Origin of the sequence: Ruminococcus sp. AM26-12LB (assembly GCF_003480785.1) — a bacterium.
In the GTDB taxonomy this organism is placed as follows: domain Bacteria; phylum Bacillota; class Clostridia; order Lachnospirales; family Lachnospiraceae; genus Blautia_A; species Blautia_A fusiformis.
The window spans coordinates 1-57,671 of the sequence record NZ_QUJX01000007.1; the positions used below are offsets into that span (position 1 = coordinate 1).

Consider the following 57,671-nt stretch of genomic DNA (forward strand, 5'->3'; position numbering starts at 1 on the left):
GTAACATAAAGAATCATCTACAAAATGTTCTATCTAAATGGCATTGGAGACGGCCTTCGCAACTATGAGTGCTTCCCCTTCTCGCAAATTACCCACTTTCAAAAAGTGAAAACTATAATCCAAAAAAATCAAACCATCCAATTTCCTCTCACTTCAAAAGGTGAAAACTACAATCCCAAAAAATCAAACTACCCAATTTATCTCACTTCAAAAAGTGAAAACTATAATCTAAAAAATCAAACCACACAATTTCCCCTCACTTCAAAAAGTGAAAACCATAATCCAAAAAGCAAACCACATAATTATAGATTCAAAGGAAGTCGTCCCACAACCTCCTTTGTCAACCCACCTATGAGAATCCCCGCCAGGACACCTGCTACCAGCAGTGCCGGTGCATAAACCATCAAACTCGTATTGCTCACCACGATCATGGCAACGATCAGCTGCCCGATATTATGTGTGACACCACCGGCCACACTGATACCGATCAGACTGAAGCCGGAATGTTTTTTTAAAAGATCCATCACAGTCAGGCTAAGCGCAGCGCCAGCCAGACTATACAAAATACTGAACAGATTTCCAAACATAAATCCGATCACCAGGATTCTGACAACGGACACGAGAGCCGCTTCTTTAAAGGAATATCGGTCCAGTATAAAAAGCACCGCCAGGTTTGCAAGCCCGAGCTTGATACCCGGAATCCCTGTAAATACAGGGACCAGAGACTCCACATATCCAAAAATGATCGCTACTGCGGCAAATAATCCGAGATAAGCTGTTTTTCGTTTCATAAATAAATCCTTTCATTTGTTGCAGGAATATCGTTGCAGAAATAGCACAGACAGAATACCGTCTGTCAGAGAAAACTCTACGGAGAATACGCATTACGCATATTCTCCGGAAATTTTATGTCACCGCATCAATTTTAGGCGAACTCTCCGAATCCAAATCCTCTGCAGTATTTTCCCCTTCTATCACAACCTTATTAGGAAGGCAGATGATGGAACCGCCGTGCTCGTCCACAGCATTCTGTTTTATACAGTAATGATCCGGGCAGGTTGCTTCGATCATTGTAACTTTTCCATCTTTGATCTCGCAGACATTGGTGTCTCCGATGTGGATGATCTGGTCCTGGGAAAGCGAATAGGTTCCGAATTCTTTTCCGTCAACGGTAATACGGATCGTATTATGGGAACGTTTCCCCGCAATCTGAAAACCAAGCCAGAGAACCCCCGCCAGAATCAGGATCCCGGCAATAAAAATCAATTCTTTTTTCTTCAAAACAAATCTCCATTTCTGTTACAGATTCAGAAAAATCATATCATAATCGAAATTAAAAGGCAAACATAAGTTAATGATATCTAACCATAATTCATACAGCTGTTCCCAACGGAAAGGGAGGAGTGGCGATGATTTTTCTTTTATAAAAGACATAAAACAGAAAAATTCATATTGGAAAAAGTTATAAACTACTAACAAAAGTGTAGACAAGAAAAAAAACAGGTGATATAATACCTAACTGTAAGTTAGCATCGTCTAATTTTATAAAAAAGATTAATCAAAACTAATTTATGTATATGGATAAAAACTATATAATTTATCCAAAAGACAGTTATACGCAGATTACAGGACTGGATCGAGAGCATCTGACGCAGCCATATATGTTCGCACAGTTGAGCCTGATGCAGCAATTTACGGAATTGTTATAAATACAAGGGAGAAAAGAGATGAAAAATCAGAATTTTTATATGAGAGTGATCTCCTTACTGCTGGTGATCCTGGCTGTACTTTTTTATAACAGCAGCATGAAAGCCCAGGCAAATGAAAAAGAGATCGCGGCTCTGACAGATAAGGTAGATACACTTCAGGAGCAGCAGAATGAACTTCTCAGTGCGCTGGAGACGAGTTATGTAAATCGTATGCAGAATCAGGCAGCATCTGCAGAATCAGGCAGCAGTGATGCAGATGCAGCAGGCGATGACAAAACAACAGACACTTCAGATGGCAATGTATCCGATGCAGACGCAGAGGACACAGCAACCGCAGATTCCGATAATGTATATAAAGATGGAACCTATACAGGAGAAGCCGAGGGATACGGCGGGACCATTCAGGTGGAGGTGACACTTACCGGTGATGAGATCACATCCATCAACGTAGTCAGCGCCCCAGGTGAGGACAGTGCATATCTTTCACAGGCAGAGAGTGTGATCGATTCCATCCTGAGTGCTCAGAGTACAGATGTGGATACCGTATCTGGAGCAACGTTCAGCTCCACAGGAATCCTGAACGCAGTGGATGCGGCACTTGGAAAGGCGGAAAACTCATGAAAAAAAGACAGCGGGAGGTAAGGCTGATGCGTGCGGGAATACAGCTGGCATTTTTTATTGCCGCCCCGTCTCTGTTTTCTACAGCCTTTGCAGGTATCAAATCGATCTTTCTTGCCATTGCGGCCGGTCAGCCGGTGGAGTGGAATTCCTTTCTGACTGTAACGGCAGTGCTTCTGATCTTTACCTGCTTTTTCGGAAGACATTTCTGCGGATATGCGTGTGCATTCGGATCTTTCGGAGATGCCGTATATGAAGGCTTTTCCTGGATCCGGATGAAATGCTTTCACAAAAAAAAGAAACCGGCTCTTTCCGAAAAAATGGTTCACGGGCTTCAGAAAGTCAAATATATCGTACTGGCACTGATCCTGCTTTCCTGCCTTACAGGTGTATACGGAAAGCTTACGGGAACCAGCCCGTGGGATGTTTTTTCCATGCTCACGGCAGGACGGCTCCCGAACAGCAAATATCTGGTGGGAATTGTGCTCCTGGTGCTGATCATTGTGGGAATGTGTACACAGGAAAGGTTTTTCTGCCAGTTTCTCTGTCCCATGGGAGCGGTTTTTGCATTAATGCCAATCCTTCCGGGTGCACTGTTTCGGAGAAACCGTGAGAAATGTCCGCCGAAATGTGGTCTCTGTAAAAAAAGATGTCCGGCTCATCTGGATATCGACGGCGACACAGGCAGATCCGGCGAATGTCTTTGCTGCCACGCATGTGCCGCAGCATGCCCGAGAAAAAATATTCACATTGGAATAATTGAGGAAAAATGATCTATGAGATATCAGGCTCTGAAAAAGAAAACTTTTCTGGCAGCAGCTACATTTACAGGAATTGCGGTGTTGTTTCCTGTGCTGTGCATGGCTGCTTCGGAAAATGATGTACAGACATATACCGATACAGATTTTGCAATGGATACTGTGGTATCAGAAACACTCTATACCACAGGTGACGATATAAACAGTAAGCTGACAGCTGTGCTGACAGATGTGGAGACGAACCTTCTTTCCTGGACCAATGAGAAGTCCCAGATCTATAAGGTGAATGCAGACAGCGGAAAAGATACGGAGATTTCCGACGAGCTTTCCGGATACCTGAAACGTCTTCTGAAGATCGCAGAGGATTCTGACGGAGCCTTTGACCCAACCATCGGGAAGCTGATCCGCCTGTGGGATATTGGAGGGGAAAACCAGAAAATTCCGGAAGAAGCAGAAATTAAGAATGTTCTGAAGGATTCCGGATATCAGAAAATTTTTCTTGACGGAAATACGGTCCACATGGAGGAGGGCTGTTCTCTGGATCTTGGAGCAGCGGGAAAGGGTATTGGCTGTGACCGGATCCTTAAAGAACTGGAAACAAAGAAGGATGTAATAGCAGCACTTATGAATCTGGGAGGAAGCAGTGTCATGACCTACGGAAGCAAGCCGGATGGTTCTTCCTGGAATGTGGCAGTGACAGATCCCAGAGCTGAAAATGAGGATGACTATCTTGGTGTGGTTGCCTTAAATGGTACAGAATTTCTTTCCACATCTGGAGATTATGAGAAATATTTTATCGAAAATGCTGTAAGGTATCACCACATTATGGACCCGTCTACCGGCTATCCGGCAGAAAGCGGAGTGACCGGGGTAACGGTAGTCTGTGACTCAGGTCTGGAGGCAGATGCGCTTTCCACAGCATGTTTTGTGCTGGGGGTGGAAAAAGGGACACAGCTGTTGAAAGCTTACGGTGCAGACGGACTTTTTGTGGATGAAGACCATCATGTATATCTCACTGAGGGGATGAAGGAGCGGTTCAGCCTGCTTGCGGATTCCTATAGTGTGGAGGATATTGCAGAGTGAAGCTGATCTCCCGGCGATCCGGTTTATGATTGTTTGGCAGAGGGGAATGCTCATATCCGCAGTACTTGCGATAGTAAACCTGGAAAGGGTTCTATAAATATATCATATTTTTAGGAGGAATAAGCAATGCAGAAGTGGAATCTATTGAAAAAAACAGCTCCATGCATTTTAAGTCTTGCAGTGGCAGCAACAACCTTTCCGACCGCTGTAATGGCATCTGATCTTGATGCAGCCGTGGTTTCCGAGGCAGAGGCAGGAGATACGGAGGATTTTAGCACAGAGGAAACGGCAGAGGATACTGAAGCTGTAGCAGAAGAAGCTATAGAGGATGCTGCAGACATAACAGAAGAAGCAGCAGAGGATGCAGCAGTGCCAGAAGCTGCTGCAGACGAGACAGAGGATATCCAGCAGGAAGATACAGCAGAGGAAGCAGACCCGTTCTCTACAGGGGAAGAGAATTTCACAGAAGGCGATGAAGTGGCGGAAGCATTTTCCGATTCTGACCAGCTGACAGGCGAGTATCAGTACGTATATGCAGGACTTACCTGGGGTGAGTACTGGGCAGCAGAAGGCGTATATGCAGCTGGAGATACAAGCTCTTCAGAAGAGAAGGATTCACATAGTGAGTTTGATACAGGAGCTTTTGATACAGTAACAAGAGCGACTGCAAATCATGGACTTCACAGAGGAAGCTATCAGACAGAAGCTACGATCATTGCTGAAGACGGAACCAGATTCGACGTATCCTACTGGGAGGATAAAGGAAGCACACTTTATCTTACAGACGGTTCCAAGGTAAAATGGAACAGAGGCAGTATAACAACAGAAGATGGAAAAACCTATACGATGGATCATTATGAGATATATGGTCTGAAATATGTCCCGGTAGCAGTTAAGACCGCAGATTTTGCAGATTTTTGCAAAAAGTATAATGTTGTACAGGATGGAGCTGTGCTCTCCGGAGGATACAGTGAAAACAATCTCCAGTATTATAAAGGCCTTGTGGCAGACGTAAATGCACAGACAAATGGTCTGAAATATGCGGAGAAAAATGGTGACGGCTTTACATTTACAGCAAGAAAATCAGACGGAACAGCTTCCGGTATCAAGGATCAGGCGTTAAAAACAGCAACAGAGATCAAGCCGAGTGTAAAAGCAGCAAGCGGAAGCTACGGCGAATTCCTCCGTGTGGATCTCAATGGAAATTATGGTGATCTTGGTGCAAATATGCAGGCTGTACGCTGGGATTATTATGGAGATGATTCCACATATACAAAATGCCTCGCTTCTTATGGAACCAAGTTTGCCGCAGATAACTGGATGCATAAAGCAATGGGAATCCAGCTTGGACTTACAAAATCTGCACGCTGCAAGCTTCCGGGAGGAACAGACGGAACAGGATACTGGAAACTGACAGTGTATGCTCTTGGATATAATGACTATACCTACAGCTTCCAGGCAACTGCAGAGAATATCGTAAATCCTACAATGGAGCCAACTGATTTTACAAGTCTTAAAACAGAAGTGGAAGCTGCAAAGGCTCTGGCAGAGGCAGATTACACAATTGCAACCTGGAAGTCCTTTGCCGGTGAGCTTCAGGAAGCAGAAGACATTCTTACAAAAACAGATGCAAGTCAGGCTGAGGTAAATGAAGCACTTGAACATCTTCAGGGAGCAGAGAAAGAGCTTCAGAAGGTAACAGTTACACTTGATAAGACAGCAGCTGTATATACAGGAAAAACAACGACTCTTAAGGCAACAACAAATGACAGCGATGCAACAGTGACATTTGAGTCCGGCAACACAAAGGTTGCAACAGTAAGCAGCAAGGGTGTTGTTAAAGGCGTAAAAGCCGGAACAGCAGTTATCACAGCAAAGGTAGGAAATACCACAGCAACCTGCAAGGTAACAGTAAAAGCTTCTACAATCAAGTTTGCAAAGGCTTCCGTAACGATCTACAAAGGAAAAACAGCAACTGTAAAAGCAACTGCAACACCATCTGCAACTGTAAAATACACAAGCAGCAACACAAAGGTTGCAACCGTAAACAGTAAAACAGGTGTTGTAAAAGGAATCAAAGCAGGAACCATTACGATTACAGCAAAGGCAGGAGCCCTGAAGACAACCTGCAAAGTAGTTGTCAAGAATCCTGCATTCAGTCTTGTAAAATCTTCTGCAACGATCAAAAAAGGTAAAACAACAACCATCAGATCCAAAGCAACACCTGCAGGCAAGGTTACATATACAAGCAGCAATAAAAAAGTTGTAGCTGTAAACAGCAAGGGTGTTGTAAAGGGAATCAAAAAAGGTAAAGCAACGATCACAGTGAAATGCAACGGAATTACAAAGAAATTTGTGGTAACAGTTAAATAATTTCACTGTTGAACCGAATGTGAGCACAGATATCCAGAAGCCTCTGCCGCAGACATAGAGCAATGTCTGCGGCAGAGGTCTGCTGATTTCTGAAGAGCAATGTCTGACAGAGGCCGCAAGAAAAGAGGAGAGAGTAAGGAAGCATGGAAAAAGATCTGAAAGATAAAAAGCAGGAGGAAAAAAATACTCCGAAGATACCCTGGACCAAGCTGGTCCCTGCAGCTGCTGTGATTGCGGCGCTTGTGTTTTCAGGCATAAAGGCGAAGGGCTCTGATGGAGAGACAGAAGCAGTCGGGCAGGCAGAGACGACCGTAATGTCCGCTTCAGAGCTGGAAAAATATTTCGGGTATGAAAAAGAAAATACTGTTTCTGACAGCACAGCTGAGAAAAACAGTACAACAAAAAAGAAAAGCTCATCGAAAAAAAGTTCAAAAAAAACAGCAGCGAAAAAAAGCTCAGGTACAAGAACGGTTTCCGAATCTGCAAAAAGCAATGCCGGCGCCGCAGGACAGGGAACCACGCAGACACCGGTAGCAAGCGTTCCGGCAGATGGATATAAGGACGGTACGTATGAAGGAAGCGGAACCGGATTTGGCGGGACGATCCGCGTGAGAGTAACAATCAGCGGTGGAAAGATTGCGGCCATAGATATTCTGGAGGCATCTGGAGAAACTGCGTCGTATTTTGCGTCAGCTCAGGGTGTGATCAGCAGGATGATCGCCGGAAATACACCGAATGTAGATGCAGTAAGTGGAGCAACCTATTCCTCCAACGGAATCATCCAGGCAGTTCAGAATGCCCTCTCCCAGGCAGCGGCAGATGGAAACAGCCAGCAGGTCACCCCTACACCTGCAGCAACTGCTTTACCAACTCCGACATCAGCTCCGTCACCTACAAAAAAACCATCCAAAAAACCATCTCCTACAAAGGAACCGGAAGATCCGGACAGTCCGAAAAAATATCTGGATGGTAAATATACAGCTTCGGCAAAGGGCTTCAATGGAGACGTGAAAGTAATTGTGACCATCAAGGATGGAGTGATCAAAGCTCTGAAACAGGAAAATACGGACACAAAGCAGTTTTTTGAAAAAGCATGGAGCGTGCTGGAAGAACAGATCATCGGTACAGATTCTGTGGATGATATTGATGCAGTCAGCGGAGCAACCTATTCCTCCAACGGAATTCTCAACGCTGTAAAAAAAGCTCTTAAAGAAGCGATCAATCCGGAGTATGGAAAGAAACCGACACCAACTCCGACAAAGAAACCGACACCAAAGCCAACAGCCACACCGAAACCTACGGCAACGCCGAAACCAACAGCCACACCGAAGCCAACAGAGACGCCGGCAGCAACCCCGACGCCGGAGCCGGACGACCCGGATGTGACGCCGGTTCCTGAAAAACCCAATGTAACTCCAACACCAGGGACAGATGAGCCGGATGCAACACCGGAGCCAACGGAAGCACCGGAACCGGTGGGAATGTACAGAGATGGAACGTATACAGGCTCGGCTTTTGGATATGGAGGAAAAACATATCTGACAATTACGATCTCAGGAGGCCAGATCGTATCCATTGAGCAGACAAATCAGGATACACCGGAATTTTTTGATCCTGCATGGAGCACGATCTATTCTCAGATCATGGCAAACCAGTCGGCGGATGGAATCGATACTGTCAGCGGAGCCACATATTCTTCCGAAGGGATCCTGGACGCTGCACAAAAAGCCCTTGCCCAGGCAAAGAATTAACCGGGTGAACGTTGGAGCAGCTATAAACATCTGAATCTAAGCCAATAATAAGAGGTGAAAGAAACCTCTGGACTTCTTGATTTTTTTTGAAGTTCAGAGGTTTTTTGCTAGGTTTCTGAAATTGCTTCTATAAATCGATAAAAAAATAACAGGAATGTATACAGAATAATATGGAAAATATCAGAAAATATAATCGGTTTAAATAATTTGAAATGCAAATTAGCGGGAATTAACCTGAGAAATACAATAAAATTTTTATTGCACAGGGCAATGTTTTATGTTATGTTTGAATGTGTGTAATTAAAGTTGTTATTAAAATGACAAACAACGCTGAAAGGAGAACAAATATGAGCAGTAAAATTACGATCATCGGAGCAGGAAGTGTAGGAGCAACTATCGCTTATACCTTATCACAGAGGAGTATTGCATCAGAGATTGTTCTGATCGATATTAACAAAGATAAGGCTGAAGGTGAGGTTATGGATATTGAGCAGGGAACCAGTTTCCGTGAGCCGATCTCCATCGTGGCAGGAGATTACCCGGATGCTGTAGATTCTGACATTGTGATCATCACTTCCGGTATTGCCAGAAAACCGGGACAGACTCGCATCGAGCTGACACAGACCAACGTCAACATTATGAAGAGTATTACTCCGGAGATCGTAAAGGTGGCTCCCAAAGCGCTTTATATTATCGTAAGTAATCCATGTGATATTATGACTTATGCATTTGCAAAGCTTTCCGGACTGCCGGAAAATCAGATCCTTGGTTCCGGAACCGCCCTGGATACGGCCCGTCTCCGCTGCAGACTTTCTCAGCACTACGGTGTATCTGAGAAAAACATCCACGCCTATGTATTCGGAGAGCATGGAGATACTTCCTTTGTACCGTGGTCCAGAGCCTTTGTTGCAGGTGCGACCCTTGATGAGTTTGACAAGATCGTTCATGAGGATCAGAAAGATCTGCAGCCACTTGACAGAGAAGAGGTTCTGGAGTATGTTCATACTTCAGGATCAACTGTGATCGCCAAGAAGGGTGCTACATTTTATGCGGTAGCCGTATCTGTTTGCAGACTTTGCTCGCTTCTTCTTGCAGCATCTGATACAATAGTCAGTGTATCAACCATGCTTCACGGAGAGTACGGTGTTGAAGACGTATGTCTTAGTACCATGGCTTCTATCGGACCGGAAGGTGTAAAACGTATCGTTCGTGTTCCGCTGACCGAGGAGGAGACAGAGAAGCTTCATGCGAGCGCCAATGCTCTGAAGGACGTGATCGCACAGATTGATCTTTGATAAATGTCAGAAGCTGTGTAAAGAGGAAAAAGCAGCCTCAGGCAAATTTGAAACAACGGGAGAAAGATAAAAATGGATATTATTCAGGTAATTACCAGAGAATTGAACGTTGAGAAATGGCAGGTCGAGGCAGCGGTTAAGCTGATCGATGAAGGCTGCACCATTCCTTTTATTTCCAGATACCGTAAGGAAGCAACCGGTACACTGAACGATGAACAGCTTCGTAATCTTAATGAGAGACTTACTTATTTAAGAAATCTTGAGGATAAAAAGGCTCAGGTTCTGGGCAGCATCGAGGAGCAGGGCAAGCTGACTCCGGAGCTGAAGAAACAGATCGAGGCAGCGCAGACACTCGTTGTGGTAGAGGATCTTTACCGTCCGTACCGCCCGAAGCGCCGTACACGTGCCATCATCGCCAGGGAAAAAGGTCTGGGACCTCTGGCCGACATCATCCTTCTCCAGATGACGAAGAAACCTCTTGAAGAAGAGGCAAAAGCATTTCTTTCTGAGGAAAAAGAAGTCAAAACTGTGGAAGAGGCCATCAGCGGTGCCAGAGATATCATTGCAGAACACATTTCTGATGAAGCAGATTATCGTATCAGTATCCGTAAGAGAACAATGGATAAGGGAACTATATGTTCCACCGCAAGAGATGAGAAGGAGCAGTCTGTATACGAGATGTATTATGACTTTGAGGAGCCGGTGAAAAAGCTTGCAGGTCATCGTGTCCTTGCTCTGAACCGTGGTGAGAAAGAGAAATTCCTTACTGTGAAGATCCTTGCACCTGAGGAAGAGATCATCCGTTATCTTGAAAAACAGGTGATCGTCCGCGATAATCCATACACTACACCGGTTCTGAAAGAAGCCATTGAGGACAGCTATAAACGTCTCATCGGACCGGCTATTGAGCGTGAGATCCGAAGCGCCCTTACAGAGGCAGCAGAGGACGGTGCCATCCATGTCTTTGGCAAAAATCTGGAGCAGCTTCTCATGCAGCCTCCAATTGCAGGACAGGTAGTTCTTGGCTGGGACCCTGCCTTCCGTACCGGATGCAAGCTGGCAGTGGTAGATCCTACCGGAAAGGTTCTGGATACCACAGTTGTTTATCCCACAGCACCAACCAATGAGACCAAGATCCGTGCCGCAAAGGAAACCCTGAAAAAGCTTATCAGCAAATATCATGTGACACTGATCTCTGTAGGAAACGGAACGGCATCCAGAGAATCCGAGCAGATCATCGTGGAGCTTCTTAAGGAAATCCCGGAAAAGGTCCAGTATGTTATCACCAACGAGGCAGGTGCTTCTGTATATTCCGCAAGCAAGCTTGCCACGGAAGAATTCCCGAATTTCGATGTTGGACAGAGAAGCGCCGCATCCATCGCAAGACGTGTACAGGATCCGCTTGCAGAGCTTGTAAAGATCGATCCGAAATCCATCGGTGTCGGTCAGTATCAGCATGATATGAACCAGAAAAAGCTGGGAGAAGCCCTTAACGGCGTTGTGGAAGATTGTGTAAACAAGGTCGGAGTGGATCTGAATACTGCGTCTGCATCCCTTCTGGAGTATATTTCCGGAATCAGCAAGGCCATCGCAAAGAATATTGTAGCCTACCGTGAGGAAAACGGCCGTTTCCAGACAAGAAGAGAACTTCTTAAGGTTGCCAAGCTTGGTCCGAAAGCCTTTGAGCAGTGTGCAGGTTTCACACGGATCACAGGAGGCAAAAATCCTCTGGACGCAACCAGTGTCCATCCGGAAAGCTATGACGCAGCAAAAAAACTCCTGGAAAAGCTGGGCTACACACCGGAAGATGTGGCAGAGCGTAAGCTTACCGGTATTTCTGGGCAGATCCGCGATTACGGAAAACTGGCAAAGGAGCTGGAGATCGGAGAGCCAACCTTATGTGATATCGTAAAGGAATTGGAAAAACCTGCCAGAGATCCACGTGACGAGATGCCGAAACCGATCCTCCGTACCGATGTCCTGGATATGAAGGACCTGAAAGAAGGCATGGTCCTCAAGGGAACTGTCCGCAATGTTATTGACTTCGGTGCTTTTGTGGATATCGGTGTGCATCAGGATGGCCTGGTCCATATTTCCGAGATGAGCGAGAAATTCATCAAACATCCGCTGGAAGCAGTCAGTGTGGGAGATATCGTGGATGTCCGTGTTCTTGGTGTTGATATGAAGAAAAAACGGATCAGCCTTTCCATGAAGGGAATCAGTAAATAAAGAGAAAAACTGAGTAAAGAGAAGCAGGCAAGTATATTCTGCAGCATTCTGCGGCGGATTACCGGACCGATATACAATAAAGCTATAACAGAAATACAGCAGTGGTTTATACCCTATACTTTATAGAACCGGAGAAATCAGGTTTACAGGGAAAAACCACTGCTGTATTATTATATTACCAGATGCGGATTATAGGAAATGCTTATATCAGAAATAAGCTTTGAAGCTCATAGATCGATCCGCATATGTATATCGAATGATCGATCAGACAGGAGGGATTATATTTGGATAGTACTGTACAGACCGTGCAGGAGGTCGGAAATCAGGTAAGCCAGTACAGGCAGATGTTTGAAAATTATCTGCCGGACATCACGAAATTCGGAATCAAGGTTGTTCTGGCTATTGTTGCTTTCTGGGTAGGAAGCACGGTAATTAAATGGATCGTAAAGTTTGTGAGGAAATCACTGACAAAATCCAGGCTGGATACAGGAGTGGCACAGTTTATGTCCTCACTGGTCAAGATCGTACTTTACATACTCCTGATCTTTAACATATCCATAAGCTTTGGAGTAAAGGAATCATCTCTGGCAGCACTTCTCGGAACTGCAGGTGTTACTATGGGTCTTGCCCTCCAGGGCGGACTTGCCAACCTGGCAGGAGGTATGATGCTTCTTCTGTTCAAGCCTTTCCAGGTAGGGGATTACATCATCGTTAACGGACAGGACGGAAGCGAGGGAACGGTAGCCAAGGTCGAGATCTGTTATACAACGCTGTTATCCATTGATAACAAGCACATCGTGATCCCGAACGGTACTCTTTCCAATGTGACCATCACCAACGTAACAGCAAGGGATCAGCGAAGGCTGGAGATCAAAGTGGGGATCTCTTACAATGCAGATATCCAGAAGGCCAAGGATATCCTGGAAGATATCCTCACCGAGGATCCGGATACAAGAGAAGACGAAGAGATGGTGGTATTCGTAGACGAGCTGGCAGAAAGCTCTGTGATCATGGGCTTTCGTGTCTGGGTAGATACCGACCGCTACTGGGCAGCCAGATGGAGATTGAACCAGAGGATCAAGGAAGATTTTGATTATTATGGAATTGAGATTCCTTATAATCAGCTGGATGTGCATATCCATAAATAATGTGCATAAAGGAAGAAAGCTAAAGCCCTTTCACATGGCAGAGAAATTGCTGTGGGGGAGGGTTTTTTGGTGAAAGTAACTGATTTTGAGATTATTACTGCCATTCATGATAATAGAGAATATGAAAATTATTGACAAACCAGTGTCGGGGTGCAATAATACCCCACAGAGATAGTATTTGGACTCAAAACTATACTCTGGCTGAAATCACTGGAATCTTATATAAAAATAGCCAGCCGGAACCCGGGATCGGGAACGGACGGATATATGAAAATTATAAAAGATACGAGCCTGTATCGATGATAACGAAGGCGTTACAACAGTTATGGGAATTTTGAGCAACTGTTGAAGAGCATGCTTTTCGTGTATAAAAAACAGGACTCAATATACAGGGAATCAATCAGAAGCGTTTCAGGGTCGAAGTGTACCCCGAGACGTTTTTTTATTAAATACGGAAGCGGATGTTTTTATCCACTTGAAAGTTATTCCCTACAGGAAAGGACTTATATAAGATGACAATAGAGATGTTAAAAGGAAAGATCCACAGAGCAACCGTTGTCCAGGCGGAACTGGATTATGTAGGAAGTATCACTGTGGATGAGGAACTGCTGGAAGCTGCCGGGATACTGGAATATGAGAAGGTCCAGATCGTAGATGTGAACAACGGCAGCCGTTTCGAGACATACACCATTTGCGGAGAACGCGGAAGCGGTATGATCTGCCTGAACGGAGCAGCAGCAAGATGTGTAAGCACCGGTGACAAGATCATCATCATGGCTTACGCACAGTACGAGCAGGAAGAAGCCCGTACTCACAAGCCTGCAGTTGTATTTGTAGATGAAGAGAACAGGATCAGCAGAGTGACCAATTATGAGAAACACGGACTGCTGAAGGATATGGCCTGACGCAGATCAGGAAGATAATAAGACGAAGGTGAATTCAGAAAAGAGGCTATCTCGAATCTATAAAGAAAACCGGTTCCAGAACCGGAAAAGAGGAGAGCACAATGCAGGTAACAAAAACAGTAGAAGAAACAAGAAAACAGATCAAAGCGTGGAAAAAAGAAGGAAAAACAGTAGGCCTTGTGCCAACCATGGGATTTCTCCATGAGGGACACGCAAGCCTGATCAAAAAATGCAGAGAGCAGAATGATATCGTAGTGGTATCCGATTTCGTCAATCCTACACAGTTCGGTCCTACCGAGGACCTGGAAGCCTACCCGAGAGACTTTGAGCGTGACAGCAAACTCTGCGAAAGCCTGGGAGCAGACCTGATCTTCTGCCCGGAGCCTTCCGAGATGTATCATGATCCCCACGCATTTGTAAGTATAGATACTCTGTCAGAGACACTTTGCGGAAAAACACGTCCGATCCATTTCAAAGGTGTGTGTACCGTTGTGACCAAGCTGTTCCACATTGTGGCACCGGACAGAGCATATTTCGGACAGAAAGACGCACAGCAGCTGGCCATCATCCGCAAGATGGTGCGTGATCTGAACTTCGATATTGAGATCGTAGGCTGTCCGATCATCCGTGAGGAGGACGGACTTGCAAAATCCTCCAGAAATACATACTTAAGCCCTGAAGAGAGAAAAGCAGCTCTTTGCCTGTCAAAGGCAGTAAAAGCCGGACAGGAAGCCATTCACGCAGGAATCCCGGCAGAAGAGCTTCTCGGAAAAATGCGAGCAGTGATCGAAGCAGAGCCTCTGGCAAAGATCGATTATGTATCCATGGTAGATGCACTTACCATGCAGCCGGTGGAAAAAGCTGACCGTAGCGTTCTTGTAGCAATGGCCGTTTACATCGGAAAAACAAGACTGATCGACAACTTCAGCTACGAGGTATAATGTATGGGAAAAGTTTTAAAGAAAATCGGAATTATCAGCAGCCTTGCATCCAGATATATCGGGATCATTATCATCGCTTTTTCCTGCCTGGCTTTTTTCTGGCGTGACGGATTTTCCTGGATGACGAACTATACATCTGTATTTCTGGGAGTGATCATGTTTGGTATGGGCCTGACCATAAAGTTGGATGACTTCCGGGCAATTTTTTCCAGACCCAAAGAAGTGGTGATCGGTGCAGTGGCTCAGTATACCATTATGCCGGTGATCGCCTGGCTTCTGTGTAAAGTGATGAACCTTCCGGCAGATCTGGCACTGGGAGTGATCCTGGTGGGATGCTGTCCGGGCGGAACAGCCAGCAATGTGATCACCTATATCGCAGGAGGTGATGTGGCGCTTTCTGTGGGAATGACTATAGTTTCCACACTGGCAGCACCGTTGATGACACCGTTTCTTGTATATGTTCTGGCAGGAGCCTGGGTGGAAGTATCCTTCTGGGCCATGGTGCTTTCTGTGGTAAAGGTAATTCTGATCCCGGTTCTCCTGGGAGTTTTTCTTCGGAGCCTTGCGGGAGAGCATGTGGATAAGGTATCCGACGTTATGCCGCTGGTGTCGGTTGTAGCTATTGTTATGATCATCGGAGGAATTGTGGCTGTAAATGCAGAGAAGATCGTAAGCTGTGGAGTTCTGGTGCTTGGAGTAGTGGCGATCCACAATTTCTGTGGTATGATGCTGGGATTTCTGGCTGCAAAAATCTTCCATGTGGAGTATTCCAGAACAACAGCTATAGCTATAGAGGTAGGCATGCAGAACAGTGGCCTTGCTGTCTCACTGGCGGCAGCTAATTTTGCAGCCAATCCACTTGCAACACTTCCGGGCGCGATCTTCAGTGTATGGCACAATATTGCGGGTTCCATTTTTGCGGGGATCCGCCGTGCAGGTGCAGAAAACCTTGCAGAGATTGATCGGATCAGGGAAATCGACTGCTGTAATTGCGAAAAGCAATAAGCAGTGAATGCGGATTGCGGATATCCTCCTGACGGGGAACAGCAAAGCTGTGGAAGAATGTCTGTAAAGAAAGATTCCGGGGAGTTTGAGAGATAAAATGGCAGATTCTGTCGAAAGAAAAAGTCATAAAATGCAGAATTGTGGTTTACAAATTTTAGCCGGTATACTATAATAACCACATGGACGAACAAACGTCCCCAACATATGAAAACCGGGGGGCCCGCTGAAGCGAGCTGAGAGTAGACTGTAAATGTCTTGACCCATAACCTGATTTGGATAATGCCAACGTAGGGACATATGCACGAAGGATTCTTAAAGACACAGAAGATCAGAGAGTACAGAAGAGATCAGAAGTACAGAAGATTTTCATTAAGTACGTAAGAGTAAGAGCCGGTTGCCGTGATGCGTATGCGTTGCAGCAGCCGGTTTTTTGTTGTATAAACACAAAGAATTTATGGAAGGAGATTTTTTTTACATGAGAAATTACAGTACACAGATGGAGGCAGCCCGTAAAGGCATCATCACACCTGAGCTTAAGATCGTAGCTAAGAAGGAACGCATGACAACAGAGGAACTGCTTCCGCTGGTAGCCTCCGGTAAGGTGGCAATCTGTGCAAATAAAAATCACAAATGTATCGATCCGGAGGGCGTAGGTTCCATGCTCCGCACCAAGATCAATGTAAACCTTGGTGTATCCAGAGACTGCAAGGACTACGATGTAGAGATGCAGAAAGTAATGGAAGCTGTAAACATGGGCGCCCATGCTATCATGGATCTTTCTTCCCACGGAAATACCATTCCGTTCCGACGCAAGCTGACATCCGAGTGTCCGGCAATGATCGGAACCGTTCCGGTTTATGATTCCGTTATCCACTATCAGAGAGATCTTGATACGCTGACAGCTAAAGATTTTATCGATGTAGTAAGACTCCATGCACAGGATGGTGTTGACTTTGTAACTCTTCACTGTGGAATCACAAGAAAGACCATCGATCAGATCCGTAATCACAAGAGAAAAATGAATATCGTTTCCAGAGGAGGATCTCTTGTATTTGCATGGATGTGTATGACCGGTGAGGAGAATCCGTTCTATGAATACTACGACGAGATCCTGGATATCTGCCGCGAGTATGATGTGACCATCTCTCTTGGTGATGCCTGCCGTCCGGGATGTCTGGCTGACGCAACAGACGTATGCCAGATCGAGGAGCTTGTACGCCTTGGCGAGCTGACCAAACGTGCATGGGAAAAGGACGTTCAGGTTATGGTTGAGGGACCGGGACATGTGCCACTTGATCAGGTTGAGGCAAATATGAAAGTACAGCAGTCCATCTGTCAGGGTGCACCGTTCTATGTATTAGGACCTATCGTAACTGACGTTGCACCGGGATATGACCACATCACATCCGCGATCGGCGGCGCAGTAGCAGCTATGTCCGGAGCAGCATTCCTCTGCTATGTAACACCGGCCGAGCACCTTGCACTTCCGAATCTTGAGGACGTAAAACAGGGAATCATGGCATCCAAGATCGCAGCTCATGCAGCAGACATTGCCAAAGGTGTCCGCGGTGCCCGTGAGATCGATGACAAGATGGCAGATGCCAGAAGAAAGCTTGACTGGGAGGCACAGTGGGAATGCGCCATGGATCCGGAAACAGCAAAACGTATCTGGAACGAGCGCAAACCGGAGCATGATGATACCTGCTCCATGTGTGGTAAATTCTGCGCAGTACGAAGCATGAACAAGGCACTTGCAGGAGAGCATATCGATATTCTGTAAGAATACAGAATGCATATGAGCATGCAGCATCACAGTAGAACGTGGTGTTGGCAGTATCCAGCCAGAAAACTGGTTGATCGAATGCGGATATGGAAAGAACAGTAATGCTGAAATTGTGGAAAGTCTGATGTTCCGATAATAAAACATAAACCGCTGTGATCTAAAATGAAGATCACAGCGGTTTTTTGCAGAGTAGGGGACATTATTGCAGCTTGCGAAAAGACAGGGCCGCGTTATAATAAAAACAGAACTTACATATAAACGGTTTACATAAAAAGGAAGGAAAGGTACGAAATGAAATTTCCGAAAAAATTGATAGCATTTGGTCTGTCATTATGTATGTCTGTTGTTCCATGTGGACCGGTGGCGGCCGAAGATTTTACAGACGCACAGACGGATATGACAGACACCATTGATACTTTTACAGATGACGGGAATTCTGAAGAATCAGAAAATACCGTAAACACAGATCAGATCACGGAAGAAGATACTGCCGTGAGCACAGATCAGATTACAGAAGAAGAGTTTCCGGGATCAGATATCGGAACGGAAACGGATGAAGCTGAAAGCTCAGAGAGTGAGGAAATACAACAGGATTCTGAAGGAGAATCAACTCTGGAAGAACCTTCGGCGTTCATCAGAAAAGCAGAAGGAACAGAGGAGGCTGCGGCACCGGAAGAAATTTTTGGTGACGGAGAAAACCAGGAGCAGCAGGAAGATATATTCACAGATGATATTCCGGCAGCAGGCACTTCCGAAAAAGAAACAGATGTAGAGAGCACAGAAATATATCTGTATGCGATGAATGATACCTACAGCAGTGTGATCTCCATGCCGGATACCATGCAGACATCTTATCAGATCCAGACATCCGGCAAAAATCCGGTATATACGGTTGTTTCTGGTTATACTGCGAAAGTCAGCAAAACTGGTCTTGTTACTCCTAAAATGCAGTATGTAACCTATGTAGACAAAAACGGAAATGACGTAAAGAGCCAGTGGGAATACATGTTTGGAGAGACCCTGATCTCTGTACAGGATGGAAACAGTACCGTTTATTATAAATTCATACTTAAAGATTATGCGGAGTATTACGCAGAACAAAAAATGGATACATTCCTCAAAGAAAATATTACTGCGGAAATGTCCGATTATAAAAAGGTTGAGACGATCGCCAGATGGCTTGCCAACAACTTCAATTACAGTCAGTATCATTCCGGCTATACAGGCCTGATGCTGGATGGCGGCGGAGACTGCTGGGCCAATACCAGCGCAGTGAACTATATGTGCGAAAAACTGGGACTGACCGTGTATGCAAGGTATGCGGCAAATGATCCGGGGGCGGGAAGCGGTCACAGGAACTCCGTAGTCATCATTGACGGAGAAAGATATCTGGTTGACTGCGGATATACGGGAAATGCCCCCAGACATTATGAATTGTCCAAAATGGACTATGACTATTCTTATGAGATCCTGAATGATGGAACACTCAGGCTGTATCAGTATGAAGGGACAGATACAAATATCGTAGTTCCGGATACTATTGACGGAAGAAAAGTAACGGTTCTTGGAAACAGTACCTTCCAGTATTGCACCCAGGCTTCTGATATAGAGTCTGTTACTTTGCCGGATTCGCTTACAACCATCGAAAAGAATGCTTTTTACAACTGTGAGAAATTGAAATCTGTTACGATTCCCCAAAACGTGTCATCTATAGGGCTGGCTGCTTTTGTGGAGGGCTTGTCTGAGTCCAGTCTGACAGAAATTAAAGTAGATCCGGAAAATCCGTATTTTTCTGAAAAAGACGGAGTGGTATTCAGCAAGGATGGCACAAAACTGATCGTGTTTCCGTCCGGACGTTCCGGAGATTACCAGATCCCGGATGGAACTGTAAGCGTGGGAGACTATGCTTTTTATTACTGTGTAAATGTTTCTTCCATAACAGTCCCGGGAAGTGTCAGAAGCCTTGGAGAAGGTGCATTCGGAAACTGTTCGTCGCTTACGAAAACTGTCCTGAACGAAGGCTTGGAAGAAATCGGTGAATATGCATTCCAGAGCAGTTCAGGGATCCGTGATATTATAATTCCCGCATCTGTAAAATCAGTTGGGAAAAATGGACTTCGTCTGTCTTCCGGGTGCAGGATAAGAGTACTGAGCACAGATACTGTCTGGGCGGATGATGCGTTCAGGGATTCAGCATTGATCGCGGGAAAAAAGGATTCCACACTTCAGAAATACGCAGAGGACCGTGGCTACACGTTTGTGGAGCTGTCAGCAGACAACCGGATACCGCTTCAGAATGAATGGTTTGAACAGATCACTCCAGACTATGAATATAATGGAAAAAGCCATGAACCTGAAATAGAATCCAGTGAATCCGCACCGGAACTTGAGCAGGGCTCCGATTATGAAGTAACTTATGAAAATAACATCAATGCAGGAACTGCGACTGTAAAGATCACGGGAAAAGATATTTTCTGCGGTACAGTAGAGCGGAGTTTCAAGATTACGCCAGATGAAAATGGAATGTATGTGTGCTATTTTGCGGAAAATAATGAAACATACCTGGAAACCACCTTTAAAGGAAAAAAAGTGGAACCGGAAGTGGTAATTGACGGACTGGTACAGGGAAAAGATTATACGGTAACCTATGTTAATAATGAAAAGCCTGGTGAAGCTCGTGCAGAGCTCACGGGAATCGGCAATTATAAAGGATCGGAAACATTATATTTTACTATTTACGGAAAACTACCGGCTGCGGATCCAATAGCTGATCAGATATATACAGGAAAAGAACTCACACCTGCCATCGTAATTCCCGGATTGAAAGCCGGCGAAGATTATTATATGTACTACGAGGATAATCAGTATCCGGGTGTGGCAACGGTAACCATTTATGGTACCGGTTATTATAAAGGTACCGCAACCATTCATTTCAAGATCATAAAAAAGACAGAAAGGTTTGTCAGCAATGTTAAGCTAAACAGAACCTCTTACACTTGTACGGGAAAATCCATCCGGCCATCAGTAACTGTAACTGTAAATGGAAAGAAGATCGGTGCGAGTGCTTATAAGCTGTATTACAAAAATAATAAAAATTCCGGAATTGGAACTGTGCAGGTCAGAGGGACCGGAAAATACAGTCGTATCAACAAAACGCTTACCTTTAAGATCCTGCCTCCAAAAACTCTGCTGACAGGACTGAAAAAAGCAAACAGATCCTTTACCGCAAGCTGGAAAAAAAATATACAGGCAACTGGCTATCAGATCCAGTTTGCAGCAGACAGCAGATTTACAAAAGAAAGAAAAACGGTCACAGTTGGAAAACAGTCTGCGACCAGATATAAGATATCAGGACTGAAAAACAAAAAGACCTATTATGTCCGCATCCGGTCATATAAAAGAGTCGGAAAAAAGGTTCTTTACAGTAGCTGGAGTACGGTAAAGAAAATCTGGGTTTGATCATAAAGGAGTGGATCTTAGATTTATATAAATGGAGCAGAATGCTTCTGTGACAGAATTAAGCCTTGTAATTATAAAAAGAGCGCGTTATAATGAACTCATAAAAAAGAAAATTTCTTCGGGGCAGGGTGTGATTCCCTACCGGCGGTATAGTCCGCGACCCGCTTTGGCGGCTGATCTGGTGAAATTCCGGAACCGACAGTAAAGTCTGGATGAGAGAAGAACGCGCAGTATTTAAAGAACGTGCTCAGTGCCCCGGGAAGAAGCTCCCGGGGCTTTTTATGTGAAGAAATAGAAATTTTTTTCGCATAAAGATTTCTTGTGGAAATTTTCTTTGAATATTTCTGAAGAAGGAGAGAGAGTTATGAGTGAACAGATATTACAGAGAGGAAATGCCGTGGAAAGAAGCAGAACAAGGACCATCGCGCAGGTAGCCATGCTTGGTGCTGTGGCAGGAGTATTAATGAATCTTGAGTTTCCGATCCCGTTTCTTGCACCGTCTTTTTATCAGCTTGATTTTTCCGAGGTACCGGTTATGGTAGGAACCTTCGCTATGGGACCTGTGGCAGGTATCCTGATCGAACTTGTGAAGATTCTCGTACATCTTGTGACGAAGGGAACCATGACTGCCGGTGTTGGTGATGTTGCCAACTTCCTGTTTGGATGTGCCTATGTGGTACCGGCCGGTCTGATCTATCGTTTCCGTCACAAAAAGAGCAGAGTACATGCAGTTGCAGGTATGGCAGTGGGAACAGTTCTGACAGCGATCCTTGCATGCTTTGTCAATGCCTTTGTGCTGCTTCCAGCTTACGGTAAGGCGTTTGGAATGCCGATCGAGACCTTTATCCAGATGGGAAGCGCAGTACACAGCTCCGTAAACGGACTGCTTACCTTTGCACTGCTGATCATTGCTCCGTTTAATATCTTTAAATATGCACTGACATCTCTGATCGTATTTGTAATTTATAAGAAGATCCGTGTTGTACTGAAGGGTGACTGATCATAAGCAGCTGCCGGAGGATGAAGAAAAGATCAGAAATTGGTGGTTTCAGATAAATATCTGAGAATGTGAGAAATGCCATGTAATATATTGCCGATGGGCAGTAAATTACATGGCATTTTTTATGTCAGGCGTTTTGTTCTGCAGCTTTCATGACTCCAAGCTCACGTCTGGCAAAAACAACGGCCAGCACAAATGCAGAGGTATCTGCAATTGGTCCTGCGTACATGACGCCATCGATTCCGAAGAAGACCGGGAAGATGACGATCAGAGGCAGCAGGAAGAGTACCTGCCTTGTGAGGGACATAATCACACCAAGCCTGGCTTTTCCAATGGAGGTAAAAAAGCAGGCGGACATAGGCTGGATCCCGTTGGCAAAGGTCATCAGCATGAAGATGCGGAGATATTTTTCTGCAAAATGAAAGTACAGGTCGCTGCCGTTTCCGAAGATGCCTACGATCTGATGCGGGAAGAACTGGAAGCAGATAAAAAATATGGTTGCGATCACAGTACATAAGGTTACGGAATAGCGGTATGTCTGGCGTACACGGCTGTATTTTTCGGCACCGTAGTTAAATCCCAAGATGGGCTGGGAGCCCTGGGAGATTCCGATGCAGATGGCCATAAATACCTGATTGACTTTGGAAATGATCCCTGCACAGGCGATTGGAATATCACTCCCGTAGGCGGAGAGTGCTCCGTAATGGCGAAGTGTGTTGTTCATGACGATCTGCACTGCAGCAATGGCAACCTGATTGATACAGGATGCCATTCCCAGAGAAAAAATGGCAGACAGATTGCGTGCCTTAGGAATCAGCATGGAGTGGTCCAGGTACATTTTCCGGAGTCTGGAAAAATAAAAGATGATCAGAAGTCCGGATACGATCTGGCCGATCACGGTTGCCCAGGCTGCACCTTTGATGCCCCAGCCGAATCCAAAGATGAAAAGCGGGTCCAGGATGGTGTTGATGGCGGCACCGGCCAGGATGCAGGCCATGGAATAGGTAGGACTCCTGTCTGCTCGGATCAGGTGGTTGCCGCCTGTGCTTAAAACATAAAAGGGAAGTCCAATGGCGGTGATCCCTATGTAATCAATGGCATAGGGCATGACGTCCGGTGTTCCGCCGAAAAAATGAAGCAGTGGCTTCAGGAACAGAAGGACAATGACAGAGAGTATCGTACCGGAGATTATCAGCGTGGAGAGTCCGGTTCCTGCAATGGAGCTGGCTTTTTTTTCGTTTCCTGCGCCCATTTCCAGGTTGTAATTGGAGGCGCTGCCGATTCCCAGGAGCAATGCAGCAGCAGTAGAGATAATGGTTACGGGAAATGCGATGTTTGTGGCGGCGTTTCCAAGCATTCCTACGCCCTGGCCGATAAAGATCTGGTCAACGATATTGTACAGAGCGCTGACCAGCATGCTGATGATGGCGGGAATGGCGAATTTGGCGATCAGGCTGCCTACAGGGGCGGTTCCCAGAGGGTTTTCGGCCTGGGCAGCATTGGTCTGATTTTTCAATGTTTTTTCCTTCTTTCTTGTCTACAGTAGCTGTTTGGTAATGTAATAAGTAAATTTAAATTTTATAGCAGGGTATTTATTATAGCACTATTGTGAAGGGAGTGTAAGTATAAAAAATTGACCTTTGGTTTTGGATGGGATAAAATGTTTTTAGAAAAAATTTTCGGGAAGGAGTTTTTCAGATGGGTAAGATCAATAGTGTGAAAAAACTTACAGATAATAAGTTCGTGAATCTTTATGGAGTGGATGCGACCAGTGTACATGATACGCCGGTTTCTTATTTTGTGGCCTCCAGGGCGAAGTGTGTGGAGGATATGAAGCTTTCTACAGGGGAGAATCATCCGGATGGGGTGATCATTTACAGTGTTTATGGAGAGAAGCGGGATAAGGTTGTGCTGATCCGTCAGTATCGGTATACGATCGGCGGGTATATTTATGAGTTTCCGGCGGGGCTTGTGGAGCCTGGGGAGGATTTCCATGAGGGTGCTGTGCGGGAGATGTTTGAGGAGACCGGGTTGAAGCTGGAGCCGATCAAGGTTGCGGAGGCTTTTGAGAAGCCTTATTTTACGACGATTGGGATGACGGATGAATCCTGTGCTACGGTTTATGGGTATGCCAGTGGTGAGGTTAGTAAGGCTGCTCAGGAGGATAGTGAGGAGATCGAGGTTGTGATCGCGGACCGGGATGAGATCAGGAGGATCCTGAAGGAGGAGAGGGTTGCGATCATGTGTGCTTATATGCTGATGCATTTTTTGAAAGATGAAGAACCATTTGATTTTTTGAAAGAAATCTGAGAAAAAATCAAGGGGAATCTGCCGTTGGCGGATTCCCCGTTTTGATCAGAGTTCTATGAGTTTTCCCAGGTCTTTGTTGTATTTGCAGTATTTGCCGTTTTCGGAGATAAATGGCTGGTAGGTGTCGGTCCGGTTGTCTTTGACGTAGACGATTCCGGTGGCGATCATTTCTACCAGGGAGAAGCGTTTGCTTAAGCTGGAGATCCAGCGGTAGGTTTTTTCGTTGCCGGAGTCTGCCATGAGGAGGTTGTAGCCGCCTGGGCAGGCTTCCAGGGTGAAGTAGACTTTCTGGGACCGGATGGAGGTGTTGAAGACCTGGCCGGTGATGTAGGTGGAGAAGTTGGTTTCTACAAATTGGCGGAAGGTGTAGAAATCGTAGATCACGCCGGTGGTCTCATCTTTGATCTTGTCGCCGCGTTCGATGCGGGCTTTCAGGAGCTTGAGGACTTCGATGGTCCAATTGATGAAGGAGATGCTGCTGTAGGTCATGCTTTCCTGAAGTTGATCGACCAGCTGTTTTGACAGGATGTTGGATTTTGATGCTTCATTAAAAAGTTCTTCGTTCATAAGGTTCCCTCCAGTGTTGGATTTTTATATGGTTTTCGCTCTTTTTTTGTATCTTTTATTATAAGTCTGAATTATATATAAAGCAATAAAAAATGCATAAAATACAAAGATGATTATCGGGAAATGATATATAATTGACGATTATGTTTTGAAAATGTCAGTGCTTTTGAGGGCTGGGTTAAATGTGGACTTTAAATATCGAGTTAATTTGGATAACTATAAATAATTATAAGGAAGAGTTTTACCAAATATTCTCATTTTATTGATAAAATTTTGTTGTATATCTCCCTTGACATAAAGCCTTCCTCCGGGTGTATCATAGTGCTGTGCTAAAGGAGGTAGACTATTATGTTTGAGACATTACAGGAGAAGACGGAAGAGAAAGCAATGGTGCAGTTCCTTGAACGCTTTACAGATTATCCATTTCTGGTAAAGTTCAAGAATTCCGAGTATCACATCGGAGAGGGTGAACCTACATTTACGGTGAATTTTAAGAAAGCGATTCCTCTGGCGGATCTGATGAAGAGCACATCCCTTGCACTGGGTGAGGCGTATATGCGTGGGGATCTGGATATCGAGGGAAATCTTTATGAAGCGCTGGATCATTTTCTAGGTCAGATGGGGAAATTTTCTACCAATGAATCTGCTCTGAAAAAAATCATGTTCAGTTCAACATCAAAGAAGAACCAGGAAAAGGAAGTGACCAGCCATTATGATATTGGAAATGACTTTTATAAACTTTGGCTGGATGAGACTATGAGTTATTCCTGCGGGTATTTTATCCATGAGGATGATACGTTGTATCAGGCACAGGTAAATAAAGTTGATTATATCCTTAAAAAATTACATCTGGAAGAGGGTATGAGTCTTTTGGATATCGGCTGCGGCTGGGGTTTTCTGCTGATCGAGGCAGCTAAGAAATATAAGGTTCATGGTACCGGTATCACCTTAAGTCATGAACAGTATGCAGAATTTCAGAGACGGATTAAGGATCAGGGGCTGGAAGATTATCTTACGGTAGAGCTGATGGATTACCGTGATCTGCCGAAGAAGGAGTATCAGTTTGACCGTGTTGTCAGTGTCGGTATGCTGGAGCATGTTGGACGTGATAATTATCAGCTGTTTCTTGATTGTGTGGAAAAGGTTCTGAAGCCGGGCGGACTGTTTCTGCTTCACTTTATCAGTGCTCTGAAGGAGCATCCGGGTGACCCGTGGGTCAAGAAATATATTTTCCCGGGCGGAACTGTTCCGAGCTTACGTGAGATCCTGAACCATATGGCAGAGGACAATTTCCATACCCTGGATATCGAAAATCTCCGTCTGCATTACAATAAGACATTGCTTCACTGGGAAAAGAATTTCCGGGACAATATTGAAAAAGAAAAGACTATGTTTGACGAAGAGTTCCTGCGTATGTGGGATCTGTACCTGTCAGCATGTGCGGCAACCTTCCACAACGGAATTATCGATCTTCACCAGATTCTTATGACCAAGGGTGTGAATAATGATCTGCCGATGACACGCTGGTATTGATAAAAGCCTTTACAAACCTGCCGGAAAGGAATATCATACTTCTATAAAATTATTTATTAAAGCGTATAAGGAGCCTGTGGATTCAGCATATGATTACAGAAATGCTGAATCCGCAGGCTTTGTTTTTTAACCGATAAACCGCGAAGGAGTTATTCGGTCATGAGCAAGTAGCGAAGCGTATTGCGAATATTCGCTTGACTATTCCGTTTACCGATAATTATGGAATGTGCATAAAAACAAAGCTGCAAACTTGTTCAATAAGCAGAATCATAGAAAACTATCTTGACAGATCAGAAGAAAAGAATAATAATGTAATTACTTTAATAAAATAATTAATAAAAGATGATATGCAATAGAAAGAAATTAGAGGAGGAGAATAAGATGCTTCAACAGGTAATGACAAATCCCGGAGAGATTATTTTCAGAGAGGTTCCGGTTCCGGAAGTGGGAGATGACCAGGTTCTGGTTAAGATCATGAACATTGGTATCTGCGGATCAGATATCCACGTATATCACGGTAAGCATCCTTTTACAAAATATCCGGTAACACAGGGACATGAAGTATCCGGTGAGATCACGGGGCTTGGAAAGAATGTGACAGGTTTTAAGGTTGGCCAGAAAGTAACCATCGAGCCTCAGGTATACTGCGGACATTGCTATCCGTGCCGCCATGGAAAATATAATCTCTGCGAGGAACTGAAGGTTATGGGCTTCCAGACAACAGGAACAGCTTCTGAATTCTTTGCAGTAGATGCATCTAAGGTAACACCGATCCCGGAGGAGATGTCTTACGAGGAAGGTGCAATGATCGAGCCGCTGGCAGTTGCAGTCCATGCAGTGAAGCAGATGGGCGATGTAAAAGGGATGAACATCACAGTGATCGGTGCAGGTCCCATCGGAAATCTTGTTGCGCAGACAGCCAAAGGAATGGGGGCAGCCAGGGTTATGATCACGGATGTCAGTGACCTTCGTCTTGCAAAAGCAAAAGAGTGCGGCATTGATATCTGTGTAAACACAAAGGAGAAAAATTTCGGAGAGGCACTGGTAGAGGCATTTGGTCCGGATAAGGCAGATGTGATCTATGACTGTGCCGGAAATAACATCACCATGGGACAGGCCATCCAGTATGCGAGAAAAGGCAGCGTGATCGTACTGGTAGCGGTATTTGCGGATATGGCAACCGTTGACCTTGCTGTTGCCAATGACCATGAGCTGGATATCAAGAGTACTATGATGTACCGTCATGATGATTATGTAGATGCCATTGATCTTGTAAATGCGGGAAAGGTTCATTTAAAGCCGCTGATCTCAAAGACATTTAAGTTCGCAGATTATCTGAAGGCTTATCAGTATATTGATGAGAACCGTGAGACAACCATGAAGGTTATCATCAATGTGCAGGAGAAATAATTTCTGAAGATTATAAGTGATATAAGAAAAACTCCCGGATGTTTGGCTGTCCGGGAGTTTTCAGATGGTGGCGGTGTCAGATTATGGGAGAATTTTTGGAACAGTTTTGAGTGATTTGTTTATTGATGTGTGGTATGGTTATTATATCTTATAGGATTCTTGTCTGTATGGACATTCTGAAAGCTTCGTATTCTGGAGCGTTTTCCATTTTAAGTTCCTGTAGAGTTCGTAAAAATACGTTTTATGGGGTTTTTATGTTTTGATGATGTGGTATAATTTGGATATACCGGTGGGAGTGATCAATCGTTTGTTTTTGGATGGACGGTCGGATGAAGTGCAGCGTGTGATGACGGATGTAAAATGGCGTCAGAAGCTGTATGATGAGTATGAATTGTAACAAGTGATATGAGTATGACGAGGAGGAATTAGCATGGAGAATATTTTTCACAGAGTAAGTATTCGTAAATATGAAGATAAACCCGTAGAGAAGGAAAAGATCCTTCAGATCCTGAAAGCAGGTATGCAGGCGCCAAGCGCGTGTAATCAGCAGCCGTGGGAATTTTATGTTGTGACAGATAAGGAGAAGATACTGGAACTTTCCAAAGCCACTCCCTATTCCGGATGTGCAGCAGGTGCACCGGTTGTGATCGTTCCGGTATATCGGAAAGAGGGATTGCCTGTTCAGGATATGGCACAGATCGATATGTCTATCGCACAGGAGAATATCTGGCTGGAAACGGATGCACTGGGACTTGGCGGCGTGTGGATCGGAATTGCACCGCTTAAGGATCGTATGGCGTTGGTCCATGATATTCTGAAGCTTCCGGAGAATGTGGAGGTATTTTCTCTTTTTGCCCTGGGGTACCCAGCAGAGAGCAGAATGCAGCAGGATCGTTTTGATGAGAGCAGGATCCACTTTGTAGAATAAAAAAAGCCTTCTTTGAGGAAGATAACATCCGGAAACAGAAGAAGTCTGAATGTAGTGAAAAATACCAATAAATCCTCTGAAAATTTGTGCAGAACGCATTTTGCATGACCGGGATTTTTACGATAAAATGTAAGTATAAGAACTGAAAAACTGCATTAAATGAAAGAGGTGAAGGGTATGAAGGAATATGAGATCATTATTGAAACCATTAATCCCTGCGGCGGCGATCGTCATTCTCAGCAGGAGATCATTGAAGCAAATATCGAGAGCCCGGAAGCTTTCGTAAAAGAAAAAGGAAGATTTCCGATCATTGATAAGATCGAGAATCCCGATGGCGGAGTCGTGATCGTAACCGGTGACGGAAAAGGATACATGGTAAGATATACATTTTCTGAATAATGGATAATGCGGCGTATGTGACGGAAAACGGATCGTAAAGCAGAGCTGGGATCAGATCTGGCTTCGTTACATACGCCGTGTTTTGGCCTTTACCTAAAAAATGCATAAAAAAACATATGCAAATTTATAAAATATATATAAATTATTTGTTGAATTTTTATAAAAAAAGGAGTAAAACATTAGATAAATAAAAAAGAGAAATGCATGGAACAGGACAGATCACAAGAAGCAGACCGGATCACAGAGAGCCGCAGCTGGTGAGAAGCGGCAGAAGGTATTTTGTGATATCACCTGGGAGCATCCCGCTGAATAGAAAGGTTAAGTAAGCCGGGACGTAGTCTTCACGTTACAGAAGAGGCTGTTTGATATGACAGTAATAAGTGGTCGCGTTTAGCAATAAATACGATAATACAAAGTGGTACCACGGAACATTCCGCCTTTGTTATCCGAAAGGATAGCAAGGGCGTTTTTTGATGCAATAACTGTTTTACGGTCATTGTATCATGTATAAAAAACACAAAGGAAAGAGAGTTGATATTATGAACGGAATAACAATGATGATCATAGCCATTGTAGTTCTCGGAGGCGCATATCTTCTGTATGGCCGTTATCTCCAGAACAAATGGGGCATTGATCCGAAAGCAAAAACTCCGGCATACGAAATGGAGGACGGAGTTGATTATGTACCGGCTGATACAAATGTAGTATTCGGACATCAGTTTGCATCCATAGCAGGTGCGGGCCCGATCAACGGACCTATCCAGGCCGCAATTTTCGGCTGGCTGCCGGTTCTGCTCTGGATCCTCATCGGAGGTGTATTCTTTGGAGCTGTGCAGGATTTTGCATCCATGTACGCATCTGTAAAGAATAAAGGACGTACGATCGGATATATCATCGAAGCGTATATCGGAAAGCTTGGAAAAAAATTGTTTCTTTTATTCTGCTGGCTGTTCTGTATTCTGGTTGTTGCCGCATTTGCAGATGTTGTAGCAGGAACCTTTAACGGATTTGTCGCAAATGATGCAGGAACAGTTACAAAGGTAGCGGCAAACGGAGCTGTTGCAACCACTTCCATGTTATTTATATTTGAGGCTGTTGCACTTGGATTTTTCCTTAAATATACAAAATTCAACAAATGGGTCAACACTGCAGTCGCAATTTTACTGCTGGTAGCAGCAATTGTGCTGGGACTTAATTTCCCCATGTATGTAAGTCTTGGAACCTGGCATATCATTATTTTTGTATACATCCTGATCGCCAGTGTCGCTCCTGTATGGGCACTGCTTCAGCCACGTGATTATCTGAACAGCTATCTGCTCATTTTTATGATCGTCGGTGCGGTTATCGGTGTATTTGTTGCTAATCCTTCCTGTAACCTGAAGGCATTTACAAGCTTTAACGTAGACGGACAGTATATGTTCCCGATCCTGTTTGTAACCATCGCCTGCGGTGCTGTTTCCGGCTTCCATTCACTGGTATCTTCCGGTACTGCATCCAAGCAGATCAAAAATGAGAAAAACATGCTTCCTGTTTCCTTTGGAGCAATGCTGATGGAAAGTATGCTTGCCATCATCGCACTGATCGCAGTTGCATCCTTTGCAGATGGTGAAGCAGCAGCACAGGGACTTACAACACAGCCGCAGATTTTTGCAGGTGCTATCGCAAACTTCCTTTCTGTAGTTGGCCTTCCGCATTCACTGGTATTTACTCTGATCAACCTTGCTGTATCCGCATTTGCATTGACCTCTCTTGATTCTGTAGCCAGAGTCGGACGTCTGTCATTCCAGGAATTTTTCCTTGATTCTGATACAGATGAGGAAAACATGAGCCCGTTCCTGAAGGTAGTAACAAATAAATATTTCGCAACAGTCATTACACTGGTACTTGCCTACATGCTTACAAAGGTCGGCTATGCAGAAATCTGGCCGCTGTTCGGCTCCGCAAACCAGCTGTTATCTGTACTCGCTCTTGTAGCCTGTGCAGTATTCTTAAAGAAAACAAAACGTCAGGGCTGCATGCTCTGGATCCCGATGGTATTCATGATGGCAGTTACCTTCACAGCACTTGGCATGACCATCACAAAGCTTTCAAAGGCACTGGTAACAACAGGACTGGATCTTGGAAACACCTTACAGCTTGTATTTGCAGTATTACTGCTGATCCTTGGTGTACTGGTAGCGATCCAGGGCGTGAAGAAACTGCTTGAGAAGACAGATGATAAAAAAGCAACAGCATAATATTATCGGATGAGATCACGGATTTCTGTTTGGCTGAAGAGGCATGAGTCATATAAATGGCTCATGCCTTTTTACATCCATGGAATTTTGAGATATCTAAAGACGATTTATGACCCCATGCGCCTGCATTCATTGGGAGTCATTCCGAATTGCTTCTTAAAAGCAGTCTGAAAGTGACTCTGGCTGGAAAAGCATAAAAAGGTGCTGATCGTACTGATGGATTTGTTGGTATATTGCAACAATTCTTTCCCTTCTTCCAGTTTGCAGCGCAAAATAAATGCGCTGACAGAAAAACCAAGGGTCTTTTTAAATAATCAGGAAATGATGGCTGCGATGATGGAAGGAATGCCGCTTCGTCAGTTGTTAAGCTTCGTTCCCGGAATTAAAAGAGAAATGCTGGAACAGATGGCTGGTTCTTTAACCGAAGGCGTTGCATATAATAAAAAAAAATGTATCAATGGAAATGAAAGCCTTATGCCAGACCAGAAATTAGAGAATCTACTTAATCTTGCCATGAATGCCCTGCCGCATGAGCGGGCAAAATCGGAAAATCTGAATGTGGGATATGATCCCACCACCAGGCTGTGGGATGTGATCGTGAAGTACAGCGGTCCGGAAAGCGGACTTGGTGGTGAGAGGATACAGGTGGTCCCGCTGCTTGGCAGCTATGCAGTAGTGACATTGCCGGAAACGGAAATTTCTGCATACTCAGTCAGAGAGCAGATCGAGTTTATAGAAAAGCCCAAGAGACTTTATTTTGAGACCTTTGAAGAGCGGGAGGCAAGCTGCATTTTGCCGGTGCAGAATGGAGCCGATGGCTTAACCGGCAAGGGGATTTTGGTGGGTATTGTGGATTCCGGGGTGGACTATTTTCATCCGGATTTCAGAAATGAGGATGGAAGTACTCGGATCCTGCGACTGTGGGATCAGAGTGTAGCTGGAAATCCACCGGAAAACTATGTATCAGGAACTGAATATACGAAGGAAGAAATTGATGAGGCGCTTGCACTCGGGGAAACCGAAGGCAGGCGCCTTGTTCCGTCTGGGGATTTCAGCGGACATGGAACAGCAGTTCTTGGAATAGCAGCAGGAAATGGGAGAGCATCGGATGGAGTGAATCGAGGCGTTGCGTATAGAAGTGATCTTCTAGTGGTAAAAATGGGAAATCCACGGGAAAATTCATTTCCGCGGACAACGGAGCTGATGGAGGGTATTGATTACCTGATACGGCAGGCAGTGAAGATGAGAAAACCGATCGTTATAAACGTCAGCTTTGGGAATAATTATGGTTCTCACAGAGGGGATTCTCTTCTGGAAAACTATATTGATACAGTTGCGGCCATGGGGCGGACTGTGATCGTTACAGGAACCGGAAATAACGGCAGCCAGCCCTGGCATGCAGGAGGAATCCTGCAGCAGGGGAAAACAGAAGAAATCCAGTTGGCGGTGGGAGCTTTTGAGCCCACATTAAATGTACAGTTATGGAAGGATTATGAAGATGAGATGGAAATTTATCTGGAAAGTCCGTCCGGAGAACGGATCGGTCCATTATATGAAAGGCTGGGGCCACAGCGGCATCTGCTGGAAAATACAGAGCTTCTGATCTATTATGGAAAACCCGGTCCCTATCAGCTGTCCCAGGAAATCTACATAGATTTCATTCCGGAGGCTAATTATGTGGACAGCGGTGTCTGGAAAGTTCTTTTAAGTGGAAAACGTGTGCGCTCCGGGCAGTATTTCCTCTGGCTGCCGGGTGGAAATGTACTGAATCGCGGAACCGGGTTTTATTCTCCGCGGGCTGTGGGAACTTTGACGATTCCTTCCACTGCCGGAAAAGTTATTTCTGTTGGAGCTTATGATTCCAGACAGAATGCCTACGCAGATTTTTCCGGAAGGGGAAGTCAGTTCTTGCCGATCCGGAAGCCTGATCTCGCAGCTCCCGGTGTATCCATCTCCGCCCCGGTTCCCGGCGGAGGCTACGCCACTGTCACCGGAACCTCCTTTGCGGCACCCTTTGTCAGCGGAAGCGCAGCTCTGCTTATGGAATGGGGGATCGTGAAAGGAAATGATCCGTTTCTTTATGGGGAAAAGGTGAAGGCGTATCTGAGGAAAGGCGCACAGAGTGTGGGCGGATATGAGGAATATCCGAATGTGGAGGTGGGATGGGGACGGTTGTGTCTGGCAGAGAGTATCCCATACGGTATATCCTGAACATATAGAAACGGACAGGATTTTCAGATACGAGCCTTATGATCCTGACATTGATATGAAGATGAATTCAGTTACTGTCAGAGATGCTAGTGCAAATGGCGAAGCATTCACGCATAATGTAGATAAACAAAAACACAAATATAAAAAGAAGGAGGATTGGGTATGGGATTATTTGATAAGAAGATCTGTGATATCTGCGGAGAGAAAATAGGTTTATTAGGCAACAGAAAACTGGATGACGGAAATCTGTGTAAGGATTGTGCAAAAAAATTGTCACCATGGTTTGAAGACCGGCGGCACAGTACGGTAGAGGATATAAAACGTCAACTGGAATATCGTGAAAAAAACAAAAAAGCCGTAATGGATTTTTGTATAACACGTCAGATCAATACCAGAAATTACAATGTTTTTATTGATGACAATAAGGGGAATTTTACTGTTGCACGGAAGCTGGATGTCAATGAAAATCCGGATATAGTTCCTTTATCCGCTGTTGTGCAGTGCAGAGTTGATGTAGAGCGACAGCAGAACGAGGAAACATATACAACAAAGGATGGAGAAACCGTAAGCTATCAGCCACCGGTATATAAGTATGAATTTGATTATACTATGCGTATTAAGGTAAAAAATCCATGGTTTGATGATATGGATTTTCGTTTGAATACTTTTTCCATAAGCAGCGATAACAGAGGGGAATTGATGGAAGTGGAGCAGACAGGTCATCAGATCATAGCCGCCCTGACACCAAATGCGGCTGGAATGCAGCAGTCCGGGATGAACATGAACAGCGGAATGCAGCAGTCCGGGATGTACATGAACAGCGGAATGCAGCAGCCCGGGATGAACATGAACAGCGGAATGCAGCAGTCCGGGATGTACATGAACAATGGAATGCAGCAGCCCGGCAGTTTATGGAAATGTCAGTGCGGTGCAGAGAATACCGGAAGGTTCTGCGAATACTGTGGTCAGCCAAGACCATTTTGAGTGATGATAGACAGAGTGGACAGAATTGTTCACTCTGTTTGTGATAACAGGGGTTGAGAATGGATGATTTCTCTGAAAACTATATAATAAAATAGAGTTTTATAGTATACTTATCACAGAGGTGTATTAATGAGAGAGGAATTTTCATGACATACAATAAAAAAAGGGCACTGTCGTATGGAGGAATCCTGATAAGTGTATTTCTGGCGTATTTCTGCAGGCTGGGAAGACCGGAAAATGTTTTTATGAGAAATCTCGCAGATCAGTGTCGTAACTGTATTTATCTGGGAATGTATTGTGCCTGGGTGATTTATCTGGAAAAGCATGTAGTGCATAGAAAAACGCGCAGATGTCTGACTGCAATTGGCTGTCTGATGGTCTTCTGGTTTTTTGTACGGACAGTAAAATTTCATATTTTTCATGATCCGCTTGGAGAACATATCTGCTGGTATCTGTATTATATCCCGATGATCCTGATCCCGGTCCTTGGACTGGCAGCAGCGATGTTTCTAGGGGAAAAGGATGGAGAGAAAACAGTCAGAAAAATTATTGCCTTGCTTGCTTTTGCGGTGGTTTTGATCATCAGTGTTTTTACAAATGATCTGCATCAGCTGGTGTTTCGGTTTTCCGGGCGGCCGCCGCTTTCAGATAGAGATTACAGCTATGGCATTCTTTTTATAGTGATCCAGGGATGGATCATATTTTGCCTGATATGGATGGAAATCATGCTGATCAGAAAAAGCAGGATTCCGGGAAGAAAGCAATTTTGGCTGCCGGTTATTCCGGGAATATTGCTTCTGGGATGGAATATCGGGAATTTACTCCGTCTGCCTCTGATCAAAACAATTGCCGGAGATATGACAGCGGTATGCTGCCTTTTGATGGCGGCAATTTACCAGGGATGTATATTATGCGGCCTGATACAGACGAACAATCGATATTTTGAATTATTCCAGACCTCCGGAGGACTGGATGCAGAGATTACGGATGATTCCTTTCAGCGATATTATCATTCCGGTGATTTTCCTGAGCTGTCACCGGAACTGCGTAAAATTGTAATAAATAGATCAGCTGTACAGGAACAGGGAATCCGGATCAACCATATTCCTATAAGAGGAGGACATTTGTTCTGGTCAGAAGATATTTCGGTGCTTCTGGATCAGTATCAGGATATCCGGGAACAGCAGGAGGAGCTGACTGCCAGAAATCGTCTGCTGCAGAAAACCTATCAGAAAGAAGCTGAGCGGAGAAAAACAGAAGAACAGAACCGACTGCTGAACATGATACAGAATCAGACAGCCGGGCAGCTGGAATTGCTGTCACAGCTGATGGATGAGCTGGAAAGAACGGAGTCAAGGGAACACTATGACCGGATCCTGGGAAAAATCGTGGTTGTTGGTACATATTTAAAAAGAAGAAAAAATCTGGTATTGACACAATATGCATCAGACGGAAATCTGCTTACAATGGAGGATCTCAGACAGAGTCTTGCGGAATCCTGTGACAGCTTAAAATTATGTAAGATCCGGGCAGCTTATTATGTCGAAAATGGTGAAGTGCAGCTGAATGCAGATGATATACTAAAATGCTATGATACCTTTGAATGGCTTGTGGAACGATTGTTTGATACAATGCAGTCTGTTTTTTACCGTGTGTCGCAGATCGATGATGCTTTGCGGATCTCGGTTCATATTGTAGCAGAAGCAGATCTTCGGGGATTAATGTCAGAAAGACCGGAATTAAATGTGCAGCAGGAAGATGAAAACGAATGGTTTATCGGATGTATCGTATTCAGAAAGAGAGGCGGAAGATGACTGATTTTGCGGAATGCAGTATGGCAATGCAGGATTTTTTGATGATCCTTCTTGAAATCTGCCTGATTCTGGAATTGATCCTTCTGTTGATCAGGATAACCTGTTTTTACGGGAAAAAGAAAATTATAACAGCAGTGACTGTTTTTGCAGTTTCTTTTATGCTTATGGGGTTCCTGATGAATGATCACAGATATTGCCAGGGGGAAAGCGCATATCAGCTAATGCTCCGAATGTGTCCGGTCAGTGTTTTGATGGCAGCGATGGTGGTATTGTTGCTTTATCTTTGCTGGGCAATCTGGAGAGAGAGACGCAGATATCATCATTCTCTGTCTTACTGGTCTGTGAATGAAGCTGTTGATGATGTTCCCTGTGGGGTGTGTTTTTCGGATCCTCTTGGAAGGATCGTTTTATGCAACACTAAGATGCATGAACTGAGCAGGATAATGACAGGCTCCTATCTGCAGGATTTTGAGGCATTGCGGAAAGTAATAAATGGAGGATCCGAAGCAGAGGGACTTCGCAGATTAAACAGTGACAGTAATGTATTTTATTTTCCGGATGATTCCGTCTGGATGTTTCAGGAATATCGTCTGCAGGAGCCGGATTGTGCAGGATATCTGCAGACAGTGGCAGTTAATGTATCAGAAATTTATTACAATGGTGAAAAAATCAGAGCAAATAATGAAAAGCTGGAAATCCTGAATCATAAGCTGGAGGAAATGTATGAAAAAATCGGAGATAAAATAAGAGAGCAGGAGACACTTGCCATGAAAATGCAGGTTCATGACAATTTTGGCCGAAGCCTTCTGTCAATACGCAGGATATTGGAAAGAAAAGAAAATCAGGATAAAATGGATGAACAGCTATCTGCACTAAAGCATCTGGTCTATATTCTTACAGATTCTTCTGTTGAGAATATGGAAGAATTATGCGCGGATACGATCAGGCATGCAGAAGAACTTGGAATTTATGTTCAGATCAGCGGGGATTTCCCTCAGCATCCCTCCTACAGGCTGCTGACAGACAGAGCGATCCGTGAATGTGTGACAAATTGTGCCAGACATGCCCATGGAAGTACAGTTCTGGTGAAGATAGAAAAAGGTGCAAATGAATACAGCATCCGGATAACGAATGATGGAGATGCACCTGAAAAAAATGCAGAAGAAGGTGGTGGTCTGTCTGCACTGAGAAAAGCTGCGGAGTCAGAGAAATGTATTATGCAGGTTTCTTTTTCGCCGGAGTTTTGTCTGGTGTTGAAAATGCCACTGACAGAAAGGATGGGAGTCTATGGTACGGATACTGATAGTAGAAGATCAGAGGATCATGCAGAAGTATTTTGAGAGTATTATTATGCGGGAACCGGAATTCCGACATGTCCAGACAGTTTCGGATGCCTGTGAAGCTGTAAAGATCTGCTCTTACTCGGCAATTGATCTTGTGCTTATGGATGTGCAGACATTTCATAATCATGATGGGCTGAGTGCCGGAAAGATCATCCGGGAAAAATATCCATATACAAAGGTATTGGTTGTTACTTCGCTGATCGATCCCAAGGTGCTGGAAAGAGCAAAGAGCGGATGCGCAGACAGTCTCTGGTATAAGGATCACGGGGAAGAGGAAATACGGAGTGTGATCTACAGAACGTTAAATGGGGAGCATGTATTTCCGGATGTGGCACCGGAGGTGGAACTTAACTGGATCACAAGCGGTGATATCAGTCCCAGACAGCTGGAGATGCTGCGCCTGTACATTCACGGGATGTCATATTCCGAGATCGCAAGGAAAATGGACTGCTCTGCTTCAGGGGTAAGATGGAATTTTCAGGAAATGATCGCCAAGGCGGGATACAGCTGTAAAGAGGATCTGATAGCAGCTGCACTGGAAAGTAAACTGATCGTAACCACACTGAAATAGAAGATCCACAGAATGCAGAAACATATTCAGATAGAGGAAATTTGGCGTGAGCTGACGGAGCATTCATAAATACATCATAAAATTTTGAATAATAGAAGAAAGAGGAAACAGACATGAGTGATTTTTTGACAGAAAAAAATAAAAAAACAGGAATACTGGGGAAACTGAAATGGGTTCTTTGTGGCTTTTTTATACTTTTTTCCCTGGGAGCTATTGGCGCATCGGAGAAGTATATCCGTGAAGGGCGCTGGGGAATGGCAGCAACAGAGATCATACTTGGATTGCTGTTTCTGTATCCGACCTTCCGGGAGATACAAAAAACATTAAAGAAGAAAAAAGCCGGAGAAATCGCCTGCTGGTTTGAATCCTATGCTCAGAATACCGTCTCATTTGAAAAGCTTGAGCAGGAACTGGGAAAAGGTGCAGTGAAAAAGCTGGAAAAATTTATTGCCGGGGGATATATCCGGAATATCCAGATAGACAGAGAAGGAAATTATATTATGATCACTGCACCGAACAGACGCGTAAATGAGAAGATCTATATTACAGTTACCTGCCCCAGCTGCGGTGCAAAGAATCAGGTAATAAAAGGTCGTCTGAGCACCTGTGAATATTGCGGACAGCGTCTTACTCCATGATAAAAGACACCTTTCGGATCTGTCCTGTTAAAGGTAAGATCCTTGTGCAATATGCTCAATGCATAAAAAGGATATTTTATAAACAAAATTATATAAGTTGCATATAACTAACGCATGTAACATAACAGAAATTGTACAAATATCCGTACACCCATAAATTTTTGGAATGAAATCATAGAATAATTTTATAAAAATAGCCAATAAAACTGGATAATATGTTCAAATTATGGTACATTTATTGTAGCGGTCAGAGGAAATACTGCGGCCTTTTTGTGGTTGGGATTTCCGGAGGGCTGAACAAATAACGTAGAACTTATTTATTTGGTTTTATTGTTTCTTTCCTGGGAGTGCAGAGAAGGAGGGAACGGATAAGAGCAGATAATCATAAGGATATAATCTTTATAAGGAAGGTGAGCAATTGGAAAACTATACTAAGTACAAGCTGAAAAGCAGTGATGAGCTTGCATCAGTGCTGAACGGCAGGGACAATCTGTTTGTAATCGCCTGTAACAAGTGTTTCAAGGAATTTGAGACCGTTGACGAACCGGATTGCGAGGAATTCCTGAAATTTGCTGCGGAGCAGGGAAAAACCGTCACAGGCAGTGCGAAATTCGATTTTCTGTGCAACAAGATGCACACAGAAAGAAAATTACAGGATCTGCTGCCGGAAGGTACAGAGAATGTAGTTGTGATCTCCTGTGGTCTTGGTATCCAGACTGTTGCAGATCTGACCGGTAAGCCGGTGATCGCAGCAAGTAATACCCTTAACTACAGAGGCCATCACGGCATGGCACTTACCAAAAAGAGCTGTGATGCATGTGCACAGTGCTATCTGAACATTACCGGAGGCGTCTGTCCTATCGTCGACTGTTCCAAGAGTCTTGTGAACGGACAGTGCGGCGGAGCAAAGAACGGGAAATGTGAAGTGGATCCTAACAAGGACTGCGCATGGGAGAAGATTTACCAGAGACTGGCAAAACAGGGTCGTCTGGAAGAGTTCCTGAACCAGCCGGTACAGGTACGTGATTACTCCAAGGTTAACTTTAAGGTGATCAATGATTACGTGAAGTCTATCAGAGAGGACAGACTGAACGGATACTATGGTGGCGTTCATCCGTCAGAGCACAAGGAATTCAGCGAGCATATCGATCTGAAGAAATTCCCGGATCCGAAGACGGTTGTGATCTCCATGTCCCAGCATCTTGGTGCACCTGCCAACCCGATCGTGGAAGTAGGCGACACAGTAAAGGTTGGACAGAAGATCGGAGAAGCTGCCGGATTTATCAGCGCACCGGTACATTCTAGTGTAAGCGGAACCGTAGTTGCTGTTGAGCCACGTATGCATGGTACAAGAGGCAGTGAGGTGATGGCAGTTGTCATCGAATCCGACGGAAAAAATACTCTGCACGAATCCGTACAGCCACATAAAGCCCTGGACGAACTTACACCGGATGAGATCATTGAGATCGTAAAGGATGCCGGAATCGTTGGTATGGGTGGTGCAGGTTTCCCGACCTGTGTTAAACTGAAACCTGCGAAGCCGGTTGATACCATCCTTCTCAACGGATGTGAGTGTGAGCCATATTTAACAGCAGACCACAAGGTTCTCCTTGAGTTTGCAGATGACATTATTTTTGGTCTGAAAGCGATCCTGAAGACAACAGGTGCCGAGAAGGGTATCATTGTCATTGAGGATAACAAGCAGGATGCCATCGAATTAATGCAGGAAAAAGTTGCCGATATCGGAAACATGGAAGTATTTGTCGCAAGAACCAAATACCCGCAGGGTGCTGAGAAAACTCTCATCAAGCGCGTTATGGGCAGAAAGGTTCCAAGCGGCGGTCTTCCGGCAGATGTTGGCGTTATCGTAGATAATATCAGTACCGTAAAAGCAATCTCCGATGCGATCCAGAAGGGTATGCCGCTGATCGAGCGTGTTGCAACCGTAACAGGCGAGAAGATCAAGAATCCTGGCAACTTTATCATCAAGATCGGTACCAGCGTAAAAGAGCTGATCGATTACTGCGGTGGATTTACAGATGACGATGTTCTGGTCAAGATGGGCGGACCTATGATGGGATTCCCTCTGAATACTCTGGAAGTACCTATGATGAAGGGCTCCAACGGTATCATCGCCATTGATACAGACGAGACCAAAGAGCAGCCATGTATCAAGTGCGGACGCTGCGTGGACGTATGTCCGATGGAACTTTCTCCTCTGTATTTCGTAAAATATGCGAAAGAAGAGAACTGGCAGGGCATGAAAGACATGAGCATTATGGACTGTGTTGAGTGCAGATGCTGTCAGTATATCTGTTCTTCCAAGATTCCGATCATTAACAGCATCAAAGCCGGAAAAAATGCAGTAAGGGGGATGAAGTGATATGTTGATTACCCAGTTAAAAGCAAAAGAAACTATCGTATCACTGGCAGCCGGAAAGAAAGTTTTTATCATCAACTGCCATGGATGCAAGGAAGTTCGTTTTCCGGAAAAAGAGGCTGTTGCACTTCAGAAGGAACTTTCCGCTGAAGGAAATGTGACAGGGATCATGACAACGGATTATATCTGTAATCCGGAAAATATGCAGTTACGTCTCCAGAAACACATGAGCAAGATCCAGGAAGCTGACCTGGTTCTGGTATTCTCCTGCGGCGTTGGTGTTCAGACCATCGCAGAATATCTGGAAGACAAGATGGTATGTGCAGCCTGCGATACATACCCGGTACCTGGTTTCCAGGGTGTAACACCACTGGAATATAAATGTGACCAGTGCGGTGAGTGTTATCTGAACCTTACCGGTGGAATCTGCCCGATCACAGCATGTTCCAAGAGTCTTGTCAACGGCCAGTGCGGTGGTTCCAAGAATGGTAAATGCGAAGTGGACAGCGACATGGAGTGTGGATGGGAGCGCATCTACAGACGTCTGAAAGAGATCGGACGCCTTGACGCACTGAAATGCCCGACACAGATCCATAATTTCGCTACAGATGATGAAGTGAAATAAGAAGCTTGATGAAATTATGATATTGTCCGCCTGGAACATGGCGGCCAATACCCCAAATTTATAATGATTGGAGCAAAGTATAATATGAAAATGAAAGAATTATTCGACCGTGGTGAATTTGTAGTTTCTGCTGAAGTAGGACCGCCAAAAGGGATCCATGTAGATGAGCTGGTAGAAGAAGCCAAAACTTACCTGAAAGGTGTTCATGCAGTTAATGTAACAGATAACCAGTCTTCAGTAATGCGTCTTGGATCTCTTGCAATGTGTAAAGTCCTCAAAGATGCAGGAATGGACCCGATCTTCCAGCTGGCATGCCGTGATAGAAACCGTATCGCACTGGAGTCTGATCTTTTAAGTGCAGCTATGCTTGGTATCGAGAATATCCTCTGCCTCACAGGTGACCACACAAAGATGGGCGACCATCCACAGGCAAAACCGGTATTTGATCTTGATTCTGTATCTCTTCTTCATACAGTACAGCTTCTTGAGTCCGGTGTAGACCTTGGTGGAAACCAGCTGGTTGGTGAGCCTCCGAAATTCTCCAAAGGTGCCGTTGTATCTCCATGCAGCGATTCCGTTGACGCTCAGCTTGCAAAGATGGAAAGAAAAGTTGCCGCAGGTGCAGACTACTTCCAGACACAGGCTGTATTTGAGCCGGAGAAATTCATCAAATTCATGGAAAAAGCAAAACAGTTCGGAAAACCGGTACAGGTTGGTATTATCATTCCGAAGTCCGCTGGAATGGCTAAGTTCATGAACAACAACGTTGCCGGCATTCATGTTCCGGATGAGATGATCGAGGAACTGAAAGCAGACAAAGAGAAGACAAAAGCTGGTATCACAGGTGTTGAGATCGCTGCACGTATCATCAAAGAGTGTAAGCCATACTGCCAGGGTGTACATATCATGGCACTTGGATGGGAATCCAAGATCCCGGCACTTCTTGAGCAGGCTGAGATCTGATCAGAACGATTGCTTTATAAAAAATAACCAGAAAAGCTGTCCGGAACCGGATGCAGGAGATGCACACCGACCGGGCAGCTTTTGTGTAAGAAAAAGCTTCTTTATACGGAAAAACTCTTCGGGAAGCCTGCGGGATCCACAGCGGAAGAATTCTAGATTAAGAGGTAAAGAGACGATGGAAAGTATTATTATCGGGATCGCCGGAGGATCAGGTTCCGGCAAATCTACATTTACAAACAGACTGAAGAAGCATTTCGGAGACGATGTGGTGGTGATCTATCATGATAATTACTACCGCAGACAGGACGGAATTCCTTTTGAAGAACGTGTGAAGGTGAATTACGATCACCCGGATTCACTGGAAACCGATCTTCTGGTCGAGCATCTCAAAGAACTCAAGGAGGGCAAAACCATCCAATGTCCGGTATACGATTACAGTCAGCACAACCGCTCCGACAAAGTGCTGAAGATCGAACCAAGACCGGTCATTCTGGTAGAAGGAATCCTGCTTCTTGCAGATCCCCGTATCCGAGATCTTCTGGATATCAAGGTTTATGTGGAAGCAGATGCAGATGAGAGGATCTTAAGACGGATCTCCAGAGATGTGGAGGAACGTGGACGGGATTTAAACGGAATCATCGATCAGTATCTTACCACAGTAAAACCGATGCATTATCTGTATGTGGAGCCTACACGGGCGAAAGCAGATATTGTGATCAACAGCGGTAAGAATAATGTGGCCTTTGATCTGTTTGTGTCAAAGATCGGGCAGCTGCTGAAAGAACTGAAAAAATAATAAGTAAAATAAAAAAAAGCATGTCATACCTTAGGACAGAGCGGATCAAGTTATATCCGTCTGGCTGTGTATGACATGCTTTTTTGAGCGGTTCAGGTGAAGCTGCCTGTATTCACACGCTCTGTATAAATTTTTCCACATAATATAAAGCTGCACCAATGGCAGGTGTATACTGTCCGTGGGTACCGACCAGAATCTGATCTTTATCCAGGGTAAAGGGTGCGCCTGTGTTGATGTGTTCCAGCAGATAAGTGATGTCTTCTTCCGTAAAATAAGGTGCCAGATATCCGCTGATGATGATCGGCGCATCGATGATCAGGTTCAGGTTTTTCATGGCAAATGCCAGATGGTTCAGGTAATCTTCCCAGTGCTCAGCAAGCCGGGGAGATTTTTTTTCGCGGAGCAGCGGGAAAAATTCCTTCACAGGCATCCCCGCAGACTGTTCCAGAGCATTGGCAGAGCAGTAGGTCTCCAGACAGCCACGGTTTCCACAGTAACATAAAGGACCGTCCGGGTTCACGCACATATGCTCAAGTGTTCCGCTGTGCATGGAGCTTCCCTGATGGATCTGATGGTTGGTGATAATGGCACCGCCCAGGTTTCGGTTCAGAAGGAACACGACAGCACTGTCAAGCTCCGGGTGATTCCACAGCTCCAGAAAAGCGGCGGATTTGGAATCGTGTTCCAGATGGCAGGGGTAAGGAAGATGCCGGGAAAAATCCTCCAGCTTCATGCCGGTATTGTTCATGATGTTTCCATAGATCACAGTGGAATTATCCGGAGAAGTGATCCCCTGTGTGGCAATGGAAACGCCCAGGATCTTTTCCTCCGGATAGTGATTCTCTGCGATGAATTCCCGTACTTTATCGGTCAGCTGTCTGTAATACTCTTCTGTGTTGGAATAGGGAAGAGCAATGGTTTCTGTATAAAAAGCATTTCCATATAAGTCGATGGCTGTGATATGGAACATGTTTTTCAGGATCCCGATGCCAATGGAAATCCGAAAATCCGAGGCGATCTGGATGGCCTGTGCCTTCCTTCCGCCTGTGGAATCAAAATATCCGTTTCTGTCGATGAGTCCTTCTTTTTCCAGAAGGTTCAGGTTCTGGCTTACTGTGGAAAGTCCCATCTGCAGGTCCTGGACGATCTGCATTTTGGAAGCCTGTTTTGCTTTGTATATATACTGGTAAACCTTGGAGCGGTTTATTTTCTTTAAATTGATGGTGGTTAATCCTTTTTCACTCATGAGATTCTCCTGATAAAAGTCATTATAGATATGTTTAAGTCTTAAATATATTTTAGTATAAATTTGCGGGAAATGCAATGTAGGAGCGCCTGAGTAAAAGTAAACAAAAATATAAGAGGAAAATTAGGTGTTTTGTCAATGGATTTTTTAAAAAAATAGTTTTATACTCTACTTACAGTTAATACATAAGCATAAGTGAAAGACATAAATAATAACGAAATATAAGAAAACAGGGAGGTTCAAGATTATGAAATTAACAAGAAATGGAATCAAGGAACGTGAAGCATGGAAGAAAGCAGGTATCGATCTTCCGGGATACGATGTAGAGGCTGTGACTGAGAAAGCGAAAAAAGAGCCAGGCTGGGTACATTTCGGAATCGGAAATATCTTCCGTGTATTTATCGGCGGTATTGCAGATGGTCTTCTGGAAGAGGGAGTTCTTGACAGAGGTATCACATGTGTAGAGACTTTTGATTATGACGTAGTGGATAAAATTTACGCGCCATATGACAACCTTGGCTTAAATGTCATCCTTCACGGTGATGGAACCCGTGAGTACAAAGTTCTCGGGGCACTTGCAGAAGCAGTGAAAGCACAGTCTTCTGATGCTGAACAATGGAACCGCCTGAAAGAAATTTTTGCGGCTAAATCTCTGCAGCTGGTTTCTTTCACGATCACAGAGAAGGGCTATGCACTCCAGAAAGCAGACGGAACATGGTTCCCGTTTGTGGAAGCAGATATTAAAAACGGACCGGATAAGGCAACGGGAGCAATGGCAGTTCTTGTGGCTATGCTGAATGAGAGATATAAAGCAGGGAAATATCCGATCGCTCTGGTATCTATGGATAACTGCTCACAGAACGGCGCCAAGCTTCGTGAGTCCGTGCTGACTATGACAGAGGAATGGCATAAAGCAGGTTTTGTAGATGATGGATTTGTAGATTATGTAACGGATGAGAAGGTGGTTGCATTCCCGTGGACCATGATCGACAAGATCACACCTCGTCCAAGTGAGCAGATCGCAGCAGACCTTGAGAAGCTTGGCGTTGAAGATATGCAGCCGGTGATCACAGGAAAGAAAACATACATTGCACCATTTGTCAATGCTGAGAAGCCACAGTATCTTGTTATCGAGGACAGCTTCCCTAACGGACGCCCTGCTCTGGAAAAAGGCTTCGGCGTATATATGGCGGACAGAAATACCGTCAATCTCTCCGAGAGAATGAAAGTAACCGTTTGCCTGAATCCTGTACATTCCGCAACCGGCCCTCTTGGTGTGGTACTTGGCTATGATCTGTTTGCACATATGCTGAACACGAACGAAGATATGATGAAAATGGCCCGTATGGTTGCTTATGACGAGGGACTTCCGGTAGTTGCAGATCCTGGAATCCTTTCCCCGCAGGCATTTGTGGATGAGCTTTTCAATGACCGTTTCCCGAATGAGTATCTTGGAGATACAAACCTTCGTCTGGCTGTAGATGTGTCCCAGATGGTAGGTATCCGTTTCGGTGAGACTGTAAAAGCATATGTGAAGAAATTTGGAGATGCTTCCAGATTGACAGCAATCCCGCTGGGAATCGCAGGCTGGCTGAGATACATGCTGGCTGTAGATGACGAAGGAAACAAATTTGAGCTTGCACCGGACCCGATGAATGAGGAGATCACAGAGCAGCTTGGCGATATCGTGATCGGAAAACCGGAAACCTTCAAGGATCAGCTGAAGCCGATCCTTTCCAATGAGAGACTGTTCTTTACAGATCTTTACAAAGATGGTGTGGGTGAAAAGATCGAGGACATGTTCCGCGAGATGATCGCAGGACCTGGAGCTGTAAAGGCAACTATTCATAAATATGTAAAATAAAACCAGGGTTACGAAAATAGCTTATGTAAGTATTGAATAAAGAGAAATCCAGAGCTTGCACAGGTAGAACGCAGAATTGCAGAGTGATCGCATTTCTGAGCATGCAGTAAAGCGGGATGCGAACACCGGATTTATGAAAGGATGGGGTTTTGAAATGAATTTAAAAGATCAGATGAACGGAGTTCAGCACGTAGGTGTGCCGACCAATGACATTGAGACAACCATTAAATTTTATGAAGCACTGGGATTTGAGATTGCTTTTCAGACCGTAAACGAAGCGGCCAATGAGAAGGTTGCTTTTCTGAAACTGGGAAATCTTGTGATCGAGACTTACGAGAACAAAGCAGCAAAAATGGAATCCGGTGCCATCGATCATGTTGCCATTGATGTGAAGGATATCGAGAAAGTCCACGAGATGGTGACAGCAGCCGGACTGAATACTATCAATGATGAAGTCCATTTCCTGCCGTTCTGGGAGAATGGTGTGAAGTTCTTTACTATTGAGGGACCGAATAAGGAGAAGGTGGAGTTTAGCCAGTATTTATAAGAAGTAAATAAAATTGTGTTCATGAGTGTGAAACAGAGTACAATACAGAGGTTCGTTTTGTGTTGCATACAGCCTGTCAGATATAAGATGATCAAAGATCATCGTGTATCCGGCGGGCTGTTTTCTGTATTAGACAGAATTTGGGGCCGAGGGAAAATTTCTTGCATGAAATGGATAATGAGACTACAATGAGATGCAGATGTGCTATAGAAGATCGGGATCAGCAGTAGATGAGATGATTCCTGAAGAATAAAAACAGGAAATGGATTTCGGATATCTGTTTCTTGGTATGATGGAGAATTATGAAAATACATTACAGAGTCAAAAAGAATACAATAGAAATTATCCGTTGTTACGGAACAGACAGCCGGGTGGTGCTGCCGGAAGAGATCAATGGCCTTCCGGTAGTCAGTGCGGCGCCGTATGCGTTTTCCGCACACAAGGATGGAGAAGAAGATACAGAAACCTGGGAGAGCGAAGATGTAATTTCGTTCGGGGAAGAGAGACTTCTTGCCGGGGAGGAAGTGCAGGAGATCGTTTTTCCCGATACACTGAAGGAAATCGGAAGATATATTTTTTATGGGTGCAAAAAACTGGAACGACTGGAATTTTCGGATACGCTGATGCAGGTGGGAACCGGGGCGTTTACGGGCTGCAGCGGGCTGAAGGAGCTTGTGATCCATCAGAAAAAAGGGTTCAAGTCCTGTACAAAGGAGATCCTCGGTGAGCTGTGGCAGAAGATCGATGTGGATTTTCTGTATGAAAATGGTGAGGCAGGTGGAAAACGTGCGCATATGGTTTTTCCGGAGCATTATGATGAGGCGGTGGAGAACACGCCTGCGAGAATTTTGTTTACGGAGTATCATGGTTCAGGGACCAATTACCGGCAATGCTTCTATAATAAAGAACTGGATTTCGCAGAGTATGACAGCCTGTTTGATATGGCAGTGGTAATGGATAAGCTGGAGGTTTTGGTTGATATGAGCTTTGGGCGGCTTCGTTATCCGTGGCAGCTGAGCGAAAAGGCGAAGAAGCAGTATGAGGATTATATCCGGGGAAATCTTAAGGATATCGGGGAATACCTGGTGGAAAGCGGAAACTTAAATGGTCTGGAGCTGCTTTCACGGGAAAAGCTCTGGAACAGAGAGGGCCTGGAACATAGTATTGATGTGGTGTCCGGGAAGAAGGATATGGAGATTTCCGCATTTCTGATGAATGAACGCAGCCGGATGCTGAAGGAAGAGCAGAAGGTTGCCGGGGAGACAGAAAATGAGAGGTGCCCTGTTAAAAGGAGAAAGAAGTTTCAGTTATGAGTGATATAGAAACAACTGAAAACAATAAAAATAACTTCCTGCCCGGTCAGGGATCCAATTCCCAGGAGGCAGCCCAGCGTCTCCAGGACATCGGCAGCAGCATCCTCCGGGCGGCAAGAGACGAGCTGTATCTTGGCATGCGTTTTCTGGATGTGGCGCTGAGCAGCTTTATTTATCAGATGGATGGTTCGGTCAGTCCGTTTGGAACAGACGGGGCTGTGATGTACTTCCATCCGGCACAGCTTGGCGGGCTTTATAAAGAAAACAGGATTCTTGTGAATCGAGGATATCTCCATATGGTATTTCACTGCATTTTCCGGCACTTTGGGAAGCCGGGAATAGAGACGCGTTTGTGGAATTTAAGCTGCGATATTGCAGTGGAGCATATGATCGACGGGATCTATCACCGCTCAGTCCGATATTCCAGAAGTCTTCTCCGGAGGGAAACCTACCGTCTTCTGGAAAAGGAAAAGAAGACGCTGAATGCAGAGAGAATCTACAAGATTCTGAAAGAAGAATTTCTGAAGGAAAAAGAACTGGCACAGCTTGAAAAAGAGTTCTACGTGGACGACCATAAATACTGGGCAAACCAGCAGCCCGACCGGAAACCCAATCCCCTGATGAGTAAAAAATGGGGAGATATCAGCGATGGGATCGAAACAGACCTAGGGACTTTTTCCAGAGAGTCAGGAGAGCAGGACGGAGATTTTCTGGACCAGCTGAAAATAGAGAACCGGGAACGATATGATTATCGGGAATTTCTGCGGAAGTTTGCAGTATTTCGGGAAGAACTGACTGTGGATCCGGACAGCTTTGATTATAATTTTTATACCTACGGGCTTTCCCTTTACGGGAATATGCCGCTGATCGAACCCCTGGAAACCAGAGAAGTGAAAAAAGTTTCGGAATTTGTCATTGTGATCGATACCTCCATGTCCTGTTCAGGAGAACTGGTACAGAGATTTCTGGAGGAAACCTATGGGATCTTAAGCGACAGCGGGAATTTTTTCCAGAAGGTAAATATACACATTATCCAGTGTGATGAGAAGGTGCATTCGGATGTAAAGATCACCGGTGCAGAGGAATTGCAGGAGTATATGAACAGCCTGGAACTTTACGGTGATGGAGGTACAGATTTCCGTCCGGCTTTTGCTTATGTGGAAGAGCTGATGGAAAAACGTGAGTTTGAAAATCTTAAGGGCCTGGTGTATTTTACAGACGGATACGGGCTTTTTCCGGCAAAGATGCCGCCATACCGGACAGCATTTGTATTTATGGAGCAGGAGCCTGAGGATGTGGATATCCCGGCCTGGGCCATGAAGCTGGTGATCACGGAGGAAGAATTGTAAAGAATTATATCCATATCTTATGTCATGAATCTGATATTTTAATCTTTTATTTTGTATATTGCTATCTGCATATCAGTTATAGTGTAGAAAATAGGTAACAACAGACAATGTTACGGAAAATATACAGAACAGGAGATTGTATGGCATGAGATATGGGTATTTTGATGAAGAAAAAAAGGAATATGTGATTACCAGGCCGGACACACCTGCTCCGTGGGTGAATTATTTGGGATCGCCGGAATACGGAGCAATCGTTTCCAATAATGCAGGGGGATACAGCTTTGCAAAATCCGGGGCGAACGGCAGAATCCTGAGATATATTTTTAATCAGTTTGATCAGCCGGGAAGATATATTTATCTCAGGGATAATGACACAAAAGATTATTGGTCAGCATCCTGGCAGCCGGTTGGCAAAGATCTCAGTGAGTATAAAAGTGAATGTCATCATGGCACAGCCTATACTAAAATGATGGCAGATTACAGCGAGATACATTCAGAGGTGAGATACTATGTACCGCTTGGGCAGTCCTACGAGGTATGGAATCTGAAAGTTACCAACTGCTCAGACAGAAAACGTGAGATCAGTGTGACTGGATATGCAGAGTTTACAAATAACAGCAATTATGAACAGGATCAGGTGAATCTGCAGTATTCCCAGTATATTACAAGAACAGTATTCTGTGGAGATCGTGTACGTCAGATGATCCATGCGAATCTGGACGGCCTTAAGGATGGGGAAGAGGTTGATAACAAGAACGTGTTCAACCGATTCTTCGGCCTGGCTGGAGAGAAGGTTTCTTCCTGGTGTGGTGACAGGGAAAAATTCCTTGGAAGATATCACGGATACAACAATCCAGCAGGGGTTGAAGCCGGAGTATTATGTAATGAGGGAAATTATAATGAAAACAGCTGTGGAGCTCTTTCAACTGTAATTACTCTGGAACCGGGAGAAAGTCGGGAAATGGCTTTTCTGGCAGGAATGAAGGAGGATAATGAAGCAGCGGAGATTATAGCACATTATGCAGACTGTGAAAAAACATGCGCGGTGGAGCTTGAAGAACTGATCAGTTACTGGCACGGACAGCTTGCACATTTTCAGATCAGAACACCAAGTCCGGAATTCGATACCATGATCAATACATGGAACGCATATAACTGTTTTATGACATTTATCTGGTCACGTGCAGCATCTTTTACTTATTGCGGACTTCGTAACGGATATGGATACCGTGATACTGTACAGGATATCCAGGGTGTGATCCATCTTGCACCCGAAATGGCACTGGATAAGATCCGTTTCATGTTGTCAGCACAGGTAGATAACGGCGGCGGTCTTCCACTTGTGAAATTCACACATAATCCGGGACATGAGGATACACCGGATGATGCGTCCTATGTACAGGAAACCGGTCATCCGGCATACCGCGCAGATGATGCACTCTGGCTGTTCCCTACTGTATACAAATATATTTCAGAGACAGGAAATTTTGCATTCATCGATGAAGTGATCCCGTTTGCAAACAAGGATGAAGGAACTGTATACGAGCATCTGAAAAGAGCTATTGACTTCTCCATGAACCATCTTGGCAGACATGGAATGCCGGCCGGACTTTATGCAGACTGGAATGATTGTCTGAGACTTGGAAAGGATGGGGAATCTACTTTCGTTGCATTACAGTTCTATTATGCAATGACTATCCTGAAAGAGTTTGCAAAGTACAAAAAAGATGAAAAATATATAAAATACCTGGAAGAAAAACAAGAGCAGCTTGGAAAATTGATCCAGGAACTCTGTTGGAATGAAGATCGTTTTATCCGTGGGTTTACGGAGCGGGGAGAGGTTATCGGAAAGAGAACTGACCCGGAGGCAAATATGTGGCTGAATCCACAGAGCTGGGCTGTGATCAGCGGCCTTGCAACAGAGCGGCAGGCAGATTTGGCCCTTCAAATGGTTTATGAAAGATTGAATACAGAATACGGTGCAATCCTTATGGATCCTCCATATCATGCAAATGCTTTCGACGGAGCACTTGCGGTTATCTACAATGCAGGAACAAAGGAAAATGCGGGAATCTTTTCACAGTCACAGGGATGGCTCATTCTGGCAGAAGCACTTTGCGGACATGGTGAGCGTGCATTTAATTATTTCCTGGAGAATGCTCCGGCAGCGCAGAATGACAGGGCTGAGATCAGACAGCTGGAGCCATACTGCTATGGACAGTTTACAGAAGGAAAAGCAAGCCCGAATTTCGGACGATCTCATGTGCACTGGCTGACAGGAACAGCATCTACTGTGATGGTAGGATGTGTAGAAGGAATTCTTGGCATGCGTCCGGATTTCTATGGCTTACGTATAGCACCATCGATTCCAAAAGAATGGGAGAAGTTTGAGATAAGCAAGGATTTCCGTGGATGTCATCTCCATATCACTGTGAAGAATCCGGGACATGTGGAAGCTGGATGTAAAAAACTCTATGTAAATGGAGAAGAACTTCCGGGTAATTATATTCCGCAGGAGAAACTTACCGGTGAGACAGAAATTGAATTCTATATGTCATGACATAATGGATATAAATTGCGAGGAGATCACATTTATGAATACAAAGTAAAATGGAATATAAATACCGTTTTATTTTGGCAGGAAGGAGATCACAGAATGAAATATATAAAATTTCAGGATAAAAATGGAAGCTTTTCCATAGAAAATCCGGAGAATTACAGCGGTTTATATATACCTCTGGCCGGAGAAAACGGATTGAAATCCGCGATCACCCCTTCTCTGGGAGGAGACAGCAAACTGGATCAGAATCATTTTCTGCTGGAACCGGTAAGCATTGAGAATCTTCATAATAATCGAAACACCAGAAATTTCTGGTGCAAGATAAAAGGAAAAGGTTACTGGTCAGCATGCGGAGTTTCGGCAGAACAGGAATTTCAGAAATATACTGATAAACAGGATAAAAGCAGCCTGGAAGCCGGATTTATGTGGCAGAAGCTGCACAGAACTTCTGAGAAATACGGACTTCAGTCAGAGATTTTGTCTTTTGTGACAGTGAAAGGTGATGCGGAGGTCCATCTTGTAAAGATTACCAATATTGAAGAGGAAGAACAGGAGATCACACCGGTTGCTGTAATACCTGTATATGGAAGAAGTGCAGACAATCTCAGAGATCACAGGCATGTGACTTCCCTTTTGCACAGGATAAGAACAACGGAGTACGGTGTTGAAGTAAAACCGGTGCTTTCTTTTGATGAAAGAGGTCATCAGAAGAATAATACTACATATTTTGTATATGGATCTGAAGGCGAAGGAACGGAACCGGAAAGCTTTTATCCTGATGTGGAAATGTTTATCGGAGAAGGCGGTTCTTTCCTGATTCCGGAGGTGGTCAGAGAAGAGAAAAAAGGTGTTCCGGCAGGAACAGAAATTGAAGGAAAGGAAGCTGTCGGTGGTATTCGTTTTGCATCCAGGGTTCTGAGACCACATGAAACAGCTGTATATGTTGTGACAGCGGGAATATCTGAAAAAAATCAGCTGCCGGAGGAGACTGCACGGTTTTACAGAACTGAAAAACAGGTTGCAAGAGAATTTGAACATGTAAAAAAACACTGGACAGAAAAAGTGAATGTTTCTTTTGAGACAGGTGATGAGGACAGAGATAATTATCTGAAATGGATCTGTTTCCAGCCGATATTAAGAAGAATTTACGGTTGTTCATTCCTCCCGTATCATGATTATGGAAAAGGTGGAAGAGGCTGGCGTGATCTTTGGCAAGACTGTCTGGCACTTCTGATCATGGATCCTTCTGTTGTACGTCAGATGATCGTCGATAATTACGGTGGAGTACGCATCGATGGAACCAATGCCACGATCATCGGAAACAGACAGGGTGAATTTATCGCAGACCGTAACAACATTGCCCGCGTGTGGATGGATCATGCTTTCTGGCCATTTGTGACAACGCAGCTTTATATGGATCAGACCGGGGATATGAATGTCCTTTTTGAGAAGATTCCATATTTCAAGGATCTTCAGACAAAAAGAGGAACTGCGCATGATGAAAAATGGAGCAGTGCCTATGGAGAAAATCAGAAAACAGAATCCGGTGAGATTTATTACGGAACGGTTCTGGAACACATTTTGCTGGAAAATCTCTGTGCTTTTTATGATGTAGGAGAGCACAACGAGATGAAACTTCACGGGGCAGACTGGAACGATGCCATGGATATGGCATGGGAAAATGGTGAGAGTGTGGCATTTACCTGTGCATATGCTGGAAATATGAAGAACATCGCAGAATATCTGAGAAAACTTCAGGAAAAGGAAATGTTTGACAGGATTGAAGTTGCGGAAGAAATGGAAATCTTGTTTACCGGAGACCGTGAGCTTTATGAAAGCCCGGAGAAAAAGCAGCAGCTTCTGAGACAGTACACAGAAAAATGTGCACATGATATCAGCGGAAATACTATTGTGATCCGTCTGGACCAGCTTAGCCGGAATCTGGATGAAAAGGCAGACTGGATGATGGAAAACATCCGCAGAAGAGAATGGGTAAAAGACGGAGAAAACGGCTGGTTCAACGGATATTATGATGATCATAAACGTCCTGTGGAAAGGGCAGAAAACAGCCAGGTACGTATGATGCTTACCAGTCAGGTATTTGCGATCATGAGTAAAACCGCACAGAAAGATCAGATTGAGTCTATCTGTAAAAGTGCGGATAAATATCTTTTTGACCGTCAGGCAGGAGGATATCGCCTGAATACCAATTTCCATGAAGAAAAATTTGATCTGGGAAGAATGTTCGGGTTTGCTTATGGAGAAAAGGAAAACGGAGCGGTATTTTCTCATATGGCTGTTATGTATGGCAATGCACTGTATAAAAACGGCTATGCAAAAGAAGGACATAAGGTTCTGGAAACGCTTCTGGACGCTGCCATGGATTTTGAGAACAGCAGGATGTATCCTGGAATTCCGGAATATTTTGATAATCAGGGAAGAGGATTGTATGCATATCTTACCGGTGCTGCAAGCTGGTATATGCTGACTATGATCACAGAGGTATTTGGCGTCAGAGGAGATCTTGGAGATCTGGTGATCGCGCCGGCACTGATGCCGAAGCAGTATAATGAGAATGGACAGGCATCTCTTACTATGGAATTTGCCGGAAGAAAGCTGGAGATCTGTATCTGCAATCCGGAGAAAAAACTTCCTTCAGAATATAAAATAAAAACAGTATGGTGCGATGAAAAGGAAATGAAAAACAAACAGAGTACCTGTGTACGTATAGAGCGGGAACTGCTCGAAAAGCTTTCTGTAAAAGAAACACACAGGATCAAAGTGGAACTGATGTAACAGAAATCGGTTATACATAATTGTTAAATTACAGAAACAGAAGTATCAATAGGAAAACGGCATCCCACAGTTGTAAAAAGCTGCGGGATGTCGTTTTTGATGCTGATAAAAAATATCAGCCATAATAATATAATAATAAGGATGTTTACCACATGGATTTGTAATATTTGTCACGGTACTTCTTTGGGGTAAGGCCGGTGAAGTTTTCAAAGATCTGGATAAAATGACTCTGTGAAGAGAAATTCAGATAATTGGCGATATCAACTACTGCTTTATCAGAGTATCGGAGCAGGTGAGTGGCTTTTTCGATTTTTTTCTCGCGGATGTAATCACTTATGGATACTCCAAGATTCTGTTTGAATACTCTGGACAGATAACTGGGAGAGAGTCCGGTATGTTCTGACAGATCCTGAATGGTGATACGCTCCTTAATGTGACCGTAAATATAGTCCACGCATTGCATGACCGGTCTGGAAAGAATAGAGCTTTTTTTCTGGAGGATCATTTTTCCGGTAAAATCTCTGGCCATAATATGATGCAGATCTGCAATCTGGCGTACAGTGGTGCAGGAATCCATTTTCAGAATGTAAAAATCGCTGAGACGATATGCCTGTTCAGACTCCAGTCCACCGTCAATACAGTAACGGGTGAGCATGGCAGTAGTGACAACGAAATGATACTTCAGGTTGGTCAGAGGATTTTTGGAGAGGATACCGGTTCCCTTCAGATGAAGAAAAGAGTCTTCCTCGCAGTTTTTGTTTACAGCTTCCATATCACCGGCTCTTACGGCATTGTAAAAAGAATATTCCACAGAGGGAGAGCGATGAAGAGCTTCCAGTTCTGTATCTTCCAGTTCATTAGTAATCCAGTCTTGGGAAATGGACATATTGATATCCTCCTTATATGTTGGTGTTTAAGGAATGTATTGGTTTCTTATATTATGACATGAATCTGACATTTTGTTAAGATTAATAATATAATCGCAGATAAAAAAATGGTATATTTTTATCATCAAAGGTAAAGCATCGGGGATGCTACAGAAAAAGGAGGATTTATACTATGAAAAAAAGAGCGGTATCTATGATCCTTGCAGCAGCAATGGTTTGTGGAATGATGGCAGCAAATGTAAGCTGTGTATCTGCAAAAGGATCGGATGAGGGAAAAGTGATCAATATTTATTCCTGGAATGATGAGTTCCGTCAGAGACTGGAAGCTGTTTATCCGGAAGTAGAGTCCACTTCCAAAGATGGTACAGTTACAAAACTGAAAGATGGTACAGAGATCCACTGGATCGTAAATCCGAACCAGGATGGCGTATATCAGCAGAAACTGGATGAGGCACTTCTCAACCAGGCTGATGCAAGTGCAGATGATAAGGTAGACATATTCCTTTCTGAGACAGATTATGTATTCAAATATACAGACAAAGATGCAGATGTTGCAATGCCTCTTACTGATCTTGGCATTGATCCGGACAAGGATCTTGCAGATCAGTATGATTTCACGAAAACAACAGCTTCTGATGCGGATGGAGTACAGAGAGGCGCCACATGGCAGTGCTGCCCGGGTGTCCTTGTATATCGTCGTGACATTGCGAAAGATGTTTTCGGTACTGATGACCCGAAAGAAGTTGGCGAGAAGATGAAAGACTGGGATACAGCCAAAGAATCAGCAGCTCAGCTGAAAGAAAAAGGATATTATACATTTGCTTCTTATGCAGACACTTTTCGTTTATATGGAAACAGCATTGAGAATCCGTGGGTAGAGTCCGGTGATTCTGTGATCAAAGTAGATTCAAAGATCATGGACTGGGTAAAAGATTCCAAAGAGTGGCTGGATGCAGGTTATCTTAACAAAACTGTAAAAGGTCAGTGGAACGATGACTGGAACAAGGCAATGAGTTCTGAGTCCAAGGTATTCGCATTCCTCTTCCCGGCATGGGGTATCGACTTTACTCTGAAACCAAACTGGGATGGAGCAGAAGGTGACTGGGCTGTTACAAATCCTCCGCAGGAATACAACTGGGGTGGCTCTTACATTCAGGCTGCAACAGGAACAGATAATCCGGAACATGTCAAAGATATTATCCTGGCAATGACGGGAAATCAGGATAATCTTCTTAAGATTTCCAAAGAATACTCTGATTTTACAAATACAAAATCCGGTATGAAAGATGCAGCTACAAATGCAGATTTCGCATCTGATTTCCTTGGTGGACAGAACCCGTTTG

The 57,671-nt window shown here is 44.4% G+C and carries 43 protein-coding genes, 1 pseudogene and 2 riboswitches (1 of these 46 running past the window's edge); of the genes and pseudogenes, 37 read left to right on the top strand and 7 right to left on the bottom strand.

Features of this window, described 5'->3' with window-relative positions:
• Positions 1–302 precede the first annotated feature (302 nt).
• Together DW694_RS06410 and DW694_RS06415 are read right to left on the bottom strand one after the other, a co-directional pair.
• Positions 303–791 carry a Gx transporter family protein gene (locus DW694_RS06410; RefSeq protein WP_022426176.1) on the bottom strand — a complete coding sequence of 163 codons (489 nt, stop codon included), beginning with the start codon at positions 789–791 and terminating at the stop codon, positions 303–305.
• A 115-nt stretch (positions 792–906) separates the two neighbouring features.
• Positions 907–1,281: a NusG domain II-containing protein gene (locus tag DW694_RS06415; protein ID WP_118752721.1), complete on the bottom strand. Its 375-nt coding sequence runs from the start codon at positions 1,279–1,281 to the stop codon at positions 907–909.
• Between the two features lie 446 nt (positions 1,282–1,727).
• Here DW694_RS06415 and DW694_RS06420 point away from each other — a divergent pair, with 446 nt between their 5' ends.
• The 14 genes from DW694_RS06420 to DW694_RS06485 all read left to right on the top strand — a co-directional run bounded on the left by DW694_RS06420 (position 1,728) and on the right by DW694_RS06485 (position 22,057).
• Positions 1,728–2,330, top strand: coding sequence for an FMN-binding protein (locus DW694_RS06420; protein WP_118752722.1), 603 nt, complete (start codon positions 1,728–1,730; stop codon positions 2,328–2,330).
• Positions 2,327–3,100 (top strand): 4Fe-4S binding protein, encoded by a 774-nt coding sequence (locus tag DW694_RS06425; RefSeq protein WP_015526230.1) that lies wholly within the window; start codon positions 2,327–2,329, stop codon positions 3,098–3,100. Before DW694_RS06420 ends, DW694_RS06425 begins: the two co-directional genes overlap by 4 nt.
• 3 nt (positions 3,101–3,103) lie before the next feature.
• A complete protein-coding gene (locus tag DW694_RS06430; protein ID WP_015526229.1) occupies positions 3,104–4,168 on the top strand; it encodes an FAD:protein FMN transferase in 1,065 nt (354 codons plus the stop codon).
• Positions 4,169–4,294: 126 nt separating this feature from the next.
• A complete protein-coding gene (locus tag DW694_RS06435) occupies positions 4,295–6,541 on the top strand; it encodes a penicillin-binding Tp47 domain C-containing protein (RefSeq protein ID WP_015526228.1) in 2,247 nt (748 codons plus the stop codon).
• A gap of 143 nt (positions 6,542–6,684) precedes the next feature.
• Positions 6,685–8,292: an FMN-binding protein gene (locus DW694_RS06440; RefSeq protein ID WP_118752723.1), complete on the top strand. Its 1,608-nt coding sequence runs from the start codon at positions 6,685–6,687 to the stop codon at positions 8,290–8,292.
• A 347-nt stretch (positions 8,293–8,639) separates the two neighbouring features.
• Positions 8,640–9,587, top strand: coding sequence for an L-lactate dehydrogenase (locus DW694_RS06445; RefSeq protein WP_015526226.1), 948 nt, complete (start codon positions 8,640–8,642; stop codon positions 9,585–9,587).
• A 72-nt stretch (positions 9,588–9,659) separates the two neighbouring features.
• Positions 9,660–11,816 (top strand): Tex family protein, encoded by a 2,157-nt coding sequence (locus tag DW694_RS06450; RefSeq protein ID WP_118752724.1) that lies wholly within the window; start codon positions 9,660–9,662, stop codon positions 11,814–11,816.
• Between the two features lie 284 nt (positions 11,817–12,100).
• On the top strand, positions 12,101–12,964 hold the full coding sequence (locus DW694_RS06455; protein WP_330383034.1) for a mechanosensitive ion channel family protein: 864 nt from the start codon (positions 12,101–12,103) through the stop codon (positions 12,962–12,964).
• 512 nt (positions 12,965–13,476) lie between these two features.
• Positions 13,477–13,869, top strand: coding sequence for an aspartate 1-decarboxylase (gene panD, locus DW694_RS06460; protein WP_015526224.1), 393 nt, complete (start codon positions 13,477–13,479; stop codon positions 13,867–13,869).
• 101 nt (positions 13,870–13,970) lie between these two features.
• Positions 13,971–14,810: a pantoate--beta-alanine ligase gene (panC, locus tag DW694_RS06465; protein WP_022426185.1), complete on the top strand. Its 840-nt coding sequence runs from the start codon at positions 13,971–13,973 to the stop codon at positions 14,808–14,810.
• Positions 14,811–14,813: 3 nt separating this feature from the next.
• Positions 14,814–15,815, top strand: coding sequence for a bile acid:sodium symporter family protein (locus tag DW694_RS06470; protein WP_114001791.1), 1,002 nt, complete (start codon positions 14,814–14,816; stop codon positions 15,813–15,815).
• A gap of 202 nt (positions 15,816–16,017) precedes the next feature.
• Positions 16,018–16,126: riboswitch (TPP riboswitch) on the top strand.
• A gap of 164 nt (positions 16,127–16,290) precedes the next feature.
• The gene (gene thiC / locus DW694_RS06475; RefSeq protein ID WP_118752725.1) at positions 16,291–17,595 is read left to right on the top strand and encodes a phosphomethylpyrimidine synthase ThiC; all 1,305 of its coding nucleotides are present in this window, start codon (positions 16,291–16,293) and stop codon (positions 17,593–17,595) included.
• 294 nt (positions 17,596–17,889) lie between these two features.
• Positions 17,890–21,057 carry a fibronectin type III domain-containing protein gene (locus DW694_RS06480; RefSeq protein WP_118752726.1) on the top strand — a complete coding sequence of 1,056 codons (3,168 nt, stop codon included), beginning with the start codon at positions 17,890–17,892 and terminating at the stop codon, positions 21,055–21,057.
• Positions 21,058–21,167: 110 nt separating this feature from the next.
• Positions 21,168–21,285: riboswitch (FMN riboswitch) on the top strand.
• 136 nt (positions 21,286–21,421) lie between these two features.
• Positions 21,422–22,057: an ECF transporter S component gene (locus DW694_RS06485; protein ID WP_015526219.1), complete on the top strand. Its 636-nt coding sequence runs from the start codon at positions 21,422–21,424 to the stop codon at positions 22,055–22,057.
• A 127-nt stretch (positions 22,058–22,184) separates the two neighbouring features.
• Here DW694_RS06485 and DW694_RS06490 read toward each other — a convergent pair whose 3' ends face one another.
• Positions 22,185–23,573 (bottom strand): MATE family efflux transporter, encoded by a 1,389-nt coding sequence (locus DW694_RS06490; protein WP_286186888.1) that lies wholly within the window; start codon positions 23,571–23,573, stop codon positions 22,185–22,187.
• 182 nt (positions 23,574–23,755) lie between these two features.
• On the opposite strand from DW694_RS06490, the gene DW694_RS06495 reads away from it, so the two are divergent.
• Positions 23,756–24,367 carry an NUDIX hydrolase gene (locus tag DW694_RS06495; protein WP_118752727.1) on the top strand — a complete coding sequence of 204 codons (612 nt, stop codon included), beginning with the start codon at positions 23,756–23,758 and terminating at the stop codon, positions 24,365–24,367.
• A gap of 45 nt (positions 24,368–24,412) precedes the next feature.
• Here the strand turns inward: DW694_RS06495 and DW694_RS06500 are convergent, their stop codons facing one another.
• Complete coding sequence (locus DW694_RS06500; protein WP_015526216.1) at positions 24,413–24,934, bottom strand: hypothetical protein; 522 nt, start codon at positions 24,932–24,934, stop codon at positions 24,413–24,415.
• 348 nt (positions 24,935–25,282) lie between these two features.
• Between DW694_RS06500 and DW694_RS06505 the strand changes: the two genes are divergently transcribed.
• The 5 genes from DW694_RS06505 (at position 25,283) to DW694_RS06525 (ending at position 31,441) form a co-directional block, all read left to right on the top strand.
• Positions 25,283–26,467, top strand: a complete 1,185-nt coding sequence (locus DW694_RS06505) for a cyclopropane-fatty-acyl-phospholipid synthase family protein (protein ID WP_015526215.1) — start codon at positions 25,283–25,285, stop codon at positions 26,465–26,467.
• A 381-nt stretch (positions 26,468–26,848) separates the two neighbouring features.
• Positions 26,849–27,877 (top strand): alcohol dehydrogenase catalytic domain-containing protein, encoded by a 1,029-nt coding sequence (locus tag DW694_RS06510; RefSeq protein WP_015526214.1) that lies wholly within the window; start codon positions 26,849–26,851, stop codon positions 27,875–27,877.
• Between the two features lie 430 nt (positions 27,878–28,307).
• Positions 28,308–28,805, top strand: a complete 498-nt coding sequence (locus DW694_RS06515; protein WP_118752728.1) for a nitroreductase family protein — start codon at positions 28,308–28,310, stop codon at positions 28,803–28,805.
• 177 nt (positions 28,806–28,982) lie between these two features.
• Entirely contained in the window at positions 28,983–29,204 is a 222-nt protein-coding gene (locus DW694_RS06520) for a hypothetical protein (RefSeq protein ID WP_059086708.1), read from the top strand.
• Between the two features lie 539 nt (positions 29,205–29,743).
• A complete protein-coding gene (locus DW694_RS06525; protein ID WP_021652743.1) occupies positions 29,744–31,441 on the top strand; it encodes a carbon starvation protein A in 1,698 nt (565 codons plus the stop codon).
• A gap of 107 nt (positions 31,442–31,548) precedes the next feature.
• Here the strand turns inward: DW694_RS06525 and DW694_RS06530 are convergent.
• A pseudogene (locus DW694_RS06530) lies at positions 31,549–31,743 on the bottom strand (AraC family transcriptional regulator); the annotation flags it as partial.
• Between the two features lie 31 nt (positions 31,744–31,774).
• Between DW694_RS06530 and DW694_RS06535 the strand changes: the two are divergent.
• The 10 genes from DW694_RS06535 (at position 31,775) to udk (ending at position 43,766) form a co-directional block, all read left to right on the top strand.
• Complete coding sequence (locus DW694_RS06535) at positions 31,775–33,652, top strand: S8 family peptidase (protein ID WP_353615804.1); 1,878 nt, start codon at positions 31,775–31,777, stop codon at positions 33,650–33,652.
• 162 nt (positions 33,653–33,814) lie between these two features.
• Positions 33,815–34,636, top strand: coding sequence for a DUF4428 domain-containing protein (locus tag DW694_RS06540; protein WP_118752729.1), 822 nt, complete (start codon positions 33,815–33,817; stop codon positions 34,634–34,636).
• A gap of 146 nt (positions 34,637–34,782) precedes the next feature.
• A complete protein-coding gene (locus DW694_RS06545; RefSeq protein ID WP_059086716.1) occupies positions 34,783–36,450 on the top strand; it encodes a histidine kinase N-terminal 7TM domain-containing protein in 1,668 nt (555 codons plus the stop codon).
• Positions 36,447–37,790: an ATP-binding protein gene (locus DW694_RS06550; RefSeq protein ID WP_286186889.1), complete on the top strand. Its 1,344-nt coding sequence runs from the start codon at positions 36,447–36,449 to the stop codon at positions 37,788–37,790. The genes DW694_RS06545 and DW694_RS06550 overlap by 4 nt, the downstream gene beginning before the upstream one ends.
• A complete protein-coding gene (locus tag DW694_RS06555; RefSeq protein WP_022426201.1) occupies positions 37,738–38,364 on the top strand; it encodes a response regulator transcription factor in 627 nt (208 codons plus the stop codon). Before DW694_RS06550 ends, DW694_RS06555 begins: the two co-directional genes overlap by 53 nt.
• A 113-nt stretch (positions 38,365–38,477) precedes the next feature.
• A complete protein-coding gene (locus tag DW694_RS06560) occupies positions 38,478–39,002 on the top strand; it encodes a hypothetical protein (protein ID WP_118752731.1) in 525 nt (174 codons plus the stop codon).
• A gap of 418 nt (positions 39,003–39,420) precedes the next feature.
• Positions 39,421–41,385 carry an electron transport complex subunit RsxC gene (gene rsxC, locus DW694_RS06565; RefSeq protein WP_118752732.1) on the top strand — a complete coding sequence of 655 codons (1,965 nt, stop codon included), beginning with the start codon at positions 39,421–39,423 and terminating at the stop codon, positions 41,383–41,385.
• A gap of 1 nt (position 41,386) precedes the next feature.
• Positions 41,387–42,007 carry a methylenetetrahydrofolate reductase C-terminal domain-containing protein gene (locus DW694_RS06570; protein WP_118752733.1) on the top strand — a complete coding sequence of 207 codons (621 nt, stop codon included), beginning with the start codon at positions 41,387–41,389 and terminating at the stop codon, positions 42,005–42,007.
• Positions 42,008–42,091: 84 nt separating this feature from the next.
• Entirely contained in the window at positions 42,092–42,970 is an 879-nt protein-coding gene (locus tag DW694_RS06575) for a methylenetetrahydrofolate reductase (protein ID WP_015526188.1), read from the top strand.
• 175 nt (positions 42,971–43,145) lie between these two features.
• Positions 43,146–43,766, top strand: a complete 621-nt coding sequence (udk, locus tag DW694_RS06580; protein ID WP_021976352.1) for a uridine kinase — start codon at positions 43,146–43,148, stop codon at positions 43,764–43,766.
• A 112-nt stretch (positions 43,767–43,878) separates the two neighbouring features.
• Here udk and DW694_RS06585 read toward each other — a convergent pair whose 3' ends face one another.
• Entirely contained in the window at positions 43,879–45,012 is a 1,134-nt protein-coding gene (locus DW694_RS06585; protein WP_118752734.1) for an ROK family transcriptional regulator, read from the bottom strand.
• A gap of 247 nt (positions 45,013–45,259) precedes the next feature.
• Here DW694_RS06585 and DW694_RS06590 point away from each other — a divergent pair, with 247 nt between their 5' ends.
• From DW694_RS06590 to DW694_RS06615, 6 genes are all read left to right on the top strand, one after another.
• Positions 45,260–46,876, top strand: a complete 1,617-nt coding sequence (locus DW694_RS06590) for a mannitol dehydrogenase family protein (protein WP_021976971.1) — start codon at positions 45,260–45,262, stop codon at positions 46,874–46,876.
• A 154-nt stretch (positions 46,877–47,030) separates the two neighbouring features.
• On the top strand, positions 47,031–47,423 hold the full coding sequence (locus DW694_RS06595; RefSeq protein ID WP_118752766.1) for a VOC family protein: 393 nt from the start codon (positions 47,031–47,033) through the stop codon (positions 47,421–47,423).
• A gap of 302 nt (positions 47,424–47,725) precedes the next feature.
• Positions 47,726–48,736: a leucine-rich repeat domain-containing protein gene (locus DW694_RS06600; protein ID WP_118752735.1), complete on the top strand. Its 1,011-nt coding sequence runs from the start codon at positions 47,726–47,728 to the stop codon at positions 48,734–48,736.
• Positions 48,733–50,085 (top strand): VWA-like domain-containing protein, encoded by a 1,353-nt coding sequence (locus DW694_RS06605; protein ID WP_118608165.1) that lies wholly within the window; start codon positions 48,733–48,735, stop codon positions 50,083–50,085. The genes DW694_RS06600 and DW694_RS06605 overlap by 4 nt, the downstream gene beginning before the upstream one ends.
• A 145-nt stretch (positions 50,086–50,230) precedes the next feature.
• Positions 50,231–52,645 carry a glycosyl hydrolase family 65 protein gene (locus DW694_RS06610; RefSeq protein WP_059086721.1) on the top strand — a complete coding sequence of 805 codons (2,415 nt, stop codon included), beginning with the start codon at positions 50,231–50,233 and terminating at the stop codon, positions 52,643–52,645.
• A gap of 96 nt (positions 52,646–52,741) precedes the next feature.
• A complete protein-coding gene (locus DW694_RS06615) occupies positions 52,742–55,441 on the top strand; it encodes a cellobiose phosphorylase (RefSeq protein WP_118608164.1) in 2,700 nt (899 codons plus the stop codon).
• A gap of 145 nt (positions 55,442–55,586) precedes the next feature.
• Here DW694_RS06615 and DW694_RS06620 read toward each other — a convergent pair whose 3' ends face one another.
• A complete protein-coding gene (locus tag DW694_RS06620) occupies positions 55,587–56,327 on the bottom strand; it encodes an AraC family transcriptional regulator (RefSeq protein WP_118608163.1) in 741 nt (246 codons plus the stop codon).
• Positions 56,328–56,500: 173 nt separating this feature from the next.
• Between DW694_RS06620 and DW694_RS06625 the strand changes: the two genes are divergently transcribed.
• Positions 56,501–57,671 carry the 5' portion of an ABC transporter substrate-binding protein gene (locus DW694_RS06625; RefSeq protein WP_118608162.1) on the top strand. 197 nt of this gene lie beyond the right edge of the window, so the window shows 1,171 of its 1,368 coding nt (coding positions 1–1,171); its start codon is at positions 56,501–56,503; its stop codon lies beyond the right edge, outside the window.

Bases quoted from the DNA above. Each gene is read 5' to 3' on its own strand.
- DW694_RS06575 (WP_015526188.1), top strand. From the start codon at position 42,092: ATGAAAATGAAAGAATTATTCGACCGTGGTGAATTTGTAGTTTCTGCT.
- panD (WP_015526224.1), top strand. From the start codon at position 13,477: ATGACAATAGAGATGTTAAAAGGAAAGATCCACAGAGCAACCGTTGTC.
- DW694_RS06435 (WP_015526228.1), top strand. From the start codon at position 4,295: ATGCAGAAGTGGAATCTATTGAAAAAAACAGCTCCATGCATTTTAAGT.
- DW694_RS06425 (WP_015526230.1), top strand. From the start codon at position 2,327: ATGAAAAAAAGACAGCGGGAGGTAAGGCTGATGCGTGCGGGAATACAG.
- DW694_RS06550 (WP_286186889.1), top strand. From the start codon at position 36,447: ATGACTGATTTTGCGGAATGCAGTATGGCAATGCAGGATTTTTTGATG.
- DW694_RS06555 (WP_022426201.1), top strand. From the start codon at position 37,738: ATGGTACGGATACTGATAGTAGAAGATCAGAGGATCATGCAGAAGTAT.
- DW694_RS06485 (WP_015526219.1), top strand. From the start codon at position 21,422: ATGAGTGAACAGATATTACAGAGAGGAAATGCCGTGGAAAGAAGCAGA.
- udk (WP_021976352.1), top strand. From the start codon at position 43,146: ATGGAAAGTATTATTATCGGGATCGCCGGAGGATCAGGTTCCGGCAAA.
- DW694_RS06515 (WP_118752728.1), top strand. From the start codon at position 28,308: ATGGAGAATATTTTTCACAGAGTAAGTATTCGTAAATATGAAGATAAA.
- DW694_RS06430 (WP_015526229.1), top strand. From the start codon at position 3,104: ATGAGATATCAGGCTCTGAAAAAGAAAACTTTTCTGGCAGCAGCTACA.
- DW694_RS06590 (WP_021976971.1), top strand. From the start codon at position 45,260: ATGAAATTAACAAGAAATGGAATCAAGGAACGTGAAGCATGGAAGAAA.
- DW694_RS06540 (WP_118752729.1), top strand. From the start codon at position 33,815: ATGGGATTATTTGATAAGAAGATCTGTGATATCTGCGGAGAGAAAATA.
- DW694_RS06440 (WP_118752723.1), top strand. From the start codon at position 6,685: ATGGAAAAAGATCTGAAAGATAAAAAGCAGGAGGAAAAAAATACTCCG.
- DW694_RS06525 (WP_021652743.1), top strand. From the start codon at position 29,744: ATGAACGGAATAACAATGATGATCATAGCCATTGTAGTTCTCGGAGGC.
- DW694_RS06505 (WP_015526215.1), top strand. From the start codon at position 25,283: ATGTTTGAGACATTACAGGAGAAGACGGAAGAGAAAGCAATGGTGCAG.
- DW694_RS06480 (WP_118752726.1), top strand. From the start codon at position 17,890: ATGAAATTTCCGAAAAAATTGATAGCATTTGGTCTGTCATTATGTATG.
- DW694_RS06450 (WP_118752724.1), top strand. From the start codon at position 9,660: ATGGATATTATTCAGGTAATTACCAGAGAATTGAACGTTGAGAAATGG.
- DW694_RS06570 (WP_118752733.1), top strand. From the start codon at position 41,387: ATGTTGATTACCCAGTTAAAAGCAAAAGAAACTATCGTATCACTGGCA.
- DW694_RS06605 (WP_118608165.1), top strand. From the start codon at position 48,733: ATGAGTGATATAGAAACAACTGAAAACAATAAAAATAACTTCCTGCCC.
- DW694_RS06585 (WP_118752734.1), bottom strand. From the start codon at position 45,012: ATGAGTGAAAAAGGATTAACCACCATCAATTTAAAGAAAATAAACCGC.
- DW694_RS06600 (WP_118752735.1), top strand. From the start codon at position 47,726: ATGAAAATACATTACAGAGTCAAAAAGAATACAATAGAAATTATCCGT.
- DW694_RS06615 (WP_118608164.1), top strand. From the start codon at position 52,742: ATGAAATATATAAAATTTCAGGATAAAAATGGAAGCTTTTCCATAGAA.
- DW694_RS06520 (WP_059086708.1), top strand. From the start codon at position 28,983: ATGAAGGAATATGAGATCATTATTGAAACCATTAATCCCTGCGGCGGC.
- DW694_RS06445 (WP_015526226.1), top strand. From the start codon at position 8,640: ATGAGCAGTAAAATTACGATCATCGGAGCAGGAAGTGTAGGAGCAACT.
- panC (WP_022426185.1), top strand. From the start codon at position 13,971: ATGCAGGTAACAAAAACAGTAGAAGAAACAAGAAAACAGATCAAAGCG.
- DW694_RS06545 (WP_059086716.1), top strand. From the start codon at position 34,783: ATGACATACAATAAAAAAAGGGCACTGTCGTATGGAGGAATCCTGATA.
- DW694_RS06560 (WP_118752731.1), top strand. From the start codon at position 38,478: ATGAGTGATTTTTTGACAGAAAAAAATAAAAAAACAGGAATACTGGGG.
- DW694_RS06620 (WP_118608163.1), bottom strand. From the start codon at position 56,327: ATGTCCATTTCCCAAGACTGGATTACTAATGAACTGGAAGATACAGAA.
- thiC (WP_118752725.1), top strand. From the start codon at position 16,291: ATGAGAAATTACAGTACACAGATGGAGGCAGCCCGTAAAGGCATCATC.
- DW694_RS06500 (WP_015526216.1), bottom strand. From the start codon at position 24,934: ATGAACGAAGAACTTTTTAATGAAGCATCAAAATCCAACATCCTGTCA.
- DW694_RS06610 (WP_059086721.1), top strand. From the start codon at position 50,231: ATGAGATATGGGTATTTTGATGAAGAAAAAAAGGAATATGTGATTACC.
- DW694_RS06595 (WP_118752766.1), top strand. From the start codon at position 47,031: ATGAATTTAAAAGATCAGATGAACGGAGTTCAGCACGTAGGTGTGCCG.
- DW694_RS06495 (WP_118752727.1), top strand. From the start codon at position 23,756: ATGGGTAAGATCAATAGTGTGAAAAAACTTACAGATAATAAGTTCGTG.
- DW694_RS06410 (WP_022426176.1), bottom strand. From the start codon at position 791: ATGAAACGAAAAACAGCTTATCTCGGATTATTTGCCGCAGTAGCGATC.
- DW694_RS06470 (WP_114001791.1), top strand. From the start codon at position 14,814: ATGGGAAAAGTTTTAAAGAAAATCGGAATTATCAGCAGCCTTGCATCC.
- DW694_RS06535 (WP_353615804.1), top strand. From the start codon at position 31,775: ATGATGGAAGGAATGCCGCTTCGTCAGTTGTTAAGCTTCGTTCCCGGA.
- DW694_RS06510 (WP_015526214.1), top strand. From the start codon at position 26,849: ATGCTTCAACAGGTAATGACAAATCCCGGAGAGATTATTTTCAGAGAG.
- DW694_RS06420 (WP_118752722.1), top strand. From the start codon at position 1,728: ATGAAAAATCAGAATTTTTATATGAGAGTGATCTCCTTACTGCTGGTG.